The 56,476-nt window shown below is 62.7% G+C and carries 51 protein-coding genes and 4 pseudogenes (2 of these 55 running past the window's edge); 40 read left to right on the top strand and 15 right to left on the bottom strand.

What is annotated here, in order from left to right:
* From ACUXH0_RS13965 to map, 3 genes are all read right to left on the bottom strand, one after another.
* On the bottom strand, positions 1-1,921 hold the 5' portion of the coding sequence (locus ACUXH0_RS13965; protein ID WP_012435449.1) for a pseudouridine synthase. The gene continues 104 nt to the left of window position 1, outside the view; only the first 1,921 of its 2,025 coding nucleotides appear in the window; the start codon lies at positions 1,919-1,921; the stop codon falls past the left edge of the window.
* Positions 1,905-4,493, bottom strand: coding sequence for a [protein-PII] uridylyltransferase (locus ACUXH0_RS13960; protein WP_012435450.1), 2,589 nt, complete (start codon positions 4,491-4,493; stop codon positions 1,905-1,907). Before ACUXH0_RS13960 ends, ACUXH0_RS13965 begins: the two co-directional genes overlap by 17 nt.
* A gap of 118 nt (positions 4,494-4,611) precedes the next feature.
* Positions 4,612-5,436: a type I methionyl aminopeptidase gene (gene map / locus ACUXH0_RS13955; protein WP_012435451.1), complete on the bottom strand. Its 825-nt coding sequence runs from the start codon at positions 5,434-5,436 to the stop codon at positions 4,612-4,614.
* 304 nt (positions 5,437-5,740) lie between these two features.
* On the opposite strand from map, the gene rpsB reads away from it, so the two are divergent.
* From rpsB to ACUXH0_RS13860, 19 genes and pseudogenes are all read left to right on the top strand, one after another.
* The gene (rpsB, locus tag ACUXH0_RS13950; protein ID WP_004626667.1) at positions 5,741-6,484 is read left to right on the top strand and encodes a 30S ribosomal protein S2; all 744 of its coding nucleotides are present in this window, start codon (positions 5,741-5,743) and stop codon (positions 6,482-6,484) included.
* Between the two features lie 253 nt (positions 6,485-6,737).
* A complete protein-coding gene (gene tsf / locus ACUXH0_RS13945; protein WP_004626669.1) occupies positions 6,738-7,616 on the top strand; it encodes a translation elongation factor Ts in 879 nt (292 codons plus the stop codon).
* A gap of 292 nt (positions 7,617-7,908) precedes the next feature.
* Positions 7,909-8,619, top strand: a complete 711-nt coding sequence (gene pyrH / locus ACUXH0_RS13940; protein ID WP_009238238.1) for a UMP kinase — start codon at positions 7,909-7,911, stop codon at positions 8,617-8,619.
* Positions 8,620-8,795: 176 nt separating this feature from the next.
* The gene (frr, locus tag ACUXH0_RS13935) at positions 8,796-9,356 is read left to right on the top strand and encodes a ribosome recycling factor (protein ID WP_004626673.1); all 561 of its coding nucleotides are present in this window, start codon (positions 8,796-8,798) and stop codon (positions 9,354-9,356) included.
* 52 nt (positions 9,357-9,408) lie between these two features.
* Entirely contained in the window at positions 9,409-10,185 is a 777-nt protein-coding gene (gene uppS, locus ACUXH0_RS13930; protein WP_182594126.1) for a polyprenyl diphosphate synthase, read from the top strand.
* Positions 10,186-10,188: 3 nt separating this feature from the next.
* Positions 10,189-11,007, top strand: coding sequence for a phosphatidate cytidylyltransferase (locus ACUXH0_RS13925; protein ID WP_182594127.1), 819 nt, complete (start codon positions 10,189-10,191; stop codon positions 11,005-11,007).
* An 11-nt stretch (positions 11,008-11,018) separates the two neighbouring features.
* Positions 11,019-12,209, top strand: a complete 1,191-nt coding sequence (gene ispC, locus ACUXH0_RS13920; RefSeq protein WP_012435452.1) for a 1-deoxy-D-xylulose-5-phosphate reductoisomerase — start codon at positions 11,019-11,021, stop codon at positions 12,207-12,209.
* Between the two features lie 86 nt (positions 12,210-12,295).
* Complete coding sequence (rseP, locus tag ACUXH0_RS13915; RefSeq protein WP_182594128.1) at positions 12,296-13,684, top strand: RIP metalloprotease RseP; 1,389 nt, start codon at positions 12,296-12,298, stop codon at positions 13,682-13,684.
* A gap of 115 nt (positions 13,685-13,799) precedes the next feature.
* Positions 13,800-16,097, top strand: coding sequence for an outer membrane protein assembly factor BamA (gene bamA, locus ACUXH0_RS13910; RefSeq protein ID WP_012435454.1), 2,298 nt, complete (start codon positions 13,800-13,802; stop codon positions 16,095-16,097).
* Positions 16,097-16,648, top strand: a complete 552-nt coding sequence (locus ACUXH0_RS13905) for an OmpH/Skp family outer membrane protein (RefSeq protein ID WP_012435455.1) — start codon at positions 16,097-16,099, stop codon at positions 16,646-16,648. The genes bamA and ACUXH0_RS13905 overlap by 1 nt, the downstream gene beginning before the upstream one ends.
* A gap of 10 nt (positions 16,649-16,658) precedes the next feature.
* Positions 16,659-17,732, top strand: coding sequence for a UDP-3-O-(3-hydroxymyristoyl)glucosamine N-acyltransferase (gene lpxD, locus ACUXH0_RS13900; RefSeq protein WP_004626690.1), 1,074 nt, complete (start codon positions 16,659-16,661; stop codon positions 17,730-17,732).
* A complete protein-coding gene (gene fabZ, locus ACUXH0_RS13895; RefSeq protein ID WP_012435456.1) occupies positions 17,729-18,232 on the top strand; it encodes a 3-hydroxyacyl-ACP dehydratase FabZ in 504 nt (167 codons plus the stop codon). Before lpxD ends, fabZ begins: the two co-directional genes overlap by 4 nt.
* Positions 18,229-19,044 (top strand): acyl-ACP--UDP-N-acetylglucosamine O-acyltransferase, encoded by an 816-nt coding sequence (gene lpxA / locus ACUXH0_RS13890; RefSeq protein WP_004626695.1) that lies wholly within the window; start codon positions 18,229-18,231, stop codon positions 19,042-19,044. The genes fabZ and lpxA overlap by 4 nt, the downstream gene beginning before the upstream one ends.
* A 41-nt stretch (positions 19,045-19,085) precedes the next feature.
* A complete protein-coding gene (lpxB, locus tag ACUXH0_RS13885; protein ID WP_220485450.1) occupies positions 19,086-20,219 on the top strand; it encodes a lipid-A-disaccharide synthase in 1,134 nt (377 codons plus the stop codon).
* Between the two features lie 4 nt (positions 20,220-20,223).
* Positions 20,224-20,922 (top strand): ribonuclease HII, encoded by a 699-nt coding sequence (gene rnhB / locus ACUXH0_RS13880; RefSeq protein WP_004626700.1) that lies wholly within the window; start codon positions 20,224-20,226, stop codon positions 20,920-20,922.
* Positions 20,923-20,944: 22 nt separating this feature from the next.
* On the top strand, positions 20,945-21,727 hold the full coding sequence (locus ACUXH0_RS13875; RefSeq protein WP_012435459.1) for a TrmH family RNA methyltransferase: 783 nt from the start codon (positions 20,945-20,947) through the stop codon (positions 21,725-21,727).
* 142 nt (positions 21,728-21,869) lie between these two features.
* Entirely contained in the window at positions 21,870-22,745 is an 876-nt protein-coding gene (locus ACUXH0_RS13870; protein ID WP_012435460.1) for a M24 family metallopeptidase, read from the top strand.
* A gap of 17 nt (positions 22,746-22,762) precedes the next feature.
* A pseudogene (locus ACUXH0_RS13865) lies at positions 22,763-24,571 on the top strand (SDR family oxidoreductase).
* A gap of 32 nt (positions 24,572-24,603) precedes the next feature.
* The gene (locus ACUXH0_RS13860; RefSeq protein WP_182594130.1) at positions 24,604-25,500 is read left to right on the top strand and encodes a metal-dependent hydrolase; all 897 of its coding nucleotides are present in this window, start codon (positions 24,604-24,606) and stop codon (positions 25,498-25,500) included.
* A 75-nt stretch (positions 25,501-25,575) separates the two neighbouring features.
* Here the strand turns inward: ACUXH0_RS13860 and ppsR are convergent, their stop codons facing one another.
* Positions 25,576-26,427 (bottom strand): posphoenolpyruvate synthetase regulatory kinase/phosphorylase PpsR, encoded by an 852-nt coding sequence (gene ppsR, locus ACUXH0_RS13855; RefSeq protein ID WP_012435463.1) that lies wholly within the window; start codon positions 26,425-26,427, stop codon positions 25,576-25,578.
* A 230-nt stretch (positions 26,428-26,657) separates the two neighbouring features.
* Here ppsR and ppsA point away from each other — a divergent pair, with 230 nt between their 5' ends.
* The 3 genes from ppsA to ACUXH0_RS13840 all read left to right on the top strand — a co-directional run bounded on the left by ppsA (position 26,658) and on the right by ACUXH0_RS13840 (position 30,612).
* A complete protein-coding gene (gene ppsA, locus ACUXH0_RS13850; RefSeq protein ID WP_004626706.1) occupies positions 26,658-29,045 on the top strand; it encodes a phosphoenolpyruvate synthase in 2,388 nt (795 codons plus the stop codon).
* 165 nt (positions 29,046-29,210) lie between these two features.
* On the top strand, positions 29,211-29,636 hold the full coding sequence (locus ACUXH0_RS13845) for an NfeD family protein (protein WP_004626707.1): 426 nt from the start codon (positions 29,211-29,213) through the stop codon (positions 29,634-29,636).
* A 49-nt stretch (positions 29,637-29,685) separates the two neighbouring features.
* Positions 29,686-30,612, top strand: coding sequence for an SPFH domain-containing protein (locus ACUXH0_RS13840; protein WP_012435464.1), 927 nt, complete (start codon positions 29,686-29,688; stop codon positions 30,610-30,612).
* A gap of 18 nt (positions 30,613-30,630) precedes the next feature.
* Here the strand turns inward: ACUXH0_RS13840 and smpB are convergent, their stop codons facing one another.
* A complete protein-coding gene (gene smpB, locus ACUXH0_RS13835) occupies positions 30,631-31,077 on the bottom strand; it encodes an SsrA-binding protein SmpB (protein WP_012435465.1) in 447 nt (148 codons plus the stop codon).
* Positions 31,078-31,202: 125 nt separating this feature from the next.
* Here smpB and ACUXH0_RS13830 point away from each other — a divergent pair, with 125 nt between their 5' ends.
* Together ACUXH0_RS13830 and ACUXH0_RS13825 are read left to right on the top strand one after the other, a co-directional pair.
* Positions 31,203-31,640: a type II toxin-antitoxin system RatA family toxin gene (locus ACUXH0_RS13830; RefSeq protein WP_012435466.1), complete on the top strand. Its 438-nt coding sequence runs from the start codon at positions 31,203-31,205 to the stop codon at positions 31,638-31,640.
* Positions 31,627-31,992, top strand: a complete 366-nt coding sequence (locus tag ACUXH0_RS13825; RefSeq protein WP_012435467.1) for an RnfH family protein — start codon at positions 31,627-31,629, stop codon at positions 31,990-31,992. Before ACUXH0_RS13830 ends, ACUXH0_RS13825 begins: the two co-directional genes overlap by 14 nt.
* Before the next feature lie 7 nt (positions 31,993-31,999).
* Here the strand turns inward: ACUXH0_RS13825 and ACUXH0_RS13820 are convergent, their stop codons facing one another.
* The gene (locus ACUXH0_RS13820; protein WP_012435468.1) at positions 32,000-32,539 is read right to left on the bottom strand and encodes a DUF4124 domain-containing protein; all 540 of its coding nucleotides are present in this window, start codon (positions 32,537-32,539) and stop codon (positions 32,000-32,002) included.
* A gap of 154 nt (positions 32,540-32,693) precedes the next feature.
* Positions 32,694-33,638, bottom strand: a complete 945-nt coding sequence (locus ACUXH0_RS13815; protein WP_012435469.1) for a DMT family transporter — start codon at positions 33,636-33,638, stop codon at positions 32,694-32,696.
* Positions 33,639-33,792: 154 nt separating this feature from the next.
* On the opposite strand from ACUXH0_RS13815, the gene guaB reads away from it, so the two are divergent.
* From guaB to ACUXH0_RS13780, 7 genes and pseudogenes are all read left to right on the top strand, one after another.
* The gene (gene guaB, locus ACUXH0_RS13810) at positions 33,793-35,256 is read left to right on the top strand and encodes an IMP dehydrogenase (protein WP_012435470.1); all 1,464 of its coding nucleotides are present in this window, start codon (positions 33,793-33,795) and stop codon (positions 35,254-35,256) included.
* 130 nt (positions 35,257-35,386) lie between these two features.
* On the top strand, positions 35,387-35,965 hold the full coding sequence (locus ACUXH0_RS13805; RefSeq protein WP_012435471.1) for a hypothetical protein: 579 nt from the start codon (positions 35,387-35,389) through the stop codon (positions 35,963-35,965).
* The gene (guaA, locus tag ACUXH0_RS13800; RefSeq protein ID WP_012435472.1) at positions 35,940-37,559 is read left to right on the top strand and encodes a glutamine-hydrolyzing GMP synthase; all 1,620 of its coding nucleotides are present in this window, start codon (positions 35,940-35,942) and stop codon (positions 37,557-37,559) included. The genes ACUXH0_RS13805 and guaA overlap by 26 nt, the downstream gene beginning before the upstream one ends.
* Positions 37,560-38,257: 698 nt before the next feature.
* Positions 38,258-39,928 carry a DNA primase family protein gene (locus ACUXH0_RS13795; protein WP_182594131.1) on the top strand — a complete coding sequence of 557 codons (1,671 nt, stop codon included), beginning with the start codon at positions 38,258-38,260 and terminating at the stop codon, positions 39,926-39,928.
* A gap of 622 nt (positions 39,929-40,550) precedes the next feature.
* A pseudogene (locus ACUXH0_RS13790) lies at positions 40,551-42,248 on the top strand (DEAD/DEAH box helicase family protein); the annotation flags it as partial.
* Positions 42,249-42,704: 456 nt separating this feature from the next.
* Positions 42,705-43,109 (top strand): annotated as a pseudogene (locus ACUXH0_RS13785) (3'-5' exonuclease); the annotation flags it as partial.
* A 298-nt stretch (positions 43,110-43,407) separates the two neighbouring features.
* Positions 43,408-43,623 carry a hypothetical protein gene (locus tag ACUXH0_RS13780; RefSeq protein ID WP_182594133.1) on the top strand — a complete coding sequence of 72 codons (216 nt, stop codon included), beginning with the start codon at positions 43,408-43,410 and terminating at the stop codon, positions 43,621-43,623.
* Between the two features lie 296 nt (positions 43,624-43,919).
* On the opposite strand, the gene ACUXH0_RS13775 is transcribed toward ACUXH0_RS13780, so the two are convergent.
* The gene (locus tag ACUXH0_RS13775; protein WP_182594134.1) at positions 43,920-44,528 is read right to left on the bottom strand and encodes a hypothetical protein; all 609 of its coding nucleotides are present in this window, start codon (positions 44,526-44,528) and stop codon (positions 43,920-43,922) included.
* A gap of 350 nt (positions 44,529-44,878) precedes the next feature.
* On the opposite strand from ACUXH0_RS13775, the gene ACUXH0_RS13770 reads away from it, so the two are divergent.
* Positions 44,879-45,061: a GMP synthase (glutamine-hydrolyzing) gene (locus ACUXH0_RS13770; RefSeq protein WP_310735969.1), complete on the top strand. Its 183-nt coding sequence runs from the start codon at positions 44,879-44,881 to the stop codon at positions 45,059-45,061.
* Between the two features lie 101 nt (positions 45,062-45,162).
* On the opposite strand, the gene ACUXH0_RS13765 is transcribed toward ACUXH0_RS13770, so the two are convergent.
* On the bottom strand, positions 45,163-45,375 hold the full coding sequence (locus tag ACUXH0_RS13765) for a hypothetical protein (protein WP_004626724.1): 213 nt from the start codon (positions 45,373-45,375) through the stop codon (positions 45,163-45,165).
* A 267-nt stretch (positions 45,376-45,642) separates the two neighbouring features.
* Between ACUXH0_RS13765 and ACUXH0_RS13760 the strand changes: the two genes are divergently transcribed.
* Positions 45,643-45,846: a cold-shock protein gene (locus tag ACUXH0_RS13760; RefSeq protein ID WP_004626726.1), complete on the top strand. Its 204-nt coding sequence runs from the start codon at positions 45,643-45,645 to the stop codon at positions 45,844-45,846.
* 169 nt (positions 45,847-46,015) lie between these two features.
* On the opposite strand, the gene ACUXH0_RS13755 is transcribed toward ACUXH0_RS13760, so the two are convergent.
* Positions 46,016-46,660 carry a Vgb family protein gene (locus ACUXH0_RS13755; protein WP_012435473.1) on the bottom strand — a complete coding sequence of 215 codons (645 nt, stop codon included), beginning with the start codon at positions 46,658-46,660 and terminating at the stop codon, positions 46,016-46,018.
* A gap of 36 nt (positions 46,661-46,696) precedes the next feature.
* Positions 46,697-47,917: a helix-turn-helix domain-containing protein gene (locus ACUXH0_RS13750; protein ID WP_182594135.1), complete on the bottom strand. Its 1,221-nt coding sequence runs from the start codon at positions 47,915-47,917 to the stop codon at positions 46,697-46,699.
* An 86-nt stretch (positions 47,918-48,003) separates the two neighbouring features.
* Between ACUXH0_RS13750 and ACUXH0_RS13745 the strand changes: the two genes are divergently transcribed.
* Both ACUXH0_RS13745 and ACUXH0_RS13740 read left to right on the top strand, forming a co-directional pair.
* Positions 48,004-48,774, top strand: a complete 771-nt coding sequence (locus ACUXH0_RS13745) for a DUF899 domain-containing protein (protein ID WP_012435475.1) — start codon at positions 48,004-48,006, stop codon at positions 48,772-48,774.
* Positions 48,749-49,522 carry a DUF2182 domain-containing protein gene (locus ACUXH0_RS13740; RefSeq protein ID WP_012435476.1) on the top strand — a complete coding sequence of 258 codons (774 nt, stop codon included), beginning with the start codon at positions 48,749-48,751 and terminating at the stop codon, positions 49,520-49,522. Before ACUXH0_RS13745 ends, ACUXH0_RS13740 begins: the two co-directional genes overlap by 26 nt.
* Positions 49,523-49,541: 19 nt before the next feature.
* Here ACUXH0_RS13740 and ACUXH0_RS13735 read toward each other — a convergent pair.
* Positions 49,542-49,886, bottom strand: a pseudogene (locus tag ACUXH0_RS13735) (altronate dehydratase); the annotation flags it as partial.
* 31 nt (positions 49,887-49,917) lie between these two features.
* On the opposite strand from ACUXH0_RS13735, the gene ACUXH0_RS13730 reads away from it, so the two are divergent.
* Positions 49,918-51,306: an L-cystine transporter gene (locus ACUXH0_RS13730; RefSeq protein ID WP_182594136.1), complete on the top strand. Its 1,389-nt coding sequence runs from the start codon at positions 49,918-49,920 to the stop codon at positions 51,304-51,306.
* 65 nt (positions 51,307-51,371) lie between these two features.
* Here the strand turns inward: ACUXH0_RS13730 and pcaQ are convergent, their stop codons facing one another.
* Positions 51,372-52,316 carry a pca operon transcription factor PcaQ gene (gene pcaQ, locus ACUXH0_RS13725; protein ID WP_012435478.1) on the bottom strand — a complete coding sequence of 315 codons (945 nt, stop codon included), beginning with the start codon at positions 52,314-52,316 and terminating at the stop codon, positions 51,372-51,374.
* 93 nt (positions 52,317-52,409) lie between these two features.
* On the opposite strand from pcaQ, the gene pcaH reads away from it, so the two are divergent.
* The 3 genes from pcaH (at position 52,410) to thpR (ending at position 54,584) form a co-directional block, all read left to right on the top strand.
* Positions 52,410-53,159: a protocatechuate 3,4-dioxygenase subunit beta gene (pcaH, locus tag ACUXH0_RS13720; protein WP_012435479.1), complete on the top strand. Its 750-nt coding sequence runs from the start codon at positions 52,410-52,412 to the stop codon at positions 53,157-53,159.
* Positions 53,159-53,854 carry a protocatechuate 3,4-dioxygenase subunit alpha gene (gene pcaG / locus ACUXH0_RS13715; protein ID WP_012435480.1) on the top strand — a complete coding sequence of 232 codons (696 nt, stop codon included), beginning with the start codon at positions 53,159-53,161 and terminating at the stop codon, positions 53,852-53,854. The genes pcaH and pcaG overlap by 1 nt, the downstream gene beginning before the upstream one ends.
* A gap of 61 nt (positions 53,855-53,915) precedes the next feature.
* Positions 53,916-54,584: an RNA 2',3'-cyclic phosphodiesterase gene (thpR, locus tag ACUXH0_RS13710; protein ID WP_004626746.1), complete on the top strand. Its 669-nt coding sequence runs from the start codon at positions 53,916-53,918 to the stop codon at positions 54,582-54,584.
* Positions 54,585-54,595: 11 nt separating this feature from the next.
* Here the strand turns inward: thpR and ACUXH0_RS13705 are convergent, their stop codons facing one another.
* Complete coding sequence (locus ACUXH0_RS13705) at positions 54,596-55,291, bottom strand: DsbA family protein (protein WP_012435481.1); 696 nt, start codon at positions 55,289-55,291, stop codon at positions 54,596-54,598.
* Positions 55,292-55,316: 25 nt separating this feature from the next.
* Positions 55,317-56,198: an MBL fold metallo-hydrolase gene (locus tag ACUXH0_RS13700; protein WP_182594137.1), complete on the bottom strand. Its 882-nt coding sequence runs from the start codon at positions 56,196-56,198 to the stop codon at positions 55,317-55,319.
* Between the two features lie 109 nt (positions 56,199-56,307).
* Between ACUXH0_RS13700 and ACUXH0_RS13695 the strand changes: the two genes are divergently transcribed.
* Positions 56,308-56,476 carry the 5' portion of a LysR family transcriptional regulator gene (locus tag ACUXH0_RS13695; RefSeq protein ID WP_024972933.1) on the top strand. The gene runs 734 nt beyond the window's last position, so only the first 169 of its 903 coding nucleotides appear in the window; its start codon is at positions 56,308-56,310; its stop codon lies beyond the right edge, outside the window.

Below are 56,476 nucleotides of genomic sequence, written 5' to 3'. Positions count from 1 at the left end.
CCACCTGTTCGCACATGCGGCGGATCTGGCGCTTCTTGCCTTCGCGCAGCACGAAGCGCAGCTGCTCTTCGTTCTGCCAACTCACCTTCGCGGGCTTGAGTGCTTCGCCGTCGAGCGACAGGCCAAAGCGCAGCTTCTCCATCAGCTCTTCCGGGAAGACCTTGGAGATGTCGCGCTCGACCACGCCGTCCGGCGAATGCCATACCACGCGCACCAGGTATTCCTTCTCGACCGTCGAATCCTCGCCGATCAGGTGGCGCGCCACACGGCCGTCCTGCGTCAACACCAGTAAGCCGGTGGAGTCGATATCCAGTCGACCGGCCGGCGCCAACGCCCTGCGCTGCCACGGCGCGAAGCGCTTGCGCGTGGGGTCGGCTTCCCACTGGTTTTCCGGCACGAACAGCGAAACCGCCGGCTGATAGCCGTCTTCCGCCTGGCCTGACACATAGCCGACCGGCTTGTGCATCAGCACGGTGACGCGCTCGCCTTGCTCGGATCTCGCAGCTTGATGGATCTCGATGATCGCATCCGGCTTGACGCGCGAACCCAGTTCGGTGACGGGCTCGCCGTCCACCAGCACCCAGCCGCGCGGAATCCATTCATCGGCCTCCCGGCGCGAGCACAGCCCCAGTTCGGACATGCGCTTGGACAGACGGACCAGTCCGCTCGATTCGGTCTGCTGCGCCGGGCGCGGTGCCTGCTCCTCGGCGTGACGCGGAGCGCGTTCCTCACGCTCGCGCTCGGGCCGTTGCGGACGTGCCGGACGATCATCGAAGCGACGCGGTGGTCGGTCGTTGTCAAAACGACGCGGAGGGCGTTCGTCATCGAAGCGACGCGGAGCCCGGTCATCGCCATAGCGCCGCGGCGGCCGTTGCTCGTCGTCGAATCGGCGCGGCGGGCGTTCATCGTCAAAGCGTCGTGGAGGCCGCTGGTCGCCATCGCGACGCGGCGCGCGTTGATCGTCGCCATAGCGGCGCGGGCGTTCGTCATCGAAACGACGGGGCGGACGTTGGTCGTCGCTGAACCGGCGCGGGGGGCGTTCGTCGTCAAGGCGGCGCGGCGGACGTTGGTCGCCATCACGACGCGGTGCGCGTTGATCGTCGCCATAGCGGCGCGGGCGCTCGTCATCGAAACGACGGGGCGGGCGCTGATCGTCACCGAACTTGCGCGGGGGGCGCTCTTCGTCGAAGCGGCGCGGTGGCCGCTGCTCGTCATTGAACCGGCGTGGCGGGCGCTCTTCGTCAAAGCGTCGCGGAGGGCGTTGGTCGCCATCACGACGCGGCGCGCGTTGATCGTCGCCATAGCGGCGTGGGCGCTCCTCATCGAAACGACGAGGCGGCCGTTGGTCGTCGCTGAACCGGCGCGGCGGGCGCTCATCGTCAAAGCGTCTCGGGGGACGGTCGTTGTCGAACCTGCGCGGCGGACGCTCGTCGTCGAACCGGCGAGGTGGGCGATCTTCGAAACGTCGCGGCGGACGCTCGTCGTCGGAGCGGCGGGGCGGTCGTTGCTCTTCGTTGAATCGACGCGGCGGGCGCTCATCATCAAAGCGTCGCGGCGGGCGATCGCCTTGCATGCGGCGCGGCTTGGCTTCGCGCGTCTGGCCGTCGTCGTCGCGGCGCGGGGGGCGCGCGGGGCGCGGCGGCTTACCGGCGCCTTCTTCCGGTTTGGGCCGGCGCTGCGATGGGCGCAGCGGCTGGCGCTCGCGGTTCAGGTCGGATGAGCGCAGCGGCTTGCCGGTGGTGGAGCGTACGGCATTGCCTTCGTCGTCGCGGCGCACGCCGAGCGTGGCGCGCTTGCCCGGGCGGGTGGCGCGCTGAGTCGGGTCGCTGGCGCGGTGCTTGTCGTCGTCGCCCGGAAAATCATCGGAATCGGTAGTCATGAATCTAGACCGGTAAGGCTGGCGCTCAGATGGCGAGCGCATCAAGCAGCTCGCTTTCAAGTTCGAGCTGCAGTTTGTTGTCCTGGGTCAGGCGCGTGCCGTCGACCAGGAAGATGTCTTCCACGCGCTCGCCAAGCGTGTTGATGCGCGCGGTGTGTACCGACACGCGGCGGTGTGCGAGCACGCGGGCAATGGCGTAGAGCAGACCGGTGCGGTCGGTCGCGGAAATGGAGAGCAGGTAATACTGGCCGCGCTCGTCCGCCCGCAGGTCGACGCGCGGTTTGATCGGGAAGCTGCGCGACTGGCGCGAGATGCGCCCCCGCGGCGGCTCCGGCAGGGCGGTTTCGCGCGAGATCTGTTCGGCCAGTTCGTGTTCGACCAGCGTGATGATGTCGCGGTAATGCCCGGGCTCCACAAGGCCGCTGCTGGGGTCGGCCACCTGGAAGGTGTCGAGCGCGTAGCCGTGTTTGGTGGTGTGGATCTTGGCGTCCAGGATCGTCAGGCTCTTGCGTTCGAAGTAGCCGCAGATGCGCGCAAAAAGATCGGGCCGATCCGGCGAGTACACAGCCACCTGCAAGCCCACGCCCGCCGGTGAAATGCGTGCGCGCACGATCGGGATCGTCGTGTCGACACGGTTGTAGAAGTGCCGCGTGAACCAGGCGATATCGCGCGCGTCGTGGCGCAGGAACACGCCCACGTCGAGCTGTTTCCACAGCGCCTCGTGCGCGGTGTCGTCCAGCGCGGCCAGGCGCAGCAGCGCGCGCGCTTCTTCCTTGCGGCCTTCGAGCACGGCGTGCGGGTCGGTGGTGGCACCGCCGAGCACTCGCAGCGTCATGCGATACAGGTCTTCCAGCAGCTTGCCCTTCCAGGCGTTCCACACCTTTGGGCTGGTGCCGCGGATGTCGGCAACGGTCAGCAGATACAGCGCGGTCAGCCGGCGTTCGGTACCGACCAGATCAGCGAAATGGCGGATGACTTCGGGATCGCCCAGGTCCTGCTTCTGCGCGACCTGGCTCATGGTCAGGTGGTGTTCGACCAGCCAGACGATCAGGTCGGCGTCTTCCTTGGCGATGCCGTGTTCCTTGCAGAAGCGGCGTGCGTCGGACATGCCGAGCACGGAGTGGTCACCGCCGCGCCCCTTCGCAATGTCATGGAACAGCGCCGCCACGGTCAGCACCCACGGCTTGTCGAAGTTCGCCATCAACTGGCTGCAGAACGGGAACTCGTGCGTGTGCTCGACGATGGCGAAGCGGCGGATGTTGCGCACCACCATCAGGATGTGCTGATCGACCGTGTAGACGTGGAACAGGTCATGCTGCATCTGCCCGACGATGCGACGGAAGTTGACCAGGTAGCGGCCGAGCACGCTGGTCTGGTTCATCAGGCGCAGCGCGTGCGTGATGCCCTGCGGCTGCTGCAGGATCGACAGGAACAGCGCGCGATTAGCCGGATCCTTGCGCCATTTGGCGTCCATCAACGTCCGGGCGTTGTAGAGCGCCCGCAGCGTGCTGGCTGCCAGTCCCTTGATGCCGCGCGTCTGCTCGTACAGCAGGAACGTTTCAAGAATGGCCGTCGGCTCGCGCTGGTAGAGATCGGCGTCGGCAATTTCGAGCATGCCTTGGCGCTCGACAAAACGATCGTTGATCTTGCGTGTGATACCCAGCTCGCTCGGAAACAGCCGCGCCTCGATGTTCTGCAGCACCACGGTATTGAGCTGTGTGACTGCCTTGGCTACCCAGTAATAGCGGCGCATGAGTTGTTCGCTCGCGCGCTTGGCGGTGGTCGGGCGGTAACCGAACGATTCGGCCAGCTGCGTCTGCAGGTCGAACACCAACACGTCCTGACGACGCCCGGCCAGCAGGTGCAGACGCGCACGCACGGTTTTGAGCAGGCGCTCGTTGCTCACCAGTTCCTGTGCTTCACGGCGTGTGAGCAGGCCGTTGGCAAGCAACTCGTTCCAGCTGGAACCGAAACCTGCCGCGCGCGTCATCCACAGAATCACCTGCAGGTCGCGCAGACCACCGGGGCTTTCCTTGCAGTTCGGCTCGAGCGAATACGGCGTGTCCTGGTACTTGGCATGCCTCTGGCGCATCTCCAGCAGTTTCGACTGGAAGAAATCTGCGGCGTCCAGATGGCCTTGATAGTGCGTCTCGAACGTGCGGTACAAACCTTCGTCGCCCGTCAGCAGACGCGCTTCCAGCAGCGACGTGCGTACTGTTACGTCTTGTGCGGCTTCCTTGATGCACTCGTCAACCGTGCGCACCGAGGAGCCGATGTCCAACCCCATGTCCCAGCAGCGGCCGATGAAGGCCTCCAGCCGGGCCTCCAAGGCTTTGTCTGCGGTGCCTGGCAGCAACAGGAGGATGTCCACATCGGAATGCGGAAACAGCTCGCCGCGCCCGTAGCCGCCCACGGCAATCAGCGCGCAGGTGGGGGGCATCTGCTCTTCCTGCCAGAGACGCACGAGCGCACGGTCCACCGCGCGTGCCAGCTTGGTCACGAGCTGCTGAACGTTGGCGTGCTGGTCGAACTGCGCGAACAGGTGCGCGCGCTCAGTTTTCAGGGCGTCGCGCGGATGGGCTTCTTCGGCAGGAGCGGCGGCAGCAGAGGGCATGAGTGGAGCGTGAATGAAACAGCGACCGGAATGAGCCGGTCGCTGCAGGGGTTGAGCCGGTGCGGGGCGAGATCAGCGTGACATTGCTGCCGCTGACGGTGCGGCTCGCCCGTTAGGATCAGGCCGTGGCCGGAGCGCCTTCGTGTACGAATTCCGGTGCCGGTGGCGTCAAGGCGGACACGGTCAGCACTTCGTGGCCAGTCTCCGTCACCAGAAGCGTGTGTTCCCACTGCGCCGACAGGCTGCGATCACGCGTCTTGACGGTCCACTGGTCGGGCATCGTGCGGATGTCGCGCTTGCCCGCGTTGATCATCGGTTCAATCGTGAAGATCATGCCGGCCTTCAGTTCCATCCCGGTACCCGGGCGGCCGTAGTGCAGGATCTGCGGATCTTCGTGGAATTTCTTGCCGATGCCGTGGCCGCAATATTCGCGCACCACGCTGTAGCCGGCGGCTTCGGCGTGCTGCTGGATCACGTGGCCGATGTCGCCCAGGCGCGCGCCCGGACGCACGGCCGCAATGCCCTTCCACATGCATTCGAACGTGACCTGCGTCAGGCGTTTGGCCAGGATCGACCCTTCGCCGACGACGAAGGTGCGGCTGGTGTCGCCGTAATAGCCTTCCTTGGTGATGACGGTGATGTCGAGGTTGACGATGTCGCCGCTTTTGAGCACCTTGTCGCCCGGAATGCCGTGGCAGATCACGTCGTTGACCGACGAGCAGATCGATGCCGGGAAGGGCGGATAGCCCGGCGGGGCATAGTTCAATGGCGCCGGCACAGTGCCTTGCACGTCACGCATGTAGGCGTGGCACAGCTCGTTCAGCTTGCCCGTGGTCACGCCGGGCGTCACGAACGGCGTGATGTAATCCAGGACTTCGGACGCGAGCCGGCAGGCGACGCGCATGTGCGCAATGTCTTCGGCAGTGTGAATGGTAACGGCCATGCTGTGACTCTTTCTGCACGCAAGCGCGCGAAGCGCCGCGTCGTGGCTAAAGTGTGAATTATCGCACCAAAGCGCCCGGGCCGGGGTTTTCGGGCGCTCGGCGCCAGCCTCGGGCCGTTTGTCGCGAAGGCTCGGAAGGCCTTGAGTCGATTGGGTTTTTGCCGCTATAATCGCTGGCTAAGCAGTTGCCGGTCATGTGGCCGGTGGCGCTTGAAATCGCGAGCCGCTTCACCGCGGGTGTTTTTCGTATCGCATGCGAAAGATGTCTGAGGCGGCTTTAGACCTAACCCGACTGGAGAATTTCATGTCCGTGACCATGCGCGAAATGCTGGAAGCCGGTGTCCACTTTGGCCACCAGACCCGCTTCTGGAACCCCAAGATGGCCCCCTTCATCTTCGGCCATCGCAACAAGATTCACATCATCAACCTGGAAAAGACGCTGCCGATGTACCAGGACGCACTGAAGTACGTGCGCCAACTGGCAGCCAACCGGGGCACCATCCTGTTCGTCGGCACGAAGCGCCAATCGCGTGAGATCCTGGCTGAAGAAGCGGCTCGCGCAGGTATGCCGTTCGTTGACAGCCGCTGGCTCGGCGGCATGCTGACCAACTTCAAGACGGTCAAGACCTCGATCAAGCGCCTGAAGGACATGGAAGTCGCCAAGGAAGCCGGCGCGACCGAAACCATGAGCAAGAAGGAAGCGCTGATGTTCGAACGCGAAATGGACAAGCTGGTGAAGTCCATTGGCGGCATCAAGGACATGGGCGGCATTCCAGACGCCATCTTCGTGGTGGACGTTGGCTACCACAAGATTGCCGTGACCGAAGCCGCCAAGCTGGGCATTCCGGTGATCGGCGTGGTTGACACAAACCACTCGCCGGAAGGCATCGACTACGTCATCCCGGGTAACGACGACTCGAGCAAGGCTGTTGCTCTGTACGTGCGCGGCGTGGCCGACGCGATCCTGGAAGGCCGCGCCAACGCGGTCCAGGAAGTGGTTGAAGCCGCTCGCGGCGGTGATGACTTCGTCGAAGTCCAAGAAGGCTAAACACAAGAAGGCGGGCGCCCGCAGCTTGATCGTGCGGGACGCGTGCCAGGCCGCACCTGATGGAGCAGATCAGGGCTGATGGCCAGACAGGGGCGCGTAACAAACGCCCCTTTTTTTTGAAATTTGTCATGCGGATGCCCCACGCGCGTCGTATTTCGTGGGGCGGCCGGATGGAAACCGGACGACAGGCCGGCGCGAGGCGAGGAAGGATCCGCACGCGACCGGACGACGATCTGAAACAAGGAGCATGAGAATGGCGGCAATTACCGCAAGCATGGTTGCAGAGCTGCGCGCAAAGACCGACGCGCCGATGATGGAATGCAAGAAGGCCCTGACCGAAGCCGAAGGCAACCTGGAAAAGGCTGAAGAGATCCTGCGCGTGAAGCTGGGCAACAAGGCGGGCAAGGCTTCCAGCCGCGTCACCGCTGAAGGCGTGGTCGCAGCGTTCGTCGAGGGCACCACGGGCGCCCTGGTCGAAGTGAACTGCGAAACCGACTTCGTCTCGAAGAACGACGATTTCCTGGCTTTCACCAACGAGGTTGCCAAGCTGATCGCTCAGAAGAACCCGGCTGACGTGGCTGCCCTGTCGGCCCTGTCGATCGGCGATGAAACGGTCGAAGCCGTGCGCACCCGCCTGATCGGCAAGATCGGCGAGAACATGACGATCCGCCGCTTCCAGCGTTTCGAAGGCACGCAGCTGACTTCGTATCTGCACGGCACGCGCATTGGCGTGATGGTGGCATTCGAAGGCAACGAAGTGGCGGCTAAGGACGCTGCAATGCAGGCTGCCGCCATGAAGCCGGTGTCGCTGTCGGCTGACGACGTGCCGGCCGAACTGGTCGCCAAGGAGCGCAGCGTTGCTGAGCAGAAGGCTGCTGAATCGGGCAAGCCGGCTGAAATCGTTGCCAAGATGGTGGAAGGCAGCGTGCAGAAGTACCTGAAGGAAGTGTCGCTGCTGAACCAGCCGTTCGTGAAGAACGACAAGCAGACCGTTGAGCAGATGCTCAAGGCCGCCAACACGACCGTGAAGGCTTTCACGCTGTACGTGGTGGGCGAGGGCATCGAGAAGAAGCAAGACGACTTCGCTGCTGAAGTGGCTGCCCAGGTGGCCGCTGCCAAGCAACAGGCGTAATGCTGCGACGGCCGCTTCCGATGGTGCGGCGATTCGCCCTCCGGCGCAGGCCGGGAGGCGTCGTTTCCACCATTGGCGCAGCCGTATAATGCCGAACAAACAGGGCACCGAAAGGTGCCCTGTTTGCAGGTGCAGCCTGCTTGCGCGGGCATCGTTGGTGAATGTCCCGAAGGCTTCCGCGCAAGAAGGTTGCGGGATGTGCGAAGTCCCCGCTTTGCACGTCGTTATCATATCCGCAGCGTCATTTCCCCCTTTCCTGTTTCCCGTACCAGGAATCGTCACGAGGATCTCCATGCCTGCCTATAAGCGCGTTCTACTCAAACTTTCCGGCGAAGCCCTGATGGGCGACGATGCCTTCGGCATCAACCGCAGCACCATCGAAGGGATGGTCAACGATATCGCCGAAATCGTGAAGCTGGGCGTGCAGGTGGCAGTGGTGATCGGCGGCGGCAACATCTTCCGCGGTGTCGCGGGGGGTGCCGCCGGCATGGATCGCGCCACGGCCGATTACATGGGCATGCTGGCCACCATGATGAACGCGCTTGCTCTGCAGGACGCCATGCGTCACGCCAATCTCGAAGGCCGTGTGCAATCGGCGCTGCGCCTGGACCAAGTGGTCGAGCCGTACATCCGCCCCCGTGCGATCCGCCAGTTGGAAGAGGGCAAGATCGTGATTTTCGCGGCCGGCACCGGCAACCCGTTCTTCACGACCGACACCGCCGCCGCGCTGCGGGGCTCGGAAATCGGCGCCGAGATCGTCCTCAAGGCCACCAAGGTGGACGGTGTCTATACCGCTGATCCAAAGAAGGACCCGAGCGCCACCCGCTACACCACCATCACGTTCGATGAAGCCATTTCGCGCAACCTGCAGGTGATGGACGCGACCGCTTTCGCACTGTGCCGCGACCAGAAGCTGCCGATCAAGGTGTTCTCCATTCAGAAGCCCGGCGCGCTCAAGCGCGTGATCCTGGGTGAAGACGAAGGCACGCTGGTGCACGTCTGAAGCCAGCAGCAAGCCTCGTTGCAGGCGCCTTTTTTGCCGTTCGCTGACCCTGCGTAAATGGCGTTGGCGAGCGGCTTCCATGTAAAATCGCCTATTGTCTTTTTGGTCTTGCCGGTGTCCTGTGTCGTTTTCCGGGGCGCAAGTTCGGCAGACCGCCGTTATCGTTCGGAGGAAGTATGAGCGTCGCCGATGTCAAAAAGAATGCCGAGCAGAAGATGCAGAAGTCGATTGAGGCTCTGAAGACGGATCTGGCCAAGATCCGTACTGGCCGTGCCCACACCGGTCTGCTCGATCACGTGCAAGTCGACTACTACGGCTCGATGGTGCCGATCAGCCAGGTTGCCAACGTGACCCTGGTGGATGCACGCACGATTGGCGTGCAACCGTGGGAAAAGAAGATGGTGCAAGCCGTCGAGAAGGCCATCCGTGAAGCGGACCTCGGCCTGAATCCCGCCACCATGGGCGACATCATTCGCGTGCCGACGCCTGCGCTGACCGAAGAGCGCCGCAAGGAGCTGACCAAGGTAGTGAAGGGCGAGGGCGAAGATGCCAAGGTCGCCGTGCGCAACCTGCGCCGCGATGCCAACGAACAGCTCAAGAAGCTGGTGAAGGACAAGGCCATCTCGGAAGACGACGAGCGTCGCGGCGGAGACGAGGTTCAGAAGCTGACCGACAAGTTCGTCGCCGAGATCGACAAGCTGGTCGCCGAGAAAGACAAGGAAATCATGACGGTGTAAGGCCGTCTCCCGCCGCCGGCGCATTGGGCGCATGCGGTGGGAAGCCCGATTCATGCATATCAGTTCCACACTGGCGGTGCCCGACACCGCCGATACGCCGCGCCACGTTGCCGTCATCATGGACGGTAACGGCCGCTGGGCCACCGAACGGCATCTGCCGCGCGTGGCCGGGCATAGCCGCGGCCTCGACGCCGTGCGTGCAACCGTTGAAGCGGCGGCACGCCGAGGCGTCGGTTACCTGACGCTGTTTGCGTTCAGCTCCGAAAACTGGCGTCGTCCGGCCGAGGAAGTCACCTTCCTCATGAAGCTGTTCATGACGGCGCTGCGCCGCGAGGTCAGCAAGCTGCACGACAACGGCATCCGCTTGCGCGTGGTGGGCGATCTGTCTGCGTTCAGCCCGCGCATCCAGCTCTTGATTCGCGAAGCTGAGGCCAAGACGGCTGCCAATCCCGGTCTGACCGTCACGATCCTCGCCAACTACGGCGGGCGCTGGGACATCCTGCAAGCCATGCGCGCCTTGTTGACGGCAAAGCCCGGCATTGCACCCGACGCCATCACCGAAGAGATGCTCGCGCCGTACATGGCGCTGTCCTACGCGCCGGAGCCGGATTTGTTCATCCGCACCGGTGGCGAGCAACGCATCAGCAACTTTCTGCTCTGGCAGCTTGCGTATTCCGAGCTGTACTTCACCGATCGCTACTGGCCCGATTTCGATGCCTCAGAACTCGATCGCGCCTTTGCGTGGTATCGCAACCGCGAGCGCCGCTTCGGCCGCACAAGCGCGCAGCTCGAGCCCGATGTTCCCCCCGCGCTATCCGCCGGAGCCTGACACATGCTGCTGACTCGCGTCATTACCGCTGTCTGCCTGCTGATTGTCATCCTGCCCATTCTGTTCTTTGCGCCGCCCGCCGGCCTGGCCGGGCTCGTGACGGTGGTTGCAGCCCTCGCCGCGTGGGAGTGGGGGCGTCTCGTGCGCCTGCCGGGCTGGTGGGGGCCGGTTGTCTATGCGATCGTTGTCGTCATGCTGACGATCGCCTGGCACGACATTCCCGTTCGCGGTGATGTGCAGCCGCTGTTCCATGGCGCAGTCGTCGCATGGGTGATCGCCTGGGCGCTGCTCGCCGGTGGCGTGCGCGAGCTGCACGACACGCGCAAAATCGTTTTCACGTTGCTTGGTTTGGTGATGCTGCCGGCGTTCGTGCATGGGGCTATTGAATTGCGCACGCACGGCGTCGCCTTCCTGCTGTCGGTGGCGGTGCTCGTGTGGGCGGCCGATGTGGGTGCCTATTTTGTCGGCAAGGCCATGGGTCGCCGCAAGCTGGCACCGACCATCAGCCCAGGCAAATCGTGGGAAGGGGCGATCGGCGGTGCCGTGCTCGTTGCAGTGATCGCCACCGTGGCCGGCATCACGCATTGGTTTGCGCCGACGTGGTTCTCGCACGAGTTTGATCAGCGCGGTGCGGTTGCAGCCCTGGCGCTGACCATCTTGCTGGTGGCCGCAAGCGTCGGCGGCGATTTGTTTGAATCCCTGCTCAAGCGTCAGGTCGGCATGAAAGACAGCAGCCGCCTGTTGCCCGGCCACGGCGGTGTGCTCGATCGTATCGACGCACTGCTGCCAGTGTTTCCGCTGGCTGCGCTGCTGATTTCCTGAGGCGTCTGAACATGATGCGTTTGACCGTTCTTGGCGCCACTGGCTCCATTGGCGACAGCACGCTCGACGTGGTGCGCCGTCATCCCGACAAATACAGCGTTTTTGCGCTGACCGCCAACGCGCAGGCCGACAAGCTCGCGGTGCTCTGCCGTGAGTTTCGCCCGAAGATGGCGGTGCTCGGTTCGGCGGCTGCGGCGGATGCATTGCGTGACCAACTGGGCACAGAAGCTGCCGGCATCGAAATCTGTTCTGGCACCAAGGCGCTGGAAGAGGCCGCCGCCCACCCTGACTGCGATGCCGTGATGGCCGCCATCGTTGGGGCGGCAGGTTTGCGCCCGACGCTTGCCGCCGTGCGCGCCGGCAAGCGCGTGCTCCTGGCCAACAAGGAGGCGCTGGTGATGTCCGGCGCGCTCTTCATGGACGCCGTGCGTGAGCATGGCGCCACGGTGCTCCCGATCGACAGCGAGCACAACGCCATCTTCCAATGCCTTCCTCAGCAAGTTCCGCAGTTCGGGCGCGGCGTGTCGCGCATCGTCCTGACGGCATCAGGTGGTCCGTTCCGTACGCGTGCCGTTGATTCGCTTGCTGATGTCACGCCCGATCAGGCTTGCGCGCATCCGAACTGGGTGATGGGGCGCAAGATCTCCGTTGACTCCGCCACCATGATGAACAAGGGGCTGGAGGTGATCGAGGCGTACTGGCTGTTTGGCGTGCCGGTCGAGCATCTCGAAGTGCTGATCCACCCGCAGAGTGTCATCCATTCGATGGTCGGCTACGACGATGGCTCCGTGCTGGCGCAGCTGGGCAATCCGGACATGCGCACGCCGATTGCCTACGGCTTGGCCTACCCTGAGCGCATTGAGGCCGGTGTTCCGCTGCTCGATCTCGTGACCACAGGTGCACTGACGTTCGAGGCGCCGGATCTGCGCCGCTTCCCGTGTCTGGCGCTGGCCTTTGATGCACTGCGCGCCGGTGGTACGGCACCTGCTGCTCTGAACGCGGCCAACGAGGTGGCTGTCGAAGCATTTTTACAGCGCCGCATCCGGTTCACCGAGATTGCTGCCGTGGTGGGTGACACGCTCGCCCGTACTTCTATCGTGCCCGCCGACTCGCTCGACACCGTATTTGCGGCCGACGCCCAAGCGCGTCAGCAGGCGGAGCGCTATATCGCGACCGCATGCGCGCAACTGCCGGCCGCCTGAAAGCGCCCCGTCAGAGCAAGCGGGTAACATAGCGGCTTCGCGCGGGGTCAACCAGCGCGTGCCCTTCAGTGCATCCGGAGAAGGTTTTGCAGACCGTTTTAGCGTTTGTCTTTGCGATCGCGGTACTGATCGTCATTCACGAACTGGGCCACTACAGTGTCGCGCGCCTGTGCGGCGTGAAGGTGCTCCGGTTTTCCGTCGGCTTCGGCAAGGTGCTGTTCCGCCATGTGGGGCGCGGCCCTGACCGCACCGAATGGACGATCTGCGCCATTCCGCTGGGCGGCTACGTCAAGATGTTGGGCGAGGGCTCACGAGACCCCGAGAAAGATCCGCCCATCCTCCCCGAAGACCTCCCGCGCACCTTCGACCACCAACCGGTCTACAAGCGATTCGCCATCGTGGCTGCGGGGCCGATCGCCAATTTTCTGCTCGCGATTGCCCTGTATGCAGTGCTGGCATGGGTTGGCGCAATCGAGCCGTTACCTATCCTCGGCGCTCCCCCGCCTGGCAGCATTGCTGCCCAGGCCGACCTGCGTGCCAGGGACCGCGTCACCGCGATCGGTACGGACGATGAAACGCGTGCGCCCGTGCGCAGCTGGAGCGACGTGCGCATGCGCCTGTACTCGGCCGGCATCGCAGGGCGCGATGCGCTTGTGCAGGTACGCGGCGCCGATGGTGTCGAACGCACCGTCCGTCTTCATGGCTTGCCGAGCGCAGCCCGTACGCCGCAGGCTGACGTGATCGACCAGATTGGCCTGCGCCTGCTCGGTGGCCCGGTCACCGTCGTCGATGTGCTGCCCTCCAGTGCCGCGGCACGTGCCGGATTGCGGGCGGGTGACCAGATCGTTCGCTTCGCGGGGCAGCCTGCCGATCAGGCAATGGACCTCATCCGGCAGATTCGCGCCATGCCCGAACAGAACGCGTCGATCGATATCCTGCGCAACGATCAGCCCGTGACGTTGCCCGTTCGCCCAGATGCAGAGGCTGATCCCAAGAACCCCACGGGCCCGAAGATCGGCAAGCTTGGCGCGCAGCTCAACCAGAAGGTGGAAACGGCGATGATCCGGGATGAGCCGGTCGCCGCATTGGGCCACGCCGTAGGCGAGGTCTGGCGGACTTCGGTGCTGTCGCTGCAGGTGCTGGGCAAGATGATCGTTGGTCAGGCGTCTCTGCAGAACCTGAGCGGGCCGATCACGGTGGCGGACTTCGCAGGCAAGGCGGCAAGCCTTGGCTGGCAGACGTTTGTGAGCTTTCTCGCGTTGATCAGCGTGAGTCTCGGCGTCCTGAACTTATTGCCAGTTCCGGTATTGGATGGGGGGCATTTGCTGTATTATTGCGTGGAATTTTTGACTGGCCGACCCGTGCCGGAATCCTGGCAAGCAGTCCTTCAGAAGATCGGCGTCGCCTGCATCCTGCTTCTCACTTCGCTCGCCCTGTACAACGATTTGAGTCGGTTATTTCTGACTCGCGGCTAAACCGTATTCAACTTGGGTCGGTAAGCCACATCGTTGCCACCGGCGTGAGCGGGCAACTCAGGGTTTTGAAAACACTCAGAAGTGGATTCCGATTGAATCCAACTAGGGGATTAGATTGATCAGACAACATCGCTTCCCGCTCAGCGTGCTGGCGGCTTCCGTGCTGACCGTCACTGCCGGTCAGGCTCATGCAGTGGAGCCGTTCGTCGTCAAGGACATTCGCGTGGAGGGTGTGCAGCGCGTCGAGCCGGGCACTGTGTTCGGCTATTTGCCCGTGAAGGTGGGTGAGACCTTCACCGACGAGAAGGGCGCCGAATCGATTCGCGCGCTCTACAACACCGGCTTCTTCAAGGACGTGCAGATCCGCTCCGAAGGCAACGTGCTGGTGGTGCGCGTGGAAGAGCGTCCTGCGATCTCGCAGCTCGAGTTCATCGGCTTCAAGGAGTTCGACAAGGAGGCGCTGCGTCGTACGCTGCGTGGCGTGGGTGTGGCTGAGGCCCGTTACTACGACAAGTCGCTCATCGACCGCGCCGAGCAGGAAATCAAGCGCCAGTATGTTTCGCGCGGCTATTACGCTGCCGAGGTGACGACCACGGTTACGCCGGTCGACGCCAACCGTGTGTCGATCACGTTTACGGTTGACGAAGGCCCGACCGCCAAGATTCGCCAGATCAATATCGTCGGCAACAAGGCCTTCAAGGAAGGTGACCTGCGCGACGAGATGCAACTGTCCACGCCGAACTGGCTGTCGTGGTACACCAAGAACGATCTGTACTCGAAGCAGAAACTCACGGCCGACCTGGAAGCGCTGCGCTCGTTCTATTTGGATCGCGGTTACCTGGAATTCGCAATCGAGTCGACCCAGGTGTCGATCACGCCGGACAAGAAGGACATCTACCTGACGCTGAACATCCACGAGGGTGAGCAGTACAAGGTGTCGGACATCAAGCTGACCGGTGAGCTGCTGGGCAAGCAGGCCGAGATGGAGAAGCTCATCAAGCTCAAGCAGGGCGATGTCTTCTCGTCGGCCAAGCTCTCGTCGACGACCAAGTCGATTACCGATCTGCTCGGCACGTATGGCTACGCTTTCGCCACCATCAACCCGCAGCCGCAGATCAACCAGAAGGACCGCACGGTTGCACTCACGCTGGTGGTCGATCCGGGCCGCCGTGTGTACGTGCGTCGCGTGAACGTTGTCGGCAACAGCAAGACCCGCGACGAAGTCGTGCGCCGCGAAATGCGCCAGATGGAAGCCTCGTGGTTCGACGGCGAGAAGCTGCAGCTTTCGCAGAACCGCGTGAACCGCACGGGTTACTTCACCGATGCGAACATCACGACGGAAGACGTGCCCGGCACAACCGATCAGGTCGATGTAAACGTCAACGTGACGGAAAAGCCGACAGGCCAGATCAACCTGGGCGTGGGCTTCTCGTCGACCGACAAGCTGGTGCTGTCGGCCGGTATCCGTCAGGACAACGTGTTCGGCTCCGGTACGAGCCTCGGCCTCGATGTGAACACTTCCAAGTCGAACCGCACCATTGCAGTGACGCAGTTCGATCCGTACTTCACGGTGGATGGCATCAGCCGTTCGACCGAACTGTACTACCGCACGTACCGTCCGCTGTACTACACGGGTGACCAGGACTACCGCGTCGTGCAGCAGGGCGGCAACGTCAAGTTCGGCGTGCCGTTCTCTGAAACCGATACCGTCTTCTTCGGCATCGGCTACGAGCGCACGACCATCGACGTGACGACCAACACGCCGCTGGCCTACCAGAACTACGTCGCGAAGAACGGCCGCATCACCAACAACTTTCCGATCACCATCGGCTGGTCGAAGGACCAGCGTGACAGCGCCTTGGTGCCGACGCGTGGTCGCTACCAGCAGGCCAACCTGGAGTTCGGTATCCCGGGCGGCGACCTGCAGTACTTCCGCGCGTACTATCAGCACCAGTATTTCTACCCGCTGTCGAAGTCGTTCACGATGGCGTTCAACAACGAAATCGGGTACGGCCACGGTTACGGTGGCAAGGACTTCCCGGTCTTCAAGAACTACTACGCCGGCGGTATCGGTTCGGTGCGCGGTTACGAAACCAGCACGCTGGGCCCGCGCGACGCCAATGGCGTGGCCATCGGTGGCGCCAGCAAGTTCGTTGGCAACGTGGAATTCATCTTCCCGCTGCCGGGTTCGGGCGTGGACCGCACCGTTCGTCTGTTCACGTTCTTCGACTACGGTAACGTGTTCGCCGAGGGTCAGCCTTACAAGCTGGGCGACATGCGCTACTCGACCGGTTTCGGTCTGTCGTGGCTGTCGCCGATCGGCCCGCTCAAGATCAGCATGGGCTTCCCGATCAAGCGCAAGACCCAAGATCAAACGCAACGCTTCCAGTTCCAGATCGGGACTGCATTCTAATGACTGCATTCATCATGAAATCCACGCGCATCACGTTGTCCCGCATGGGCGTGTCCGCTGCTTTCGCCGCACTTGCCGCAGCCAGCTTTGCGCTGCCGGCGACGGCGCAGGAAGCGCGCATCGCCGCCGTCAATTCGGAGCGCATCCTGCGCGACTCGCAACCTGCCAAGGCCGCCCAGGCCAAGCTGGAAACTGAGTTCGCCAAGCGCGACCGCGAGCTGCAGGACATGGCCTCCAAGCTCAAGGGCATGTCCGACAAGCTGGACAAGGATTCGGCCGTGCTGGCCGATTCTGATCGCAATCGCCGTCAGCGTGAGCTGTCGGACCTGGATCGTGACTTCCAGCGCAAGCAGCGCGAGTTCCGTGAAGACCTGAACCAGCGCCGCAATGAAGAGCTGGCCCAGGTGCTTGAGCGCGCCAACCGCGTGATCCGCTCGATTGCCGAGCAGCGCAAGTACGATCTGATCGTGCAGGAAGCCGTGTACGTGAACCCTCGCATCGACATCACGGACGAGGTGCTCAAGGCGCTGAATTCGCAATCGGCCAAATGAGGTTGTCCGCATGTCGTTTTCGCTTGGTGAACTTGCTGCGTCGCTCGGCGCGACCGTCCAGGGTGACGCAGGCCTGATCGTCAAGTCGATCGCGCCGCTGGATCAAGCGGGCGCCGATCAGCTCGCTTTTCTCTCCAATCCGCTGTACCTCAATCAGGCTGTGAGTTCCGGTGCGGGGGCGATCATCGTGTCGCCCCGCGATCTGGAAACGCTCGAAAGCCAGGGCCACGCTGCTGGCCGGAACTGGCTGATTGCGGCCAATCCGTATGCTGCGTTTGCGCGCGTTGCCCAGCGCTTTGTTGCGCTGGCCGCGCGCCCCGTTGTACCGGGCATTCACCGGACTGCCAGCGTGGAAGAGGGCGCCAGGGTGCCGGCATCCTGCTCCATCGGCCCGAACGTCACCATCGAAGCCGGTGCTGTGCTCGGCGAGCGTGTGCGCATCGCCGGCAACAGCTTTGTTGGCGCCGATGCCCGGATTGGCGACGACACGTTGCTCTACGCGAACGTTTCGATTTACCACGGCTGCGTTGTTGGCGCGCGCTGCGTTCTGCATAGCGGCGTCGTGATCGGCGCCGATGGCTTCGGCTTTGCACCCGACTTCGGGCCGCAGGGCGGCGAATGGGTGAAGATTCCGCAGGTTGGCCGGGCCGTGATTGGTGACGACGTGGAGATCGGCGCAAACACCGCCATCGACCGTGGCGCGATGGCCGATACGGTGGTCGAACAGGGCTGCAAGATCGACAACCAGGTGCAGATCGCGCACAACGTGCACGTGGGTGCCTATACCGTCATCGCGGGCTGCGCGGCCATTTCCGGCAGCACGAAGATCGGGCGCTACTGCATCATCGGCGGTGCGGCCAATTTTGCCGGCCACCTGACCATTGCGGACCGCGTGACCGTTTCGGGCGGCACATCCATTACCAAATCCATCACCAAGCCCGGTGGCCACTTCACCAGCGTTTTCCCGTTCATGCCGCATGGCGACTGGGAGCGTAACGCGGCCATCGTCCGAGGCCTGACGCGCATGCGCGAACGGTTGCAACAACTGGAACAGCGGGTCAAAGACCTGCAGCAACAATCATGACCGAAGCAACGAATGCGACGAGCGCGACCCCCAGCGTCGTCAGCGATTTCAACATCAAGAAGATTCTCGACCTGCTGCCGCATCGCTACCCGATGCTGCTGGTTGACCGCGTGATCTCGCTGGAGCCGCGCAAGTCGATTACGGCCATCAAGAACGTGACGTTCAACGAGCCGTTCTTCAACGGGCACTTCCCCGGCCATCCGGTGATGCCCGGCGTGCTGATGCTCGAAGCGCTTGCGCAAACCGCTGCGCTGTTGACCTTCGGCGAGGCCGATCACGAGCGCAAGGAAAACCAGCTCTACCTGTTCGTGAGCATTGACGGTGCACGCTTCAAGCGCCAGGTGACGCCGGGCGACCAACTCGTGATGACGGCCGAACTGCTGCGCTCGAAGAGCGGTATGTGGAAGTTCAAGGTGTACGGCAAGGTTGACGGTGAAGTCGCCGTGGAAGCCGAAATCATGTGTGCCGTGCGCGAAGACAAGTCCAAGGGCGAGGCATGACGCAAGCACAGAAGATCCATCCGACCGCGCAGATCGATCCGAATGCCGAACTGGATTCGAGCGTCGAGATCGGCGCGTTTACGGTCGTGGGCCCGAATGTGCGGATGGGCGCGGGCACGCGAGTCGGCCACCACACGGTGATCGAGGGCTACACGACGCTGGGTCGTGACAACAGCATTGGCCATTTCGCATCGGTGGGCGGCCGGCCGCAGGACATGAAGTATCGCGACGAGCCGACGCAGTTGATCGTCGGCGATCGCAATACCATCCGCGAATTCACCACGATCCATACTGGCACTGCCCAGGATGCCGGTATCACGTCCATCGGCGACGACAACTGGATCATGGCCTACGTGCATATCGCACACGATTGCCGCGTGGGCAACCACACGGTGTTTTCGAGCAACGCGCAGATCGCGGGCCACGTGGAAGTCGGTGACTGGGCGATCCTCGGTGGCATGTCGGGCGTGCACCAGTTCGTGCGTATCGGCGCGCATGCCATGCTGGGTGGCGCATCGGCGCTGGTGCAGGATGTGCCGCCGTTCGTGATCGCCGCAAGCGACAAGGGCGGCAACAAGGCTGCGCCGCACGGCATCAACGTGGAGGGCCTTCGTCGCCGCGGCTTTACGGCCGAGCAGATCACAGGTCTGCGCCAGGCGTACAAGCTGCTCTACAAGAGCGATCTGAGCTTTGATCAGGCCAAGGCTGAAATCGCCGCGCAGATCGCTCAGACGGATGACGCCCCGACCCGTGAGGTGTTGACCGCGTTTGCCGATTTCATTGCCGCCACCAAGCGCGGCATCGTCCGTTGAGCGAGCAGCTTCAGAACGCCGCGCCGGTGCGCCGCATCGGCATGGTGGCCGGCGAGGCTTCCGGCGATTTGCTGGCCTCGCTGCTGCTGAAGGGGCTGCGCGCACAACTGCCTGCCGACATCGCCTACAACGGCATTGGCGGTGCGCGCATGACGGAGCAGGGTTTCCAGTCGAACTGGCCGATGCACAAGCTGTCGGTCAACGGCTACGTGGAAGTGCTCGGCCAGTTGCGCGAAATCCTTGCGATCCGCAAGGAACTCAAGCAGGACCTGCTGGCCCAGCCGCCGCTGGCCTTCATCGGCGTGGATGCGCCCGACTTCAATTTCAACGTCGAGATCGCCATGCGGCAGGCGGGAGTGCCGGTGGTGCACTTCGTGAGCCCGTCGATCTGGGCATGGCGAGCCGGCCGTATCAAGACGATCGCCCGCGCGGTCGACCATATCCTTTGCCTGTTCCCGTTCGAGCCCGAAATTTACGCCAAGGCCGGCATTCCGGCCACGTACGTCGGGCATCCGCTTGCGGATGAGATTCCGCTGGTGCCGGACGTGGAGGGTGCACGCACGCGCCTTGGCCTGCCGTTGGGCCGCAAGGTCGTTGCGGTGCTGCCCGGCAGCCGCAATTCCGAAGTGAAGCATCTCGGGCCGACGCTGTTTGCGGCGATGTCACGCATGCAGGCGCTCGAACCGGATCTGGCCTTCGTGCTGCCGGCGGCCAATGCGACGTTGCGCGAGCGGATCGATGCCATGCGCGCGGAGCACCCAGGACTGCATCTGTGGGTGGTCGATGGTCAGTCGCACACAGCCATGGAAGCGGCTGACGTGATCCTGCTGGCCAGCGGCACGGCCACGCTGGAAGCGGCGCTGTACAAGAAGCCGATGGTCATCACCTACAAGGTGCCCTGGCTGACCGCGCAGATCATGAAGCGCAAAGGCTATCTGCCGTACGTTGGGCTGCCGAACATCCTGTCCGGCCGCTTTGTCGTGCCGGAATTGCTGCAGGATGACGCGACCCCCGAGGCACTCGCGCGCGAAACGCTGCTGCAACTGAGCGACCATGGCAACGCCACGTTCCTGCGTGAACACTTCACGCAGATGCACCTGACGCTCAAGCAGAATATGGCGGAGATCGGCGCGAAAGTCGTGGTCGATCTGCTACGCAGTCGCGGTAAGCTTTAAGCCCATGGCTTCCCGCAAACCCAATCCGGACCAGCTTGGCCTGCTCCTCTCGCAGGAGCCGGCGGCCAAGCGCGCGCGTCGCATTCTCTGTGGCGTGGATGAGGCTGGACGTGGGCCGTTGGCCGGGCCGGTGACGGCAGCGGCGGTCGTTCTCAATCCGCGCAAGCCGATCAAGGGCTTGGCTGATTCTAAGATCCTGACCGCCAGGAAGCGTGAGGCGCTGTACGACGAGATTGTCGAAAAGGCGCTCGCCTGGCACGTGGCGGAAGCCACCGTCGAAGAAATTGATCGCATCAACATCCTGCACGCGACCATGCTGGCCATGCAGCGTGCGGTACAGGGCGTGGCCGCATTGGGCACGCTTCCGGATCTCGTGCAGGTGGACGGCAATCGCTGCCCACAGGTGGCGTTTGCGGTGGAGGCCATCGTCAAGGGCGATGCGCTGGTGCCGGCCATTTCGGCGGCCTCCATCCTGGCGAAGGTGACGCGCGACCGCCAGTTGGCCGCGCTGCATATCGAGTTTCCGCTCTACGGGTTTGACGTTCATGCCGGCTATGGCACGCCGCAGCATCTGGCGGCGATCGACCTGCATGGCGTGACGCCGCATCATCGCCGCTCGTTCGCGCCCGTGCGTCGTGCGTTGGAGGGGATGAGCGCCATCAGCATCGAAACCGTCGCTGCAGGCAGCGCCTGGGACGACTGACCTTTTTCCGCTGGGCCCATTCGTGAAGCACATCACTTCCCGCGACAACGCGGTGTTCAAGCATCTCAAGGCGCTCTCGGGCTCGACGCAGCACCGTCGGCGCGCGGGGCAATCCGTGCTCGATGGCGTGCACCTGGTGGTGGCGTATCTGGATGCGGGCCACATGCCGGTGCAATGCCTGGTTTCGGAGCGCCATGTCCGGCATCCGGAAGTGGCTGCGGTGCTCGACCGTGTCGATCCGGACACCGTCATCCTGCTGGCCGATAACCTGTTTGGCCAGCTCACCACGGTCGTCAACGGCGTCGACCTGATGGCCCTGGTGGAGACGGCGGAAGGCAAGCTGCCGCAAACCATTGATGCGGACTGCGTGATTCTTGATGGCATTCAGGATGCCGGCAACGTCGGTTCCATCCTGCGATGTGCGGCCGCTGCCGGCGTGCGCGATGTGTTCATGACGCCAGGCTGCGCGTTCGCGTGGTCGGCCAAGACATTGCGCGCCGCCATGGGTGCGCATTTCCACCTGAACATCGTTGAACACTGCACGTTCCAAAGCGTGCATTCGCGGCTCCGGGTGCCGCTGCTGGCAACGTCGTCGCACGCCAAGCAGGCTGTTTTCGATGTGCCGCTCAGTTCACCCGTAGGCTGGGTGTTCGGAAACGAGGGGGCGGGCGTGTCGCAGGAGTGGCTCTCTGCGGTGACGACCCCCGTGACGATTCCACAGCCGGGCGGCATGGAGTCGCTCAACGTGGCTGCCGCAGCAGCGATCTGCCTGTTCGAGGCCGTGCGACAACGCCGCGCGGGCTAACCCTCTCTTTTTCCTGTCGATTACCGGTCACACGGCGTTTTCAAACGCCAGAACAGTCTCGCATTGACTTTGCCATTGAGTAATGGAACATTGATCGCGGCGCCAACGAGCGCCCTCGATACCCAGACTCAAGGAGACCGGCATGCCGAACCCCACCCTGGCGCGCGTCCATGTCGACGAACTCGCGCAGTTTCGCGAAATCCAGCAACTCGCCTACGCGTGCGTCGAGGCCGTCAGCGGCATGCTGCGTCCCGGCATGACCGAGAAGGACGCGGCTAAGCTGCTCACTGAGTGGCTTGGCGATCGTGGCGTCCATGACTGGCTGCACAAGCCGTTCGCGTGGTTTGGCGACCGCACCGCGTTCCAGGGCTTTTCGGGCCTGACGCATATGGCCGGCTTCAACCTGGCGTTCTTTCCGTCGTCGCGACGGTTGGAAGAGAACATGCCGGTCATCCTCGACGTGGCGCCCGTGCGCAATGGCGTGATCGCCGATGTCGGCTATGCCACGTGTCTCGGCGAAAACGCCATCCTCGACCAGCTACAGGACGACCTGATGGCGCATCGCGAGTTGATCGTGCGTTTGATCCGCGAGCGGCGGTCGATGGCCGACGTGGCGCGTGCGGTGGACCAGCTTTGCATGAAGCAGGGCGTGGAGCCGCGTCACAAGGCGTATCCGTTCAAAGTGCTGGCGCATCGCGTGGTCAAGCTCGACAGCCCATTGAAGCCGCGTTTCGTGGCGCGCTTCGGGCTGAACGCCACGCGCAACCTGATCCTCGACCAGGTGCGCAGCGGCAAGCAGGAGGGGTGGTCGCCGCTGTGGTCGATCGATCGTCGATCTGAGCACGCGCCGGTCCCCGGCCTGTGGGCCGTCGAACCGCATCTGGGCTTCCATGGCGTCGGGGCCAAGTTCGAGGAGTTGCTCGTCATTACCGAAGACGACGCCTACTGGCTCGACGACGATCTGCCGCACGTGCGCCGCTGGCAGCAGCGTCAACTCGCGCAGCAGCGCGCTGCCTGACGCACACGGAGGCCCAGATGAAAACGCTTCTTGAAGAGGCTCCGCTGGCGTTGTTCGAATCGCCCGCAGCGGTTTCGCCCAAAGACTATTCGGCGCGGATGGTGCAGTCCGGCAGCGTCTCGCTCACAGTCGAGACCTAGGGCGACCCCGCGCACCCAACCGTCGTGCTAGTGCACGGCTACCCCGACAACAGCGAGGTCTGGCACGAGGTGGCACCGCTGCTCGCGCGGGATTACTACGTCATTGCCTACGACGTGCGGGGTGCGGGCCGGTCGAGTTCGCCCAAGGGGATGCGCAACTACACCTTCGCGCGATTGACCGACGACTTCATCGCCGTCATCGATGCGCTGAGCCCGGGCAAGCCCGTGCACCTGATCGCGCACGATTGGGGTTCGATCCAGTCATGGGAATTCGTGACGGAGGCGCGCCTGCGCGGGCGCATTGCGTCATACACGTCGTGCTCGGGGCCGTGCCTGGACCACGTCGGGCACTGGATGCGCGCGCGACTGCTGCGTCCGACGCCGTCGTCGCTGGGCAAGATGCTGGGCCAGCTCGTGCGCTCGTGGTACGTGCTGCTATTCCATTTGCCGATCGTGCCGGAACTGAGTTGGCGCCTGTGGCTCGGGCGCGCGTGGCCGCGTGTGCTGCGTCGTGTGGAGAAGACCGCCATCGTGCCGCGCGCCACGCAGACGGCCGACGGCGTGCGCGGTGTGTCGCTGTATCGCGCCAACTTCATCCGCAGCCTGTTCACGCCTCGCAAGCGTGTCGCACATGCGCCGGTGCAGGTGATCGTGCCGACCCTGGACAAGTACGTCAGCCCCGCGTTGTCCGAAGACCTCTCGCGCTGGGTACCGCAGTATTGGCGCCGCGAAGTTGTCGCGCGGCACTGGCTGCCGGTCACGCATGCTGCACGCTTGGCGGAGATGGCACGCGAGCTGATCGAGCACGCCGAGGGCAAGCCGGAATCCGAGGCGCTGCAACGCGCGCGTCAGCATGGCGACCGCAAACCGCTCTGCGGCAAGCTGGCCGTCATCACGGGCGCTGGCAGCGGCATCGGTCGTTGCGCGGCGCTGGAATTCGCGGAGCAAGGCGCAGCCATTGTCGCCGTCGACATTCGTGCTGAAGATGCAGAGCGCACGGCCAAGCTCATCCGCCTCACGGGTGGCAAGGCGTGGGCGCATACCGTGGACGTCGGCAACGCCGAGCAGATGGAAGCGCTGGTCGATTGGGTCGGCAAGGAACTGGGCGGCGCCGACATCGTCGTCAACAACGCAGGCATCGGCATGGCCGGCGGCATTGTCGACACGTCCGAGCGCGATTGGCAGCGCATCCTGCACGTGAATGTGTGGGGCGTGATCCACGGCGCCCGACTGTTCGCCAAGCAGATGGTGGCGCGCGGGCAGGGCGGTCACATCCTGAACACGGCATCGGCGGCGGCCTTTGCGCCATCGCGCGATCTTGCCGCCTATGCGACGACGAAGGCCGCAGTGCTGATGCTGTCCGAATGCATGCGTGGCGAGCTGGCCGGGCAGGGCATTGGCGTGTCGGCCATCTGCCCCGGTTTTGCAGAGACCGGAATCATGGCCTCCACGGTCTACACCGGCACGACCGAGGCACAGCAAGCCCAATTGCGCGCCCGCGCCACCAAGCTCTACCAACTGCGTGGCCTCAAGCCAGAGACCGTCGCAAAAGCCATGTTCAGCGCGGTTCAACACAACAAGCCCGTGGTCACGATCGGCATCGAGGCGCATTCGTCCCGCTTCATCTCGCGCTATGCGCAATGGCTGAGCCGGCTGATCGCGCGCGTGAGCATGGCCGGGCATTGAGCCCGCACAGACAAGAACATCCGGAGACCACCATGACCGCGCCCGATTACTTCATCAAGGCCCGCCACGTCCGTTTCGACTGGAAGGACACGCCCATCCAGTGGATTCACGGCGATCCGTCCAGTACGCACATCATCAACATCCTGAATCTATTGTTTCCCGCCGGCGAGTTGTGGTTCTGCCGCGTTTACAACAAGGCGTTGCCGCTGATTACCGACGCGAAGCTGCGCGCCGATGCCGAGGGCTTCCTGCGTCAGGAGGCGGTCCATTCGCGCTCGCATGGCGGCGTGCTGACGCATTACTACAAAGACCACGGCATCGATACTCAGCCTTTCACCAAGCGGCTCGACTGGCTGTTCTCCAAGGTGCTCGGCGAACAGCCGTTGGGTCTGAAGATCGGCCACACGCGCTTCTGGCTGCGGCAGCAACTCGGCATCATCGCCGCGCTCGAGCATTTTTTCGGCTACCTGGGCAACTGGGTGCTCAACACAAAGGGGCTCGACGCCGCCCACGCCGATCCCGTCATGCTGGACCTGTTGCGCTGGCATGGCGCGGAGGAAGTCGAGCACCGCACCGTCGCGTTCGACATCTTTCGGCACATGGGCGGCTCGTATCTCGAACGCTGCTTCCATATGCTGACCACGATCCTGTTGCTCCTGTACTTCTTGGTCACCGGCTTTCGCTTCATGTACAAGCGCGATCCAGGGGCGGGCAGGTTCCCCGGTTTTATCCGCGGCTGGTGGCATGGCTCGCGGCGTAACTGCCTGCCATCGTTCTGGAAAATGCTGGGCGCCGCCCTGCGCTATTTCCGGCCCAGCTATACGCCGCATCATGAAGGGTCGACCGAGCAGGCGCTGGCCTATCTGGAAACATCGCCGGCAGCGCAGGCCGCGGCGCACGGCGGCAACTGGGTGCGTGATCGCGCCTGACTGGCTCGCCCGCCGGCAGAAAAACAAAACGGCCGGTGCAATGCCGGCCGTTTTGTTTGCGGGGCGATTCCACGCTCAGTAGTTGTTGTGATCCATCTTGACGTCCTGCAGGATCGTCGTGGCAATTTCCTCGATCGACTTGTGCGTTGACGACAGCCATTTGATGCCCTCGCGCCGCATCATCGATTCGGCTTCATTGATCTCGTAGCGGCAATTCTCCAGCGCGGCATATTTGCTGCCTGGGCGACGTTCATTGCGGATTTCCGACAAGCGCTGAGGATCGATCGACAGCCCAAAAATCTTGCTCTTGTAGTCGTACAGCACGGTGGGCAGCTTGCCGCGCTCGAAATCGTCCGGAATCAGCGGGTAATTGGCCGATTTCACGCCGTACTGCATCGCCAGGTACAGGCTGGTCGGCGTCTTGCCGCTGCGCGACACCCCCACCAAAATCACATCCGCTTCGGCCAGATTCTTGTGTGACTGGCCGTCATCGTGAGCAAGTGAAAAGTTGATCGCTTCGATGCGGTTTTTATACGCCTCGGTGTCGGCGTTCTGGTGAAAGCGGCCGATGGCGTGGGTGGACTTCAGGTTCAGTTCCTTCTCGAGCGGCTCGATGAAGGTCTGGAACATGTCCAGGATGGTGGCCTTGGCCCGATGGACGATCTCGTTTGCCTCGGCATCCACCAACGTGGTGAAGACGATCGGCCTCACCCCTTCGGCGTGGAACGCCTCATTGATCTTGGCGACCGCAACATGCGCCTTGTCGATCGTGTCGACAAACGGAATCCGCACCTGGCGGAATTTCATCTCAAACTGCGCCAGGATCGAGTGGCTGAAGGTTTCTGCGGTGATCCCGGTGCCATCCGACACGATGAAAACGGTCCGGAAAGGTGTCCGGCTGGAAGATGCGGAGGCGAGGTCGGTCATCGAAAACGAGGGGTTTTTCCAGCACGCCGGCAGGAAATCGTGCTGCGGCACGGTAGAATAGCGGCGATCGTTTAGCTAAGCAATTCGGGCCAATCGCCTGTCAGGCAATGCCGCAGCTGCAATCCTGGCAGGGCTTCCGGATGATTTAGCCAAGCGATTCGTACGGCCAGACGACAAGAAGAAAGCCCCGTGCGGATCCGACCGGTTTTTCACTTAGTTTAGGGGCTTGTATGACTAACCTGTCGCAAGACGGCGCCTATGTGCTGCCGTTCGAGCAATTGCGGATGACCGATGTCGAGGTCGTCGGCGGTAAAAACGCTTCGCTGGGCGAGATGATCTCCCAGCTGGACGGCGCCGGCGTGCGCGTTCCGGGCGGTTTTGCCACCACGGCACTGGCGTTCCGCGATTTCCTTGCACACAACAACCTGACCGAGCGCATCTCGCAGCGTCTGGCCAGCCTCGACGTCGACGACGTCAAGGCGCTGGCGGCCGCCGGCAAGGAGATCCGCGAATGGGTCGCCACCGCGCCGTTCCAGCCGCGTCTGGAGCAGGAGATTCGCGAGTCGTACGCTCGCGTGTCCGCCCGCGAAGGCGCTGAGGCATCGTTTGCGGTGCGCTCGTCGGCCACGGCGGAAGATCTGCCGGATGCTTCGTTCGCCGGCCAGCAAGAGAGCTATCTCAACGTCCTCGGCATCGACGACGTGCTCGACAAGATCAAGCACGTGTTCGCCTCGCTGTACAACGACCGTGCGATTTCGTACCGCGTGCACAAGGGTTTCGCCCATGACGTGGTGGCCCTGTCTGCCGGCATCCAGCGTATGGTGCGCTCGGACTGCGGCGCCTCGGGCGTGATGTTCACCATCGACACCGAATCGGGCTTCCAGGATGTCGTTTTCATCACCTCCAGCTACGGCCTGGGCGAAACGGTGGTGCAGGGCGCTGTGAACCCGGACGAGTTCTACGTCTTCAAGCCTACGCTGGCCGCCGGCCAGTACCCCATCATCCGCCGCTCGATCGGTTCCAAGCTGATCAAGATGGAGTTCACCGCGCCGGGCGAAGCAGGCCGCGTGAAGACCGTCGACGTGCCGGGCGAGCTTCGCAACCGCTACTCCATCAGCGATGCGGACGTGACGGAACTGGCCAAGTACGCCGTCATCATCGAGAAGCACTACGGCCGCCCGATGGATATCGAGTGGGGCCGCGACGGCCGCGACGGCAAGATCTACATCCTGCAGGCCCGCCCCGAAACGGTGAAGAGCCAGGCACACGGCAAGGTCGAGCAGCGTTTCCGCCTCAAGGGCTCAGCGCCGGTGCTGACCACCGGCCGCGCCATCGGCCAGAAGATCGGCACGGGCCCGGTGCGTGTGATCAACGACCCGGCTGAAATGGAACGCGTGCAGCCCGGCGACGTGCTGGTGGCCGACATGACCGACCCGAACTGGGAGCCGGTGATGAAGCGCGCCTCAGCCATCGTCACCAACCGTGGCGGCCGTACCTGCCACGCGGCCATCATCGCGCGTGAGCTGGGTGTGCCGGCAGTCGTGGGCTGCGGCGATGCGACCGACCTGCTGAAGGACGGCACGCTGGTGACGGTCTCGTGCGCCGAAGGCGACGAAGGCAAGATCTACGACGGCCTGCTGGAAACCGAAATCACGGAAGTCCAGCGTGGCGAAATGCCGCCGATCAGCACCAAGATCATGATGAACGTCGGCAATCCGCAGCTGGCGTTCGACTTCTGCCAGATTCCGAACGGTGGCGTGGGCTTGGCCCGCCTTGAGTTCATCATCAATAACAACATCGGCGTGCACCCGAAGGCGATTCTCGACTACCCGCAAGTCGACAGCGACCTGAAGAAGGCTGTGGAAAGCGTGGCCCGCGGCCATGCCAGCCCGCGTGCGTTCTATGTCGACAAGCTGGCCGAGGGCATTGCCACCATCGCAGCGGCGTTCTATCCGAAACCCGTGATCGTGCGCCTGTCGGACTTCAAGTCCAACGAGTACAAGAAGCTGATTGGCGGTTCCCGCTACGAGCCGGACGAAGAAAACCCGATGCTGGGTTTCCGTGGCGCCTCGCGCTACATCGCCGAAGACTTTGCCGAAGCCTTCGAGATGGAGTGCCGTGCCATGAAGCGCGTGCGCGACGAGATGGGCCTGACCAACGTCGAAGTGATGGTGCCGTTCGTGCGTACGCTCGGCCAGGCTGAGAAGGTTGTCGAGCTGCTGGCCAAGTACGGCCTGAAGCGCGGTGAGAACGGCCTGCGCCTGATCATGATGTGCGAAGTGCCGTCCAACGCGATCCTGGCCGAGCAATTCCTGCAGCATTTCGACGGTTTCTCGATCGGTTCGAACGACCTGACGCAGCTCACGCTGGGTCTGGACCGCGACTCCGGCATGGAGCTGCTCGCCCGCGACTTTGACGAGCGCGATCCGGCAGTCAAGTTCATGCTGCAGCGTGCCATTTCCACGGCGCTGTCGATGAACAAGTACGTCGGCATCTGCGGTCAAGGCCCGTCCGACCATCCGGATTTTGCCGAGTGGCTGGCCAAGGAAGGCATCTCGTCGATCTCGCTGAACCCGGACTCCGTGATCGACACGTGGCAGAAGCTGGGCTCGGCTTGATTCCGACCTAGAGTGCCGTAAGACAAGGCGCGTATTCTGAAGGGTACGCGCCAACAAGAACGCGAAGTGCCCGACGGCGTCCAACGCTGGCGGGGGCCGAGCGACATGCCCCCGCAGACGTCTAGCGTCGCGGGGGTTTTTTTATGGGATTCAGGGAGAGGGGGTATGTCGGCTCTGACCGTCTGGTTTTCTCTGGCCGTGCTGCTCGTCATCGGCGAGCTGATGACGGGGACCTTCTATCTGCTGATGGTGGCAATCGGCCTGCTCGCAGGCGGCCTTGCCGCGCTGATCGGCCTCGCATTCCCTGCGCAGGCGATCGTTGCCGCCATCGTGGCGGTATTCGGCATCGTCGGGCTGCGGCGTACGCGCTATGGGCGCGTCACGCGCGAGAATGCCGCCCGCAATCGCAACGTCAATCTGGACATTGGCGAGATGTTGCGCGTCGATGCCTGGTCGCCGGAGCGCCGCGCGCGCGTGCAATATCGCGGCGCCGCGTGGGATGTCGAACTCGCGCCGCACGCGCCGGCCACGGGTGGCGAATTCCGGATCGTCGAAGTACGTGGCAACGTGCTTGTTGTCGCGCCCAGATAGCCATCAGCAACAACCAACAACAACCAGCAAGCCCAACCACGGAGGTTCTATGTTCGAGCTGGGGACTCTCGCGATCATCGTCCTGTTTGCCGCCATCGTGCTCATTGCACAAGGCGTCAAGATCGTGCCGCAACAGCACGCCTGGATTCTGGAGCGGCTGGGCAAGTATCACGCAACGCTCTCGCCGGGGCTCAATATCGTGCTGCCCTTTGTTGATCGCGTGGCTTACAAGCACGTGCTCAAGGAAATCCCGCTCGACGTGCCGAGCCAGATCTGTATCACCAAGGACAACACGCAGCTGCAGGTGGACGGCATCCTGTACTTCCAGGTGACCGACCCGATGCGGGCATCGTATGGCTCCAGCAATTTCGTGATCGCCATCACCCAGCTGGCGCAGACGACGCTGCGCTCGGTGGTCGGCAAGCTCGAACTGGACAAGACGTTCGAAGAGCGTGACTTCATCAACCACAGCGTGGTCAATGCGCTGGATGAGGCGGCATCGAACTGGGGGGTGAAGGTGCTGCGCTACGAAATCAAGGATCTGACCCCGCCGAAGGAAATCCTGCACGCCATGCAGGCGCAGATCACGGCCGAACGCGAAAAGCGTGCGCTGATCGCCGCATCCGAAGGCAAGCGCCAGGAGCAGATCAACCTGGCATCCGGTGCGCGCGAGGCCGCCATCCAGAAATCGGAAGGGGAAAGGCAGGCTGCCATCAACAAGGCGCAGGGCGAAGCGGCGGCGATTCTGGCGGTGGCCGAAGCGAACGCCCAGGCGATCCAGAAGATCGGTCAGGCCATTCGCACCGAGGGCGGTGTCGATGCCGTCAACCTGAAAGTGGCGGAAGAGTATGTGAGCGCGTTCGGCAACCTGGCCAAGCAGGGCAACACGCTCATCGTGCCGGGGAACATGGGCGACCTGAGCACGATGATTGCGTCAGCGTTGACGATCGTGAAGCAGCAGCGGCCGAGCGCGTAAAGTTCGGAGCGGGAGGGCTCAAGCCTTCTCGCGCATGAGGCGGGCTTTTTCGCGCTGCCAGTCGCGGTCCTTCTCGGTTTCGCGCTTGTCGAACTGCTTCTTGCCCTTGGCGAGGCCGATTTCGCACTTCACGCGGCCGCGCGTGTAGTGCAGGTTGAGCGGAACGAGCGTGTAGCCACGCTGCTCGACCTTGCCGATGAGCTTCTTGATCTCTTCGGCGTGCAGCAGCAGTTTGCGGGTGCGCACGGGGTCCGGATGGACATGCGTGGAGGCCGATTGCAGCGGGCTGATATGGGCCCCGATCAGGAACAGCTCGGCGTTACGAATGACGACGTAACCTTCCTTGATCTGCGCACGGTTGGCCCGGATGGCTTTCACCTCCCAGCCCTCGAGAGCCATCCCTGCCTCGTAGCGCTCTTCGATGAAATAATCGAAAAAGGCCTTCTTGTTGTCGGCGATGGTCATACGTTGGAATATGCGGTGCGCGCATTGGGGTGAGGATCCCTGCATGCGCTGCGATAAAATAGCGAGTTTAACAAATCCGCCGCAATCCCAACCGGGACGCGGCGCGCAAAGCTTTCGGATCACGCATGGCAGACGTTGAAAAAACCGTGTTGATTGGCCACTCGGCCGAACAGATGTTCGACCTGGTCACCGACGTCAAAGACTATCCGAACTTCCTGCCATGGTGCGGCGGCGTGGAAATCTACGAGCAGACGGAAACGTCACTCGACGCGCGCGTGGATATCGCCTTCAAAGGCATCCATCAGTTCTTTCGCACGCGTAACGTACAAACGCGGCCCACCCGCATTGATATGACGTTCGCTGACGGGCCTTTCAAGTCGTTCACCGGGTTCTGGATCTTCACGCCGCTGCGCGCGGACGCCTGCAAGATCAACTTCCATCTGCATTACGAGTTTTCCAGCGTCATTCTGGAAAAGCTGATCGGCCCGGTGTTCAGCATGATTGCCAACACCTTCGTCGACTCATTCGTCAAACGCGCCGAGGCGGTGTATGGCGAGTCCTGAATCCGGTACCGTGATTGACGTGATGGTCTGCCTGGCGACGGTCACGCCGCCGCGGCTCGTCAACGTGCAAGTGCCGGCGCAGGCGACGGTGGCTGACGCCGTGCATGCGTCCGGCTTGCTCAACGGCCTGGATCTGACCATCGATACCTGCCGGCTGGGCGTTTACGGCAAGCGCAAGACGCCGGATGCCGCATTGCATGCGCGCGATCGAGTGGAAATCCTGGGTCCGCTGATCGCCGATCCAAAAACTGCACGCCGGCGGCGCGTGCAGAAGGTGCGGGCCACCGGCACGCGCGAAGGGCTGAAGTGGCTGCGCAACGAGGCGCCGCCCAAAGACGACGTCCTCGAATAAAGAGCGATCAGTTGCAGTTGGCGCTGAGGGCAGCCTGGTTGCGCTGGACGGCTGCGGCGCGCTGGGTGTCATCCAAGTAGGCGATTGAGCCATCGGCCTGCACCGAGCCGACGCGGCGGCCGTCTTGCATATACGTGGTTTCGTTGCGCAGGCGTGCGCATTCGGCTTGCTTGCGCTGCGCAGCGTCAGCCTGCCTGGCTTCCTCCTGTTCCTTCTTTGCGCGATCGGCCAGGCGCTTGCGCAGTTCTTCGTCAGGGTTGGGCGCGGCGACGCTCGAGGCTGGCTGACCGGGTTTGGCGGGCGCATTAGGGTCTGCCGCTTTGACGCCCGAGGCCGGCGCGGACAGCGCTTCATAGGCCGTGGCCGTGCGGCTGTTCGGGTTGCGGATGATGCGGCTGGGCGGCACCGACGGTGGCGGTGCGGCGTCGCTGTAGACCATGTGGCCCTTGTCATCGCGCCATTGCCAGGCCCATTGCGCCTGGGCAACCGGGCAAGCGAGGGCGATCAGGGCCGCAGTGGCAGGCAACAGGACGTGCAGTCGTTTCATGGAGTTCTCGTTCGTGGACTGCCGACGGCGCGCTGGCCGACCCGACGACGGCCCCTCGACGCGCACGGGAGCCCGGTGGCGTGATCGCCACTCGCCAATCTAGGCCGACGGCCTGGCTTGGCCTGTCGACTCGCCCCCCGGCAAGGCGCCCAGTTTATGCAGACTTCTTGTTGGCGTGCAAGCGCACCGACCAGCCGACACCCAAGATCAGCAAGGCGATTGCGGCCATCTCAAGCGGGCGCGGCCAGCGATCGTCGTACACAAAGCCATATGCCAGCGCGAACAGGGTCTCGAACACGATCATCTGGCCCGACAGCGTGAGCGGCAGCCGCCGGGAGGCGATGTTCCACAGATTGTTGCCGATCAGCGACGCGCCCAGTGCCACGGCAGCGTTCACGGTCCAGAACGTGCCCCAGACGCGTCCGCCGGTATCCATCCAGCTTGTGCCGACTGCAAGCAGGGCCGCCATGGTCAAGGCGGCAGACAGGATGCCGCTCGAAATGCCGTACAGCGCAGACCATTCGTTGCTGGAGAAATGCGGATTGCGCTGCAGGTAGCGGGCGTTGTCCAAGGCGTACCACGTCCAGCTGAAAAGCGCGCCTGCCGCGCAAGCGATGCCAACAATGCGTTGCCAGACCGGCCGGATGTTGGTGGCCGCCGTTGCCGCTGTCTGGCCGAACAGGTCAACGTTGATGCAGGCGATGCCGGCAGCGACAACCAGGAGCGGCCAGATCAGCCGGGAGAGCGGCACGGCGCCATGATCGCGCCGGCCAAGCATGGTGATTGTGATGGGCAGAATGCCAACGATCAGCGAGGTGGGCGCAACACCAGCCAGCTGCACGCCAAACGCCACGAAAACAAAATAGACAAGGTTGCCGCTGCAGGATTGCCTGACCAGCGCCAAGCAGTCGGCGCGGGTAATTTTGCGGGCAATGCGCGGAAGGATCGGGGCAGCGGCAATGGCTGCGATGACGCCGTAGGCGAGGTAGCGGCCGAGGGTCAGTTCCCACGGTGAAAACGCGGGCAGCGCGCGCGGAGCAATAAAGACCATGCCCCACATCGCCCCGGCCAGCAGGGCGCACAATACGCCAATTCCCATTCGAACACTCGCGAGGCTGATTCTGCGCGGCCGCTGGTGGCGCAGGGTGCTGTAGGTGCGTGCGCGAAGAAAAATTTATCGAGCATAGCACGGGTCTCTACAACCGTGGGGCGAATTCCCGTATAATCCGATTTTGCGCCTAGAGGAAATTGCTATGCGTCTTGTCCAGAAAGCACTCACGTTCGATGATGTGCTGCTCGTCCCGGCCTACTCGGCCGTCCTGCCCCGCGATACGTCCCTTCGCACCAAGCTCACCCGTTCGATCGAACTTGCCATTCCGCTCGTCTCCGCCGCCATGGATACGGTTACGGAAGCGCGGCTCGCCATCGCTATGGCGCAGCAAGGTGGCATCGGTATCGTCCACAAGAACCTGAAGCCCGAAGAACAGGCGCGCGAAGTCGCCAAGGTCAAGCGCTTTGAATCGGGCGTGCTGCGCGATCCGATCACGATCGGCCCGGACATGAAGGTCCGCGACGTGATGGCGCTGTCGGCACAGCACGGCATCTCGGGTTTCCCGGTGCTGGAAGGCAAGAAGGTGGTGGGCATCATCACCAACCGCGATCTGCGTTTCGAAGAAGAACTGGACGCCCCGGTGCGCGCCAAGATGACGCCGAGCGAGAAGCTCGTCACCGTCAAGGAAGGCGCCTCGCTGGAAGAGGCCAAGCGCCTGATGAACAAGCACCGCCTGGAGCGTGTGCTGGTGGTGGGCGAGGCTTTCGAGCTGCGCGGCCTGATCACCGTCAAGGATATCCAGAAGGCCACCGAATACCCGCTGGCCTCGAAGGACGAGCGCGGTTCGCTGCGCGTGGGTGCGGCGGTGGGCGTGGGTCCGGATAACGATCTGCGTATCGATTTGCTGGTCAAGGCGGGCGTGGACGTGATCGTGGTCGACACCGCGCACGGCCACAGCCAGGGCGTGCTGAACCGCGTGCGCTGGATCAAGGACAACTACCCGCAAGTGCAGGTGATCGGCGGCAACATCGCCACGGGCGACGCGGCCAGGGCGCTGGTCGACCATGGCGCGGATGGCGTCAAGGTTGGTATCGGCCCGGGTTCGATCTGCACGACACGGATTGTCGCGGGCGTGGGCGTGCCGCAGATCTTTGCCGTGTCCAATGTGGCCGAGGCCCTCAAGGGCACCGGCGTTCCGCTGATCGCCGACGGCGGTATCCGCTACTCGGGCGATGTGGCCAAGGCACTGGCTGCCGGCGCACACACCGTGATGATGGGCGGCATGTTTGCCGGCACGGACGAATCTCCCGGTGAGGTGTTCCTGTTCCAGGGGCGCTCGTACAAGAGCTACCGCGGCATGGGCTCGGTTGGCGCGATGAAGGACGGCGCTGCCGACCGTTACTTCCAGGAAGACAACACCGCCAACGTCGACAAGCTGGTGCCCGAAGGTATCGAAGGGCGCGTGCCGTACAAGGGTTCGGCACTGCCCATCGTGCATCAACTCACGGGCGGCGTCCGCTCGTCGATGGGCTACTGCGGTTGCGCGTCGATCGCCGAATGGCACGAGAAGGCCCAGTTTGTCGAGATCACCGCCGCGGGCATGAACGAATCGCACGTGCACGACGTGCAGATCACGAAGGAAGCGCCGAACTATCACCGCGACTGATCGCTTGTCGATCATCGCAAACAACAAACAAGATAGAAGGCAAGCAGTACTGCCGCCGGGGCGCGCGGGCGCTCCGGCCGATTCAACCGGTGGCCGAGGCACGGGCGGCCGCCCGCAACTGGAGACGATGATGAAAGCGCTTTTGCGACTCGTTCTGTTTCTGGATGCGGCTGTCGCACTGTGCGTCGGTCTCGTCCTGCTGGCTTCACCGATGACGTCCATCTTCGGCGCGCTGCAATTGCCGCAGCCGGAACCGGCGATGTACGGCCAGCTGCTCGGCGTCACGCTGATTGGCGTGGCCTGGCTGCTGTGGCACGCCACCGTCAACGGGCAACTGACGACCGCTGTGGCCCAGGTAGTCGGTCATCTGAACCTGGCGGTCGCCGTGCTGGTGATTGTCTGGCTGCTGTTCTTCCACCTGCCGGTGGAGGGCGCCGGCCGCATCTGGCTGCCGACGTTTGCGGCGGTGCTGGCGGCGTTTTCCGCAGTGCAGATTCCCGCCTCGCGCCGTGTGCGCACCCATGAGCGCGTGCGCGCGCAGAAGGCCCGTGAAGACGCCGCGGCCGCGCGCGAACGCGAACGCGCAGAAAAGGCGCAACGCAAAGAACCTGGCTACATGCCGCCTCCGGGCTACGGCCCCGGCACTGAAGTCGACACGATTGCCGATTCCATTCCTCCACAACATGCACGACAAAGTCCTCATCCTTGATTTCGGCTCGCAGGTCACGCAACTGATTGCGCGGCGCGTGCGTGAAGCACACGTCTACTGCGAAATCCATCCGAACGACGTGTCCGACGCCTTCGTGCGCGAATTCGCGCCCAAGGCGATCATCCTGTCCGGCAGCCACGCCAGCACGTACGAAGATCATCAACTGCGCGCCCCGCAGGCCGTGTGGGACCTGGGCGTGCCGGTGCTGGGCATCTGCTACGGCATGCAGACCATGGCCGTGCAGCTTGGCGGCAAGGTGGAGTGGAGCGACCACCGCGAATTCGGTTACGCCGAAGTGCGCGCGCATGGCCACACCCGCCTGCTCAAGGACATCCAGGACTTCGCTACGCCCGAAGGCCACGGCATGCTCAAGGTGTGGATGAGCCACGGCGACAAGGTCACAGAGCTGCCACCGGGCTTCAAGCTGCTGGCCTCGACGCCGAGCTGCCCCGTCGCGGGCATGGCCGACGAGGCGCGTGGCTACTACGCGGTGCAGTTCCACCCGGAAGTCACGCACACCGTGCAGGGCCGCGCGCTGCTCGAGCGCTTTGTGCTGGAGATCGCTGGCGCCAAGCCCGACTGGGTCATGCGCGATCACATCGACGAGGCCGTCAAGGCGATCCGCGAGCAGGTGGGCGATGAAGAGGTGATCCTCGGCCTGTCGGGTGGCGTCGATTCTTCGGTGGCGGCGGCGCTGATCCACCGCGCCATTGGCGACCAGCTGACCTGCGTGTTTGTCGACCATGGCCTGCTGCGCCTGGACGAAGGCAAGATGGTGATGGACATGTTCGCCGGCCGCCTGCATGCCAAGGTTGTGCATGTGGATGCGTCCGAGCAGTTCCTCGGCCATCTGGCTGGCGTGACTGACCCCGAAGCCAAGCGCAAGATCATCGGCCGCGAGTTCGTTGAAGTGTTCCAGGCCGAAGCCAAGAAACTCAGCAACGCCAAGTGGCTGGCGCAGGGCACGATCTACCCGGATGTGGTGGAATCGGGCGGCACCAAGACCAAGAAGGCGACGACGATCAAGAGCCACCACAACGTGGGCGGCCTGCCGGAGACGCTGGGCCTGAAGCTGCTCGAGCCGCTGCGCGACCTGTTCAAGGATGAAGTCCGCGAGCTGGGTGTGGCGCTGGGCCTGCCGCACGAGATGGTGTATCGCCACCCGTTCCCGGGGCCTGGCCTGGGCGTGCGCATTCTGGGTGAGGTCAAGCGTGAATATGCAGACCTGCTGCGCCGTGCCGATGCGATCTTCATCGAAGAGCTGCGCGGCACGAAGGCCACGGCGCAGGATGCGGCCGCCGGCCTGTGCGGCGAAGGCGATGTTGGCAAGAGCTGGTACGACCTGACCAGCCAGGCGTTTGCGGTGTTCCTGCCGATCAAGTCCGTCGGCGTGATGGGCGATGGCCGCACATACGACTACGTGACGGCGCTGCGTGCAGTGCAGACCACCGACTTCATGACCGCACATTGGGCGCATCTGCCGTACGCCCTGCTGGGCCGCGTGTCGAACCGCATCATCAACGAGGTGCGTGGTTTGAGCCGGGTCGTGTATGACGTGTCGGGCAAGCCGCCTGCGACGATCGAGTGGGAGTGAAAATTCCGATAAATCAATGGGTTAAGCCGCCTGTCTAGTCCAACATTCGGTGGCACCCCAATCGCCCAGCACAGGGTTCTCGGTTCAGTTCGTCCTCCGTCCAAGCTCAAATTTGGACAAGATTTGGACAAGAACGGCTTGGTGATTGCCAAGCCGTTTTGCATTCTAAGACTTTCGCCAGCTTCGCGTAGCCCTGCGATGGGCGGGAGTGGGTGAGGGTGCTGCTTGCAATCAAAGGTATCGAGGCCATCGTCAACGCTGGGGGGCAGGGGGGCGAATGTGGTCCCGGTGCCAACTGCCCTTGCAGTGAGGGTGTCATGTCATCTACACTCGTTGCCGAGCACTGAAGCACCCCTGCTAGGTCGGCAAACAGCCTTCCTTGTCACGTGTGGAGTTCACTTTTGACAACCGTAGTGTTGCCAAGGGGACTTCGCACGTATGCTCCATGCACATCGGACCTCGTTAGCCAAGTTCCTGAGGCACAAAGGAACCTAAATGATGAAGAACGGTGTATCTATTGAGCCCAGTCACGGAGCTCCCGCAGTAACGGCGCTGACCGCCTTCAGCGAACCCGACCCCATTGTTTGGCTTTGCCCGTTGCCGTGGGCATCTAGCGTATCGCTCCAGCAATCGCTCTGGTCCCATCACGACCTGAAGTTGCCCGGCATCGCTGCTCATCGTGGCAAGCGGGGGGTCGTATGAGCGCTAGCCACTTTGCAGTCGCCTCCGACAACCAAGACCTCGGGCAGGAGCTTCGGCTGTCTCCTGCGGGTACAACGGAAAGTATCAAGGGGGCAGAGGTTCGTGCGGCAAATGACGCTGAACCTACCGTCGAAGGAGGCGATGGTGTGCACACATCCGCTTCGGCGATGCGTGAAGGCTATGTCCCGGTGCTTGGTGCTTTGGCTCCTCCGGCCAGTCTTTGCCATTATCAGCGCCTGCAGACCGGGGAAGAGGTATCGGGCGGGCAAGCTACCCGATCCTGTGCCGAAATTCAGCGGGCAGGCTTCAATGGGTGCCCAGCCTCGCAATGCTGTGTCACGCCTGTGGGTACTCATGCTGAACGGCCATCGGATATGGAGGCGTGGGCGGCGGTCGGGAAGTACAGCAAGGTGTCCCAATGGATCGTGGCTCGTGCCTTCCTGGACGCCCAATTCCCGGAAGGGGCGGCTTGTGTTGGCAAACTGTTCTACGGATATGACAACGGCATCTTCCGGCTGATCGACGAGGCGGAGTTGATGCAGCGCTTGTTGCAGACCTTTGGGTACGGCATCAAGGTGTCTGACGCTCAGCAGATGCTCAAGTACATCAAGTACGCCTGCCGGATGCCGCCCGATACGTTTCGCTTGAACGTGCGGCTTGTGTGTTTCAACGATGGCACGCTGAACGTCGATACAGGCGAATTTGGGCCTCATAGCCCGGACCACCGCTTGCTCAGCCGAATCGGGGCCATCTACTCGCCTACTGCTGAGTGCAGGCGATTCCTGCGCTTCTTGGAAGAAGTGTTCCGTGACGACCCGGATCGTGACCAGCGAATTCGGTTCCTGCGCCAGTGGATGGGCTACTTGCTGATCCCGGACACTACCTACCAAAAGATGCTGTTCTTGCTGGGAAGGGGAGCCAACGGCAAATCGGTACTGTGCAAAGTCATTGAGGCCATGCTGGGCAAGGAGAACGTGTCTCATGCCATGCTCAACCGGCTTGGGCGGGCGGCTGTTCGCGTTGAGCTTGCAGGTAAGCTCGCCAACTTGTCGCCTGATCTGCCGACGCAGGCCCTTAAGGGGGATGGTTACCTCAAGGCAATTGTGTCAGGTGATCCCGTCGAGGCTGAGCGCAAGTACAGCGATTCGTGCACGATCACGCCTTTCTGCCGTCTCATTGTTGCGACCAATTCCATGCCCGAGACGCCGGATCGGTCGGATGGGTTCTTTCGGCGGGTGATTATCCTGACGTTCAACCGGCAGTTCAACCCCGAGGAGCAAGAGCCTGGCCTCTTGGATGAACTGCTTGGCGAGCTCGACGGGATCATCGCTTGGGCCGTTGATGGACTTCGAGAACTCTTGGCTGCCGGGGAGTTCACGATCCCCCCTTCGTCAGCACAAGCGCTTGGTGACTACAGGTGCGAGGCGAGTCCGGTCCAGCAGTTTGCCGAGGAGTGCCTGGTCAACGCTCCGAATGGTAGCGGCATGCCTGCCAGCCATGTGTTTGGAGTCTACAGTCGGTGGTGCGCTGCACACGGGCAGGCACACGGCACGTCGATTGGATTCGGTCGAGCGCTGGCCAATCTCGGCTTCCGCTCTCGGAAGTCGAGCCATACGATCTGGCAGGTTTCGCTAAGCCCGGGCGCTGCCGTGTACCAGCCATCCTGATCGCACGGAAGATCCCCGGCACAAGCGGGGATTTTTTTTGCTTCTCTGTCTCCCATCTTCCCGGGGGGCACATCTCGCTAGCTCTAGGTCTGACTGCCGTTGGGAGGATGGGAAGATGCCTTGCAAACAAATTCACGCTTCGCCGCTGCACAACCCTCTCGTCAGATCGATGCCTCCGAGCGGGCATGCACAGGATGTGCCGTCTGCTGTTGGCATTTTTCTTTAAAAAAATCATTAAAAGTATTGAAATAAATATTTTCAAAGTTAAAATACAAGAAAGGAATTTGTGCTGAAATTTTACGGCACATTTAATTAAATATGAATAAAGAGAACAACGTAATTTCCGCCGTTCGAATTGCCGGCGGTCCAAGCAGAGTAGCGGCAGAGTTGCGTGTGTCGAGCCGAGCGGTCAACACTTGGCAGAACAAGGGCTACGTCCCGAAGTATGACTACGCACAAAGGCTGGCGGCGCTTGTCGGCGTGCCCGTAGCAACGCTGCGAAAGACCATCTGACAGCACTACTCGGTGTGAAGCGTAGGCTTCGTATCCACCGTTTCAAAAAACAAAAAAGCCCGGCGAAGGGAGAATTCGATCGGGCCAGAAATTAAAAAAAGATTGATATATGTATTTTAGCTCCATCTTCATGGAGGAAATTCCGTTACTGACAAGTGTTTCCTTCCAACCCAAGTCCACACCCGCCCTGCCGGCTACTGCCCCCACCGTGACTGGCGGATCGTACGTCACGGTCCTGACCTCGCAGGATCGCCCGGTCAACAAACGCTACTACCGGGACGAGGCCGGGGCTGTGCAGAAGGCAAATTTTCAAAATGCGTTTCTGTACTCGGTCAAAACTGTCCCAACCAATGGAATCGAGGAACTTGCCGGGATCGTCGAATCGCACAGCGCCAACCGTCAATGCATTCTGATCCGGGACTTGCCGATTAGATCTCTTCCTACGGTGGTACGCAAGACGAAGGAGAACTTCGCAGAACATCCGGAGGGTTCTCCGTGGGCGATGCTCGACTTCGACAACATCAAGATGCCGGACGGTATGGACCCGTTGTCGCCCGAAGCGATCGAATGGGTGATTAGCAGGCTTCCGACCGAGTTCAGAGACGTCACGTACTTCTACCAGTTCAGCGCCAGTGCCGGAATCCTGGGTGCAGACGGCGTTCCGCTCAAATCTGGGTTGAATGTTCATTTGTTCTTCTGGTTGGATCGCCGTATTCCTGGCAAGCAGCTTGCGGCCTATCTGTCACTGCACTGCATGGAGACGGGCTTCTACAAACTGGGAGCGAACAAAGGGGATGTCGTGGGGTTGCTCCCTGGCGTTGACCCGGCTTTGCTGCATAGCCCAGTTCAGGCCCACTACATCGCAGCGCCGACCATTGGTGACGGTGTTGTGTGTCAGCTCACGCCCGAGAGTCGGCAAGGCTTGGTCCGCAAGAACAACCAGTCTGTCACGGTGCCTGAATTGCCCGAAACCGTTGTGCGTCAGGCCAAGGCACTCAAGGCTCAGCTCGTCAACGAGTACAAGCGCATCCACGGATACAAGACGAAGACGCTGATGACCAACGTTCGGGGACAGATCGCTGTCACACAGTACAGCTTTGCGCCAGACCGTAGTGGTCAGCCTGCCAGGCGAGGCCGCACCTTGGTCGATACCAAGCTCAGCAGTGACAGAAAGTATCTGACCTTGTTCTTTGAGGGTGAGGGTTCGCCTGGCTCGTGGTACGTCAACAAGCAGCGCCCTCAGCTTGGCATTCGTCATGGTGATGGTGAAACCGTGCCGCTCAAGGAGTTGTCGCCCGGGGCCCATGACTACGTTCGGGATAAGCTTCACTGGTTCTCCGAAGTGCCACACCAGCATCTAGATTTGGTTGACGGCTATCTGCCACCGTTGACGGGTTTCGCCACAGCCAAGGTGTCGTTGGTCCTATCACCGACAGGCTCGGGTAAGACCACGGCAGCGGTCGAGTGGATTCGGGCCTGGATCGCACAGGGTTTAATCGTTTTCTATGCTGGGCCAATGATTACGTTGGTCGATCAGATGCGAGCTGACCTAGCCACAGCCGGTCTCAGCCCTGTCTACTACACCGAGGCTTGGGGACCGAACCTCCCCAGAAGCGGGGTGATTGTGACCACCTACGATTCACTGCCAAGACTCCTGAAGAATGCCTACGACATGGGGTTACCTCATGTGCTGATTCTCGATGAAATCCATCAAGGTCTGGATCTCTGCATGGGAAGCAACAAGCGCTTGGAATACCTTGAATCGGCCTTATCCAAGGCTCGCCAGACACTGTTGCTGACAGGCACGTTAACGGATGTTCAACGTCACGCTGTGACGGAGGTCTGCAAGCGAGCGCTGGGAGGACAGATAGCGGAGCACTACTGTTGCTATGAGTTTGCTTCATCGAAGGCCCACCCGCTGGAAGTCGTGCCCAGTGATCAGTTTGATGCAGACCTGGCAACACTGCTTGCAGAGTTCGAGGGCAAGCTTGCCAGGAATGAGCCTTTGCCACGCCTAGTGCTGCTGCTCGACACGTCCAAGATGGAGATGTACCGGCTTCTGATGGAGCGTTACGGTTTGACGGACCACGCGATGATCGTGTCCCGCCCTGAGAGCACCGAGGCTGAAGTCGAAGCCGCAAGAACGAGCACGTTGCCCATCCTGATCGCCAGCCCGTTGTTTGGCTTGGGCCTCAATTTCGTGCGGCAACCGGACATTTTGTGGGCTCGCTTCGATCATGTGAAAGCGGATACCAACCAGATCATCCAGACTGTGATGCGAGAAGCGTCCCAGTTTGTCGGCAATCATCCAGTGGTGGCGCACAACGCCTCATTTGATAGACAGTTTTGGCGGGCTGAGCTCGATCTTCTGGGCGTCTCGGCAGACCAGTCCTTTGTTTGTACGCTGCTCGCGTCGAGGCGCATCTACCCGCATGCCCAAAATCACAGGCTATCGACACTGGCGGATATGCTGCAACTGCCAAAGGCCGGGCGTGCTCACCGAGCGATGGCCGATGCTGAGGTGACCAGCCATCTGTGGTGCCGGCTGCAACAAGATATCGCTCAGACCTATGGGTTGAGGCGGGTTGATCACGCCCTCATGGCCCGTGTACAGGTCACCAGCAAGGCTCAGGTTCCGACGCTACTGCGCTCACTGGGCGGAGGCTAGACGCCAGTCCCGGATGGCGTGAACGTGCCCTTCTTCGGAGTCTGTGAGAATCGCCTGTTCCTAGGCCGTGGATCACAACGGCTTCTCCATGGCTTCGATCATGACTGGCAGTGCCTTCCTGTTATTCGTGTTGATGCGCATCATGAACTCCATGGTCAGCGGTAGGGAGCCGCATGAGACCACGAAGTTGGCTGGACAAGCGGTTGCACCAACCAGTTGTCCGGACCGTTAGCGAGGCCCGGGCTGCCATTCATTGGCGGTGTCGAGCCGTTACGAAATGCATGCAATGGAGCTAATCATGAACAGGGAATCTAAGGAAGTCGCAAACGAAATCAATGCGTACCTTCGTCAGTTCGATAGAGAGCAGCTACTTGAGCTCGGTGCCAAGCTGTACGAAATGGCGAAAAAGCAATGCCAGACTGGATTTGATGACCGTGGTCAACCAGTAACACGAGAGCATTTGAGCACGCTAAACAAGATGCGAAAAATACTCAAAGACCGAGATGCATCATAGTTCATGGCGGCTCCCTCCATATCCATGAGCAGATCCTGTTTCCCCTGCCGTAGGTCGCAGTGCCTGCTTGGTGTCTTCAGTCGTTGCCGGCAAGGTTTTGTCTAACGAGAAACCAACATTGTGAATCCGAGCCCAGGAAGAGCAGACGGTTCAGCCGGGCCGATGGCCTGCTCTCTGTTGGTGTCTATATATATTAGGAAATGCTCGCAGCCGAAAAACCAGCAACGGCATAGCCTTCCTGCGCTCAGTCGCCCACGAAATTTCAAAACTCGTGGGCGAACGAGTGTGAGCACGGGTCAGTGCAGCATCAGTTCGATCTTGAAGCGCTTGAATTGATCGCAACGTCTGCCAACAGCCTCAACGGCGGAGCTTTGCCAATCAGTTGAGAATCCCCGGCAGCAAGCGTTCTGATGAAAGAACACACAGTTCTCGCATACCTGGCGGGGCATCGGTGGCCCATCGAGCGGGTTGTCCCATGCCACGATGACCGGCTCCTTCTGCCCTTTGGGCAAAGCTCGTAGACGGACTGCCTGGCGTTCAAGCACGAGGATCATTTCCGGCAAATCCCAGGTCGGCGGCACGATCGGCTTGGTGTTATCGGTCACCTGCCTTCCACGGCTATCCTTCTTCGCATAGGTCACACCCAGCGGTTCGAGCAGTTCACGCAGCAGTTTCAGTCCATCTTCACGAACCCTTGATCGCTCTGCAGCACCGCCTTTGGTTCTGAGCTTTTCCCGAGCCGTCTTCAAGCGCTCGATGTTTCGCCCCACCGTCTGGAATTCGCTGTCACTGCCCGCCAGTGCCATGAAAGCCTCTCCAAGCTGACCGTTTCGGGTCAAAGCCGCAGAGAGGTCTTCAGCATCGAGCCGCCCCGCCTTGAGGTCATCCAGCTTTTCCAGCAACACGACAATCTTGTCGGTCTTCTCGGCCTCAACCTTTGCCCAGTCTGGATGACTGTCACGAGCGTACCTGACACTTCCCAAGGGACGAGTTTCGCCAATACCGCAACAGGTACTGCTCCGACCGGCGCCCTCGTTTGCCGGGGAGAATTTCGATACTGTACCGATCGATAGCATCGGCCAGCGAGATCTTGGCCGTTGGCGTTACGGGCTTGCTTCGCCCAGCTACACCATGCTCCAGCAGGATCTTCTGGTGCGCTTCCCAGCGCTGCGCCTCGGCTAGAGTGTCGAAGCTTTGTGCGGCTGTATGACCATTGACAGTGACACGAACCTGAAATCGGCTCCCACGTAGACGGATACTCATTTGCTCTGACCCTTTTGGACAGAGCTTGGACAGAGACGAACTAAAACCGTGGGAACCCGCACCAGACAACGCTTCCAGCCGCGTGTCGAACCGCATCATCAACGAGGTGCGTGGTTTGAGCCGGGTCGTGTATGACGTGTCGGGCAAGCCGCCTGCGACGATCGAGTGGGAGTGAGGTTCACCTGCCAAGTCGGAAGAAGCCCGCGTTATGCGGGCTTTTTTTCGTCCTTGTAGTTGGCTATCCAGTGTCTGCCAAAAAGCTACCCCGAACGGCGTCTACGCCTCCAGTGACCAGCCTTGGTTGTCCACGTTCTTTTCGTCGCGATAGACCCATCGCGCACCGCATGTGGGACACGAGAACGTGCTGACGGTGATTGCGCGCGCGGAGGGCGATTTGATGCGTTGCGTGTCGGTGATTCTGAGCAAAGCATGGCCTGGCGCGCCGCGTTTATGGAGTTCGATTGCGGCGCAAGCCGAGCAGAGTGTCATGCCAATGGTTCTCTCAAGAGCGCATGCCCACTGTGGCGTGCTGACTCAGCGGTGGGGTGCGGGGTGGGTCAATGGTGGCAGATTATCTAATTATTTGTTGACGCGGGTCTGAAATGTCTGTAGAAACCATCCCTGCAGGATCTTCAAGCAGTTACTCCGATGTTCTGGGTTGTCACGCCAAGCGGTGCTTCCTTTGCTCCATGTTTCTTCCTTGATTGTCGTGCCTGGTGAGCACAGGCTCATGCAGAACTTTTTAGGATATCCAACATGGAAACCGGCACAGTAAAGTGGTTCAACGACTCCAAGGGCTTCGGCTTCATCACCCCGGACGCAGGCGGCAACGATCTCTTCGCTCACTTCTCTGAAGTTCAGGGCAACGGGTTCAAGTCCCTCCAAGAGGGTCAGAAGGTGCGCTACGTTGCAGGCGTTGGCCAAAAGGGCCCGGCTGCCACGAAGATCGAAGCGATCTGATCGGTCGCATCTGCCAAGAAAAAACCCCGCACTGCGGGGTTTTTTTTCGTAGCAACATTAAGGTGTCCAAGACGCACTTTGCCGCAGCGTCTGAGGCTCTTGCGGCAGCAGATGAATCTGCTGCGGCATCACATAAACGGCAACCGCTGCCGAAAGCCCCGTAGCGCGCCTATGCCGCCTGCTTGCGGGGGCGTCGCACCGCGCGAATCTTCCCGGTGGTTCCGCCGCCGCAGAAGAACTGATCGGCGCCATCCGACTCGAGACCCGACACGTTCATGCCGGCCGGCATGTCAAGCTGCTCCAGCACTTCACCGGTTTGCGGATCGATGTGCCGCAGCTCGCTCGTATCGCCTTCCCAAGTGCCGTGCCAGAGCTCACCGCCGACCCACGTGACGCCGGTAACGAACCGGTTGGATTCGATGGTGCGCAATACCTTGCCGGTGTCCGGATCGATCTGGCGGATCTTGCGCTCGCGGTAGTGGCCGACCCACAGCGTGCCTTCGGCCCAGGCGAGGCCCGAGTCTCCGCCCGCGCCCGGCGCCGGAATCGTGGCGAGCACGGTGCCCGTTTGCGGGTCGATTTTCTGGATGCGGTCTTCGGCAATCTGGAACAGGTGCCGCCCATCGAACGCGGTCCCGGCATGGGCCGGTACATCGATGGAGCGCTGCGTCTTGCCGCTGTCGGGGTCGAGTTCCTTCAGCTGACCGCCGGCAGCAAACCAGACGTGCTGACCATCGTAGGTCACGCCGCCGACGTTCTCTGCGCCAGGGAAGGGGCCGTATTCGCGCACGACTTCGGCGGTGGATCGCTTCATGTTGGGCTCGCTGGAATCGGTTGTGGAGTCTTCATCCTAGTCACTTGGCAGCGGTGCGGGGAGTAACAAGGTGGTCGCGAATCCGGGTACCGGCGGCGTCACCCATCGGCGCGCGCGCCCGCGTCCGAAGAACTGCACCTTGCCGGCGGCTGCCAACGCGTCGAGCGCGCGCTGTACGGTGCGCTGGCTGGCCCCGAGCGCCAATGCCAATGCAGAGCTGGACCACGATTCCCCATCAGCGAGGCACGCCAGCACGGCGGCGTATTGCTCGTCGACAGGCTGTGCGAGAACAACGACGTCTTGCGTCGCGTGGGGTTGCAGTGCAAATCCGTGCTTCGTCGCTTTGACCGTGCCCAGCGCACCAAGCGCGGTGCGCAAACGCCCGATCTCTACGCGCAAGCGCACGCGGTGCGTTTCGTCGGGATGCCGGGTGCGGAATGCCCCCGCGATGAGGCCGTCTCTGGGCACGTCTTCCGGCCACGCCTCTGCAAGTGCACGTGCCAGCGTAAACAGAACGGGCCGCGTGGCGAGCGAGACGACTGTATCGGCCTGCCTCACGGCAAGCCGGCACGCATCCACCACCAGCGCGTCCGATGCAAAGAGAGCCTCGACATCATCAAGGCGCAACACGCGCTCTTCGCCGCGGGAGATGAGCCGCGCAGCAGGTGCGCTCAAGACCAGGGCAGCGCGTTCGACTTCGGCGCTGAGCGTCGGGATACCGGCCTGGCGTGCTGCGCGATCGGCATCGCTCAGGGCTGCCCGTGCGGCAGCGGTCTGCAAACGTCGGATGGCAATGCCGGCGACGACAAGCGCATGTGCCGCCCGCAAGACCGGAGGAAGATGCGCCGGCGTTAGCGCGGCGAGCGCGGCTTCTGCGTCGTCCAGACGGCCGATCAGCAGCAGGCGACGGATGCTGAGATACCGCGCGTGTGCGGCATTGACGTGGTCGCCGTGCGCCTCGAGCGTGGCGCATGCCGTGTCGAGGGTTTTGGCAGGCCAGCCAAGATCGCGCGAGGCGAGGGCGATTTCGGCTTCCGCAACGATGCAGCGAGCGCGTGCCACTGCCTCTCGAGAGCCGAATGCGCGGGCCGCGCGACGTAGCAGGAGCTTGGCGCGCGCCAGATCACCGAGCTGGGCCATGGCGATGCCACGCAGAGCCAGCGCGGCGGCATCGTCGCGCAGAGCGACGCGGTTCAGCGCTCCGAATGGGTCACCGGCAGCGAGTGCGCGCGCTGCAGCCGTGATCAATGAATCCATTCGAATCCCGCCACACTTGTCACTCCCGCCGTTTGAGGTCGGCGCCTAATCTAGCACACGACCACTCACCCAAAACGGAGGCAAGCATGAGTGCAACACACCCCACAGCAACCCGCGCAACCTGGCTGGCAGAGCGCATTGAACTGCTCAAGGCCGAGAAGGAACTCACGCGCCGTAGCGACGAACTCGCGCGCCGCAGGCAGGCACTGCCGTGGGTGCGCATCGACAAAAGCTACCGCTTTGAAACCGAGAATGGCAGCGCGACGCTTGCCGATCTGTTTGGCGGACGTTCGCAACTGCTGGTCTATCACTTCATGTTCGGGCCGGACTACAAGGCGGGCTGCCCATCGTGCTCGATGATCGCTGACGGCTTTGACGGCTTTGTCACGCATCTGGCGAACCACGACGTCACCCTGCTGGCGGTGTCGCGCGGGCCGCTGGCCAAGTTGATCGAGTATCGCGAGCGGATGGGCTGGAGCTTTCCGTGGGCATCATCGGTGGGTAGCGATTTCAACTACGATTTCAACGTCTCGATCTCGGAAGAGCAACAGCGCGCCGGCAGCGCCGACTACAACTACGTGCGCGGCAGCCACGTGATGGATGCATCCGACTTGCCCGAACCCGTGCAGCAGTTCGCCAGCATGTGCGGCACCGATGCGCCCACCTACGTGCGCGACCGGCCCGGCATGAGTGCGTTCGTGCTGGAAGACGGCGTCGTGTATCACACGTATTCCACGTACGCGCGCGGGCTCGACGGCTTGTGGGGCGCATACCAGTGGCTGGACCGCGCGCCGCTGGGCCGCAACGAAACCGGTGTCTGGTGGCGTCGCCATGACGAATACGCTCAGCAACGTTGAGCTGCCACGCGAGCATGGGGTGTCCGAGCGCGGCTTCCTTGCCGTCTCGGCGCTGCTGTTCGTCGCCAGCACGACGGCGACAGTGGCGTGGTGCAACGCGATGCCCGCCATGAGCGAGATGCCGATGGCCTGGATGCCGATGTGCGGTCAGACGTGGTGGAGCTTTGCTGCGTCCTTCATTTGCATGTGGACGGTGATGATGGCGGCGATGATGCTGCCGTCATTGCTGCCGATGCTGCAGCAGTATCGCGTGGCGCTTCATCTGGCAGGCAAGCCGAACGTTGATGCGCTGACGGCGTTGGCAGGCGCCGGGTACTTCGCGGTGTGGGCCCTGATCGGCGTGATGGTCTTTGGGCTGGGTGCGGCGTTGGCGAAGCTTGAAATGACGTGGCCCGTGCTGGCACGGGTGGCGCCAGTTGCCAGCAGCGCGGTGGTTCTTGCGGCGGGCGCTCTGCAGTTCAGCGCATGGAAGGCGCGCCAGCTTGCACGGTGCCGCGCAGTGCAAACGCCTGGGCGCACGGCATGGCAATTTGGGTTGTGCCTTGGCCTGCGCTGCGCGGGGTCGTGCGCGGGGCTGACGGCAATCCTGTTGGTGACCGGCGTGATGGATCTGCGCGCAATGGCTGCCGTGTCAGCGGCAATCACGCTTGAGCGCCTGGCACCTGCGGGACAGCGTATGGCCCGCTGCATTGGCGTCGCTGCCATCGGGGCAGGATTGCTCTTGATGCTGCGTGCCGCGTTGCCCTGAGGCGTGCCGAGTACACGCCTTACATGACGGCGCCAAGTTGCCACGGCACGAACTCGTTGTCGCCCAGACCGTTGAGTTCGCTCTTGGTGCGATCGCCCGAGGCGGTGGCCAGCATCAGCTGAAACAGCGTCTGGCCGGCTTGCGCAATGCTGAGGCGGCCATCGACGATGCCGCCGCAATCGAAGTCCATGTCCAGCTCCATGTGCCGGAAAAGCGCGCTGTTGGTGGCGAGCTTCAAGGAGCGCACCGGCTTGCAGCCGTAGGTGGACCCCCGGCCCGTTGTGAAGCAGATCAGGTTGGCGCCGCCGACGACCTGGCCGGTAGCCGACACGGGGTCGTAGCCGGGTGTGTCCATGAAGACGATTTTCGATCGCTGCGTGCGACACCAAAGCAACATGAACCTTCCGCTCTTACTCAATATCGCGACGTTCGTCGTCATCCTGATCGCTCTGGGCCGTGTGAACGCGAGCTGGAGCCTGGCCAAACGTGTGCTGCTGGGCATGATGCTGGGCATCCTGTTCGGACTGGCGCTGCATCTGATCTATGGCGAAGACAGCGCGACGCTCAAGCTGTCGATCTCGTGGTTCGGCATCGTTGGCGGCGGCTATATCCAGTTACTGCAGATGATCGTCATGCCGCTCGTGCTGGTGTCAGTGCTGAATTCGGTGGCCAGGCTCAACAGCACGGCGTCGCTCGGCAAGATCAGCGTGCTGACGATCGGCACGCTGCTGCTTACGACGCTGATCTCCGCGCTGGTCGGCGTGTTCGTCACCCACCTGTTTGGCCTGACGGCGCAAGGGCTGGTGCAGGGCGCGAAGGAAACCGCCCGGCTCAGCGCCATCCAGGACAGCTATGTCGGCAAGGTGGCCGACCTGTCGGTGCCGCAACTGGTGCAGTCCTTCATTCCGAAGAACCCGTTTGCCGAACTGACCGGCGCCAAGCCGACGTCCATCATCGGCGTGGTGATCTTTGCGGCGTTCCTCGGCGTGGCTGCCTTGAACCTGCTCAAGGATGATGCGGTGAAGGGCGAGCGCGTGCTGACCGCCATCGACACCGCGCAGGCCTGGGTGATGAAGCTGGTGCGGCTCGTCATTCGCCTGACCCCTTACGGCGTGCTGGCGCTGATGACGAACGTGGTGGCCGTGTCCAACGTGCAGGACATCATCAAGCTCGGCGGTTTCGTCGTGGCGTCTTACCTGGGTCTGGCGATCATGTTCGGCGTGCATGCCGTGCTGCTCACGCTCAACGGCATCAATCCGCTTCGCTTCTTCCGCAAGGTCTGGCCGGCGCTGTCGTTCGCGTTCACGAGCCGGTCGAGTGCGGCCACCATTCCGCTGAGCATCGAGGCGCAGACGCGGCGCATCGGCGTGCCGGAGTCGATTGCCAGCTTCGCCGCATCGTTTGGCACGACCATTGGCCAGAACGGCTGCGCAGGCCTGTATCCCGCCATGCTGGCAGTGATGGTGGCGCCCACCGTGGGCATCAACCCGTTCGATCCTGTATGGATTGCAACGCTCGTGGCGGTGGTCACGCTCAGCTCGGTCGGCGTGGCGGGTGTGGGCGGCGGCGCCACGTTTGCAGCGTTGATCGTGCTGCCGGCGATGGGCTTGCCGGTGACGCTCGTGGCACTGCTGATCTCCATCGAACCGCTGATCGACATGGGCCGTACCGCGCTCAACGTCAACGGCTCGATGACCGCCGGGACGATCACCAGCCAGTTGCTCGGGCAGACTGATCGCAGTGTCTTCGATACTGCCTATGACGTGGAGATGGCACACCGCTGATCTGCGCATCGAAATAAGAAATGCCGGCCATGGAGTCGGCATTTTTTTTTTGAGCGCAGGGCGGCTCAGTCGGGCGTCTGCGCCAGCTCCGTCAGCAGTTCCATGAACGCGCTGGCCAGTTCGCTTGGTGTGACGGCGCTTCTGCGCAGCAGGCCGACGGGCTCCTTGGTGCCGGACGTGGCAATGTCCAGACGGGCAAGTTGACCATGCGCCAGGTCGTCGCCCGCAGCGCGCTCGGGGGTGATCCACACCGCATCGGATCGGCATGCCAGCAACCGTGCGACGGACACCGAAAGCGTTTCCGTCACGCCCGCGGGCAAGCGCAGCCCGTGCGTCTGGAACAGCGCTTCGGTGTGATGGCGCGGCACCGTGCCCGGCGTGGCAATCACCAGCGGGTAGTCCAGCACCGCCTGCAGCGAGGCCGACGCGCCTGGCTGCGACAACAGCGGATGCCCGGGCCGGACGACCAGCGCCAGCGGCTCGGCATACAGCAACTCGAACGACAGCCCCTGCATGCGATCCGGCTCGGCCATGCGCCCGACGATGAAATCGAGTTCGCCGGCCTTGAGTGCAGTCAGCAGCTCGACATTGGTACCGGTGCGCAACCGCACGCCGGCATGCGGGCGCTGGGCGTGCAAATGGGCAATCGCCCGGGGCAGCAGGCTGCTGGCCACCGTCGGCAGCGCGCCTACATGCACGACCGGCGCGGATGCGTCCGTCGATCCCATCAGCGCGGCGGCGGCCGATTCCAGCGCCTGCGTCACGCCGACCGCGTGCCGCAGGAATTGCTCGCCAGCCGCAGTGAGCCGTGCGCCTTGCCGGCCGCGCTCCACGAGCTGCACGCCGGCCAGCGCCTCCAGTTCACCCAGCGTTTTCGATACCGCCGGCTGGCTCAGATGCAACCGCTCGGCGGCGCGCCGCAGGTTGCGCTCCTGCGCGATGGCGACAAAGCAGCTCAGATGGCGAAACCGGATGCGGGACGGCAAATCCGCTGAGAGGGCACTTTCCATAACTTGGGGTTATCGATTTTCCGATAAGAAGTCAATTTACTTCACTTTTTGTCGGCGATACAGTCTCTGCACGATTTCATAAGGAGACGCCCCATGACCCTGCCGCTTTCCGGCACTGGTGAATTCGCCCAGCGCGACACCGCGCAGCATCCGCCCGCACTGACCCCCGGCTACAAGACCAGCGTGCTGCGCTCGCCGCGCAACGCGCTCATCTCCACCCTGAATACGCTGTCCGAGACCACCGCACCGGTGTTCCATGCCGACGATCTCGGCGTGCTCGACAACGATCTGATCCTCAACTACGCCAAGGAGGGCCTGCCGATCGGCGAGCGCATCATCGTCCACGGCTACGTGCGCGACGAGTTCGGCCGCCCCGTGCCGAACGCGCTGGTGGAGGTGTGGCAGGCCAACGCCGGCGGCCGCTATCGCCACAAGAAAGACCAGTACATCGCGCCGATCGACCCGAACTTTGGCGGCTGCGGCCGCATGCTGACGAACGCCAACGGCTACTACGTCTATCGCACGATCAAGCCCGGCCCGTATCCGTGGCGCAATCGCATCAACGATTGGCGCCCGTCGCACATCCATTACTCGCTCTCGGGCGATGGCTGGGCCCAGCGCCTCATCACGCAGATGTACTTCGAGGGCGATCCGATGATCGCGCAGTGCCCGATCATCAAGACCATCCCGAGCGAAGAGCAGGTGCGTGGTCTGATCGCGCTGCACGACACGGCGAACCACGTGCCGCTCGACAGCCGCTGCTACCGCTTCGACATCACGCTGCGCGGCCGCCGTGCCACGCATTTCGAAAACGCCGTGCCCGCCCTGCAAGGAGCCAAGTGATGACCACGACCACACTGCGTGAATCGCTCGAACGTGCGCAGGCAACGGCCATGACGACAACGCCGCCGTTCGCGCATTTCAACGAGACCGCATCGCAGACGGGCGGCCCGTACGTGCACATCGGCCTCGCACCGCGCCAGGCCGGCTTCGACATTTACGACAAGGAATTCGGCAGCGTCCTGACCACGCCCGCCACGCGCGGCGAACGCATCGCGTTGGAAGGCCGCGTCTACGATGGCTCCGGCTCGCTCGTGCGCGATGTGCTGATCGAGATCTGGCAAGCCAACGCGGACGGCAAATACGCCCATCCGGCCGATCGGCAAGACAAACCTGTCGACCCGGCATTCCGCGGCTGGGGCCGCGCCGGCGCCGATTTCGATACGGGCGTCTATCGCTTCGACACCATCAAGCCGGGCGCCGTGGCCGGCCGCAGCGGGACCACGCAGGCGCCGCACATCTGCATGATCCTGTTTGCGCGCGGCATCAACCTTGGCCTGCACACACGCGTGTACTTCAGCGACGAGGCTGCAGCCAACGGCACGGATCCGGTGCTGAACGGCATCGAGTGGGAAGTGCGTCGCAAGACGCTGATTGCCCAGCGCAGCGAGTGTAACGGCGAGGTGGTCTACACCTTCGACGTGCGCCTGCAAGACACGCCGGATGGAGGCGCGGAGACGGTCTTCTTCGATATCTGATCGCCGCATCACATCCAAGAGACCACGCCCGGCAGGTTCACACCGCCGGGCGTTGTTTTTGATGCAAGCAACACGACTTTCAGCGGGACGTCATGCGGGCGTCGATAATGGGCGGATCGCCAGCCCGGCGTTTGACGACCCTGCCGTGACCCAGCTCACTCTTCCCGGATTCGAAGCCACCCCGCAATTGCCCGCGCATCGCCTGTTTCTGGCGATCAAGCCTGACGTGGACACCGCCGAGCGCATCGCGCGGCTGATCCAGCAATTGCGGCCCGTCGTGGGCTTCAAGGGCAAGGCGCTGCGTACGGAGCGCCTGCATGTCACGCTGCATCATCTGGGCGATTTCGTTCATCTGCCGCCTGACGACGTCGTGGGGCGTGTGCGTGCAGCAGCGGCCGGCCTCGCGTTGCCGGCATTCGATGCCACGTTCAACCAGGTGGTGAGCTTCCATGGCCGGCGCGATCATCGGCCGTTTGTGCTGCTGGGCGATGAGGGCGTGGGCGGTTTGATGGCGTTTCAGGCGGCGCTGGGCGAGGCGCTCCAGCATGCCGCCGTGCCGGTGCCGCGTGGGCATTTCAAGCCGCACATCACGCTGTTGTATGACCGCGGTGGCTTTGCGCCGAAAGCGGTCGAGCCCATCACGTGGACCGTGCGCGAGTTCGTTCTCATCCATAGCTGGCTAGGCAAAACGCGCTACGACGAACTCGGCCGCTGGGCGCTCAAAGGCTGAGCGCCACGTTGTTATGCGCAGCCGTCCGGCCCGCAGACAGGGCCATCGGCTTGGTTCATCGGGGCAGGCGCGCCGATGTGCTGCGTCAGCGCCTCTGCCCAGGATTCCGGTTTGCCCAGCCACAGGCCAACGTCGATGATGCCCAGTTGGCCATCGGCATCTTCCAGCGCAAACGTCGGAAAACCCTGACCGCCCACTCGATCGAGCCACTGTCGGCTTTGCGCGATGTGCTGCTGCGTGAGCGCACCGGTTTGCCGCGCGTATTCCGCATCGAATGCTTCGGGCGACAGGCCGATCTCCGCTGCAAGCTCGCGCAGTACCAGCACATCGGCAATGCGCCGGCCTTCTTCGTAGTGCGCACGTTGGACGCGATGGATCATGTCCAGCCCGCGGCCGCCGAGCGCCTGCGCTGCAAGCACGGCGGTAATGGGCGGCTCCGAATCCATCACCGCCGTGGTGTCGCGCAACAGGCCTTCAAAGTACGTCTCGCCGAACGGCTGGCCGGTCATCTCGGCAATGCGATGGTCGTGCGGCATCACGTAATCGCGCCACTGGGGCGTCACTGCACGGCGGTTCGGGCCTGCAAGCATGCCGCCGCCGTGGAAGGCGATCGTGAGGCCGGGCACCGTGCGCGCGGCTTCCACCAGCGGCGCGGCGCCGTAGCACCAGCCGCATAGCGGGTCGTAGATGTAATGCAACGTCGTCATGTTGTTTCCTCTGGGTCGGGCCAGCTTACTGCGGCCACTTCATTTCGCCCTTGATGACCTTGGCGCTCAGCTCCAGCGATGCATCGCCGGCCAGCGTTGGATAGGCCGCCTTCATCGCCTGGATCAGCTCTGCCGAATTGTTGGCCTTGGCGGCCTGTACCTCGAAGGTCTTCAGGTAATCCGCGGTAAAGCGTACCGCGTCCAGCGCCTTTGGCATCGCCCCGGAGAAGTGGCCGGGCACCACAGTCGTCGGCTTGAGCGCCGTGATGTTGTCCAGCGTCTGCAACCAGCCCAGGCGCGATTCGCGCGTCTGCGTGTCGGCCACCCAAACGTGGTCGCCGCTGTTGACCACCACGCCGCCGGCCACGGTCTTGATCGACGGAATCCACAGATACGTGCGTGCCGCGTCTGGGCCGTTCAGTCCCTTGATCTCGATGGTGCGGCCTTCCAGCGCCAGGTGGTCGGCGTGCAGCACATCGGGCAGCACGAGCGCCTTGGGCGCGTTGTCCTTCAGGATCGGGCCCCAATAGGCGAGCTTGCCGTTCATCGAAGCCTTGATGGCGGCCACGGTCTGCGGTGTGGCCACGATCTTCGCTTTCGGGAAGGCCGCGCGGAAGACATCCAGCCCGAAGTAATAATCCGGATCGCTCTGGCTGATGTAGACCGTGGTGAGCGTCTTGCCGCTGGCCTTGAGTTTCTGCACGAGGGCTTCCGCATCGCTGCGCTGGAACTGCGCGTCGATCAGGATCGCCTCGTGTGCGCCGGTGATGATTTCCGACGACACGGGGAAGACGCCCTTGGCGCCGGGGTTGTAGACCTCGAGATGTAATGGCGCGGGTGCGGCAGCGTGGGCAACAAGGCCGGCGCTGACGAGGCCGGCGGCAAGCAAGGTGCGGAGCAGGGACATCGGGGTTCTCCAGGCGGATGTGATTTCTGCGAAGCCGCTACTGTAGGTTGCTTGATCCGATCAAAAAACCACCTAAGATGCACCTATTTGTTTCGCCAATCGATCAAATATGGATCGCATTACGTCAGCCGAGGTGTTCGTGGCGATCGTCGAGCGCGGCAGCCTGAGTGCGGCCGCCGAAGGGCTCGACATGTCGCGCGCGATGGTCACGCGTTATCTGGCACAAATGGAGGCATGGTCCGGCGCGCGGCTGCTGCATCGGACCACGCGCCGCATCG

The sequence above is a fragment of the Ralstonia sp. 110700041-2 genome (genome assembly GCF_056280165.1).
The sequence above is the reverse complement of the archived record's forward strand: the minus strand, read 5'-3'. Positions and strand labels throughout refer to the sequence as shown.

Coding starts and splice junctions, on each gene's coding strand:
- ACUXH0_RS13925 (WP_182594127.1), top strand. CDS start 10,189: ATGCTGCTGACTCGCGTCATTACCGCTGTCTGCCTGCTGATTGTCATC.
- ACUXH0_RS13840 (WP_012435464.1), top strand. CDS start 29,686: ATGTTCGAGCTGGGGACTCTCGCGATCATCGTCCTGTTTGCCGCCATC.
- ACUXH0_RS13860 (WP_182594130.1), top strand. CDS start 24,604: ATGACCGCGCCCGATTACTTCATCAAGGCCCGCCACGTCCGTTTCGAC.
- fabZ (WP_012435456.1), top strand. CDS start 17,729: ATGACCGAAGCAACGAATGCGACGAGCGCGACCCCCAGCGTCGTCAGC.
- pyrH (WP_009238238.1), top strand. CDS start 7,909: ATGCCTGCCTATAAGCGCGTTCTACTCAAACTTTCCGGCGAAGCCCTG.
- map (WP_012435451.1), bottom strand. CDS start 5,436: ATGGCCGTTACCATTCACACTGCCGAAGACATTGCGCACATGCGCGTC.
- ACUXH0_RS13700 (WP_182594137.1), bottom strand. CDS start 56,198: ATGTCCCTGCTCCGCACCTTGCTTGCCGCCGGCCTCGTCAGCGCCGGC.
- ppsA (WP_004626706.1), top strand. CDS start 26,658: ATGACTAACCTGTCGCAAGACGGCGCCTATGTGCTGCCGTTCGAGCAA.
- ispC (WP_012435452.1), top strand. CDS start 11,019: ATGATGCGTTTGACCGTTCTTGGCGCCACTGGCTCCATTGGCGACAGC.
- uppS (WP_182594126.1), top strand. CDS start 9,409: ATGCATATCAGTTCCACACTGGCGGTGCCCGACACCGCCGATACGCCG.
- ACUXH0_RS13745 (WP_012435475.1), top strand. CDS start 48,004: ATGAGTGCAACACACCCCACAGCAACCCGCGCAACCTGGCTGGCAGAG.
- ACUXH0_RS13815 (WP_012435469.1), bottom strand. CDS start 33,638: ATGGGAATTGGCGTATTGTGCGCCCTGCTGGCCGGGGCGATGTGGGGC.
- ACUXH0_RS13730 (WP_182594136.1), top strand. CDS start 49,918: ATGAACCTTCCGCTCTTACTCAATATCGCGACGTTCGTCGTCATCCTG.
- ACUXH0_RS13760 (WP_004626726.1), top strand. CDS start 45,643: ATGGAAACCGGCACAGTAAAGTGGTTCAACGACTCCAAGGGCTTCGGC.
- lpxA (WP_004626695.1), top strand. CDS start 18,229: ATGACGCAAGCACAGAAGATCCATCCGACCGCGCAGATCGATCCGAAT.
- ACUXH0_RS13755 (WP_012435473.1), bottom strand. CDS start 46,660: ATGAAGCGATCCACCGCCGAAGTCGTGCGCGAATACGGCCCCTTCCCT.
- pcaQ (WP_012435478.1), bottom strand. CDS start 52,316: ATGGAAAGTGCCCTCTCAGCGGATTTGCCGTCCCGCATCCGGTTTCGC.
- lpxD (WP_004626690.1), top strand. CDS start 16,659: ATGTCGTTTTCGCTTGGTGAACTTGCTGCGTCGCTCGGCGCGACCGTC.
- guaA (WP_012435472.1), top strand. CDS start 35,940: ATGCACGACAAAGTCCTCATCCTTGATTTCGGCTCGCAGGTCACGCAA.
- pcaH (WP_012435479.1), top strand. CDS start 52,410: ATGACCCTGCCGCTTTCCGGCACTGGTGAATTCGCCCAGCGCGACACC.
- thpR (WP_004626746.1), top strand. CDS start 53,916: ATGCAAGCAACACGACTTTCAGCGGGACGTCATGCGGGCGTCGATAAT.
- ACUXH0_RS13845 (WP_004626707.1), top strand. CDS start 29,211: ATGTCGGCTCTGACCGTCTGGTTTTCTCTGGCCGTGCTGCTCGTCATC.
- guaB (WP_012435470.1), top strand. CDS start 33,793: ATGCGTCTTGTCCAGAAAGCACTCACGTTCGATGATGTGCTGCTCGTC.
- lpxB (WP_220485450.1), top strand. CDS start 19,086: ATGGTGGCCGGCGAGGCTTCCGGCGATTTGCTGGCCTCGCTGCTGCTG.
- ACUXH0_RS13765 (WP_004626724.1), bottom strand. CDS start 45,375: ATGACACTCTGCTCGGCTTGCGCCGCAATCGAACTCCATAAACGCGGC.
- ACUXH0_RS13960 (WP_012435450.1), bottom strand. CDS start 4,493: ATGCCCTCTGCTGCCGCCGCTCCTGCCGAAGAAGCCCATCCGCGCGAC.
- smpB (WP_012435465.1), bottom strand. CDS start 31,077: ATGACCATCGCCGACAACAAGAAGGCCTTTTTCGATTATTTCATCGAA.
- ACUXH0_RS13830 (WP_012435466.1), top strand. CDS start 31,203: ATGGCAGACGTTGAAAAAACCGTGTTGATTGGCCACTCGGCCGAACAG.
- tsf (WP_004626669.1), top strand. CDS start 6,738: ATGGCGGCAATTACCGCAAGCATGGTTGCAGAGCTGCGCGCAAAGACC.
- ppsR (WP_012435463.1), bottom strand. CDS start 26,427: ATGACCGACCTCGCCTCCGCATCTTCCAGCCGGACACCTTTCCGGACC.
- ACUXH0_RS13740 (WP_012435476.1), top strand. CDS start 48,749: ATGACGAATACGCTCAGCAACGTTGAGCTGCCACGCGAGCATGGGGTG.
- pcaG (WP_012435480.1), top strand. CDS start 53,159: ATGACCACGACCACACTGCGTGAATCGCTCGAACGTGCGCAGGCAACG.
- ACUXH0_RS13750 (WP_182594135.1), bottom strand. CDS start 47,917: ATGGATTCATTGATCACGGCTGCAGCGCGCGCACTCGCTGCCGGTGAC.
- ACUXH0_RS13905 (WP_012435455.1), top strand. CDS start 16,097: ATGACTGCATTCATCATGAAATCCACGCGCATCACGTTGTCCCGCATG.
- ACUXH0_RS13705 (WP_012435481.1), bottom strand. CDS start 55,291: ATGACGACGTTGCATTACATCTACGACCCGCTATGCGGCTGGTGCTAC.
- rpsB (WP_004626667.1), top strand. CDS start 5,741: ATGTCCGTGACCATGCGCGAAATGCTGGAAGCCGGTGTCCACTTTGGC.
- ACUXH0_RS13805 (WP_012435471.1), top strand. CDS start 35,387: ATGAAAGCGCTTTTGCGACTCGTTCTGTTTCTGGATGCGGCTGTCGCA.
- ACUXH0_RS13780 (WP_182594133.1), top strand. CDS start 43,408: ATGAACAGGGAATCTAAGGAAGTCGCAAACGAAATCAATGCGTACCTT.
- rnhB (WP_004626700.1), top strand. CDS start 20,224: ATGGCTTCCCGCAAACCCAATCCGGACCAGCTTGGCCTGCTCCTCTCG.
- ACUXH0_RS13820 (WP_012435468.1), bottom strand. CDS start 32,539: ATGAAACGACTGCACGTCCTGTTGCCTGCCACTGCGGCCCTGATCGCC.
- ACUXH0_RS13870 (WP_012435460.1), top strand. CDS start 21,870: ATGCCGAACCCCACCCTGGCGCGCGTCCATGTCGACGAACTCGCGCAG.
- ACUXH0_RS13825 (WP_012435467.1), top strand. CDS start 31,627: ATGGCGAGTCCTGAATCCGGTACCGTGATTGACGTGATGGTCTGCCTG.
- frr (WP_004626673.1), top strand. CDS start 8,796: ATGAGCGTCGCCGATGTCAAAAAGAATGCCGAGCAGAAGATGCAGAAG.
- ACUXH0_RS13795 (WP_182594131.1), top strand. CDS start 38,258: ATGAGCGCTAGCCACTTTGCAGTCGCCTCCGACAACCAAGACCTCGGG.